This is a genomic window from Roseateles sp. GW821-FHT09H10 (genome assembly GCF_059415865.1).
Window position 1 is genome coordinate 1,553,692 of record NZ_JBWKOB010000002.1, and the last position, 54,573, is coordinate 1,608,264.

Sequence of the window (54,573 nt, forward strand, 5' to 3'; positions counted from 1 at the left end):
GTGATGGGGGTGGCCTTGGCGGGGAGGGTCTTCTTCAGCTGGACGGTCATGGCGGTGCCCTGGATATCAAAACCGGCATTTTGTACACGTCAGGTGACCGCAAGCCACAACTGCAAAGAAGTGTTTTGGACCTGTCAACCACCCCTGCGGAGCCTGCGTTGTGCCTCCCAATCGCGCCGCCCTCGGCGTGAGACGGCCCTCCAAGGGGCCAGACAGCCACCATGAAGATCCAGCCCCGCACCGAACACCAGCCGCGCCGCCTCCCCCTGCCGGAAGCCGCCTGGAGTGCCGAATCCGTCGAGAAGGGCCGCAAGCACGAGGCCTTCGACACCGGTTTCTACAGCGGCGAGCGCCGCGGCCTGGCCCGCGCCCAGCGCTTCGACCGCAAGCGCTGAGTCGGGACCGCGTGCAGTGCCTGCGCACTGCATAACGCCCGACTCAGGACATCCGGCCTGCCAGCCGGATGGCATGACTGAGGACCGGGCACCCAATTCAGCCCACCGTCACCCCCTGGACGGTGGGCTTTGTTTTGGCCGATCGGGAAATCCTCCCGGAATGCCGGGCCCGACAGCGCCGAGAATGTGCCTCCATGAAAGCCGCCCGCCGCTCCATCGCCTTCGTTTCCGGCCTATTGCTGTATTGCTTCGGCGCGGGCGCGGCCATGAAGTACGCCAGCACCGGCCTGCCGCGCCAGGTCTACGCGCAGCTGGGTGGCCGCAACAGCCTGCAGGTCATGCTCGGCGAGGCGCTTGCGATTGCACTGATCCTTTTCCTTGTCGCGCTGATCTGGGCCTATCTGACGCTGCGGCCGCAGCGCCGCCGCCATCGCCCCTACATCGCCTGGATGATGTCCGGCGTCGGCGTGGCCTGGGCGGGCTGGCTGATCTTCGGCGCCTTCAGCTTCGCGCTGAAGCCGCGCGCCTATTCCGCACCCTTGCAGAGCCTGCTGCTCTCTTCCAGCGCGGCGCCGCTGTTCGGCGCCCTCAATATCTTTGGCATCGTCGGTGGGGTCTGGGTGGCCGGCCGCTTTGCCAAGCGCCGCCAGGAAGGCCTGCCCAGCACGCGTTCGAGCCGCCGCAAGAGCGAGGACGAGGCCAGCGACGCCGGCACCGACAGCACGGTGTCGACCATTGCGCCGCACTCCGTGTCGCCGCCGGTGAACTGAGCCGGCACGCCCATGCCCCGCGCGGTCTGCCCGCGCTGCGAGCGCCCGGTCAGCACCTGCCTGTGCGCGACTTTGCCCGCCCCGCTGGCGGTGCGCACGGAGCTGCTCATCCTGCAGCATCCCGCCGAGGCCGGCCATGCCAAGAACACCGCAGCCTTCCTGACGCTGGGCCTGGAGCCGGCGGCGCGGCTGCTGCGCGGTGAGGCTTTCGACCCGGCCCTGGCAGCGCCCGGCACGGCCCTGCTCTATCCGGGCGAAGGCGATGCGGCCCGGCCCGCGGACGTGAAGCGCCTCATCCTGCTGGACGGCAACTGGCGCCAGAGCCGCCGCCTGCTGGCCGCCAATCCCTGGCTGGCCGGTTTGCCGCGCCTCAGCCTGCCCGCACACCCCAGCCGCTACGCCATCCGGCGCGCCCACCGCCCGGGCCAGCTGTCGACGCTGGAGGCCGGCCTGCATGCGCTGGCCCTGCTGGAGGGGGAGCCGGATCGTTTTGCACCCCTCTGGGCGGCCTTCGACGCCTTCGTCCAGGCCGGCCTTTACAGAAGGGAAATCCGTTTGGCCTAGGATTTCGGGATGTCCTCGTTCCTGCGCCCCGTTTTCCTGGCCCTGCTGGCCGCCCCCTTGCTCGCCCTGGCCGCGCCGCCCGAGGCCGCGACCGAGCATGTCAAGGCCCGCCTCGTGGCCAGCCAGGCCACGGTGGCGCCGGGCCAGCGCTTCACGGTCGCGCTGGAGCAGAACATCAAGTCGCACTGGCACACCTACTGGCTGAACCCGGGCGATTCCGGCCAAGCCACGACCATTGACTGGAGCGGTGCCCAGGCCGGCCCCATCCAGTGGCCGACACCGTCCATCCAGGCCATCGGCCCCCTCGTCAACTACGGCTACGAAGGCCGCGCGGCCCTGCTGGTGGAGCTGACGGTGCCGGCGGATGCCAAGCCGGGCAGCCGTTTCAAGCCGGCGGCCGAGGTGAGATGGCTGGTCTGCAAGGACGTCTGCATCCCCGAGCAGGTCAGCCTGGGCCTGGACCTGCCTGTTGTTGGAACGGCGGCCGAGGCCAAGCCGGGTGCCGACGCGGCCCAGATCGAGGAATGGCGTGGCGCCATCCCCAAGCCCGCGGCATTCGCCGTGCAGCTGCAGGCGGCGCCTCAGGGCGTTCGTCTCAGCGGCCCGACGGCCGGCGTGACCAAGGCCTATTTCTTCGCCGACACCTGGGGCGCCGTGGCCCACAGCGCATCGCAGCCCCTCAAAGCGGGCAGTGGCGGCTGGACGCTGGACATTCCCGCCGGCGACGAACCCGTGCCTGCCGGCAAGCCGCTGTCCGGCGTCTTGCTGCTGACGACCGCCACGGGCGACCAGGCCTGGACCGTCTCGGTCGCCATGCCCGCAGGGGCCGGCAAGGGGCCTGGCCCGGCGGACCTCAGCGCACCCGCGGCCCAGGCAGCACCGCCCGCGGCGACGTCGGAAAGCGATCTTGGCCTGCTGCCGGCCCTGGCCCTCGCCCTCGTGGGCGGGCTGATCCTGAACCTGATGCCCTGCGTCTTCCCGGTGCTGTCCATCAAGGCCCTGGCCCTGGTGCGCGAGGGCAATCACAAGGCCGAGGGCCTGGCCTACACGGCCGGCGTGCTGGCCAGCTTTGCGGCCCTGGCGGCGGTGTTGATCGCCCTGCGCGCGGGCGGCCAGCAGGTGGGCTGGGGCTTCCAGTTCCACTCGCCGGTCTTCGTCCTCATCGTCAGCTATCTGCTCTTCCTGGTCGGCCTGAATCTGTCGGGCTTCTTCGACGTTGGCGGCAGCTTCACCGGGCTGGGTTCCAACCTCGCTGCCAAGCAAGGCCTGGCCGGCAGCTTCTTCACCGGCGTGCTCGCCGCCGTCGTCGCCACACCCTGCACGGCGCCTTTCATGGGCGCGGCGCTGGCCTTCGCGCTGTCCCAGCCCGCGGCCATCATGCTGGCTGTCTTCCTGGCCCTGGGCCTGGGCCTGGCCCTGCCCTTCCTGATCCTGGCCTTCTGGCCGGCGGCCCAGCGCTGGCTGCCGCGGCCCGGCGCGTGGATGGACAAGTTCAAGCAGTTCCTGGCCTTCCCGATGTATGCAGCCGTCGTCTGGCTGCTGTGGGTGCTGGCCCAGCAGGCCGGTCCGGACGGCGTGGCCATGGCCCTGGGCGGCCTGGTGCTGATCGCCTTCGCGCTGTGGCTGCTTCGGGCCAGCCAGGGCCTGGTGGGCCGGGCGGCGATGCTGGCCAGCTTGCTGCTGGCGCTGGGCGTCATCCACTGGATCAAGCCGCTGCCGGCCGAGGCGCAGACCGCCGCCGCCGGATCGGCCATCGAGGCCTACAGCGCCGAGCGTCTGTCCGAGCTGCGCGCCCAGAACAAGCCGGTCTTCGTCAACATGACGGCATCCTGGTGCATCTCCTGCCTCGTCAACGAGCGCGTGGCCCTGTCCCGCCCCGAGGTCAAGGACGCCTTCGCCCGGACCGGCGTGACTTATCTCAAGGGCGACTGGACCCGCGAGGATCCCAACATCACCGCAGTCCTCAAGGCCCATGGCCGTTCGGGCGTGCCTCTTTATCTCTACTACGCACCCGGCGCTGCCGAGGCCCAGGTGCTGCCGCAGATCCTCACCCCCGGCCTCGTCATCGAGGCGGTTTCCTCCCCCACCCCTGCCCCCCGGAGTTCGACATGATGAAAGTGAATCTGCTTCGCCGTTCCCTGATCGCGGCGGCCGTGGCCGCGCCTGTACTGGCTTTCGCCAATGTGAGCGTGGAGGCACCGGCGCCCGCGTTCACGGCCACGACGGCCGATGGCAAGACGGTCAACCTGGCCGACTACAAGGGCAAGACCGTCGTGCTGGAGTGGACCAACCATGACTGCCCCTTCGTCAAGAAGCACTACGGCAGCGGCAATATGCAGACCCAGCAGAAGGACGCGACCGGCCAGGGCGTCGTCTGGCTGCAGGTGATCTCGTCGGCGCCCGGCCAGCAGGGCTTTGTCGACGGCGCCGCCGCCAGGAAGCTGAATGCCGACCGCAACGCCGTGCCGACGGCCACGCTGCTGGACCCCAAGGGCGACCTGGGCAAGCTGTACGGCGCGCAGACGACGCCGCATATGTACGTCATCAAGGGCGATGGCACACTGGCCTACAAGGGTGGCATCGACAGCATCGCCACGGCCAAGGCCGAGGACATCGCCAAGGCCGAGCCTTATGTGAAGGACGCCTTGGCCGCCGTGGCCGCTGGCAAGAAGGTCGAGAAATCGTCGACCCGCCCCTACGGCTGCTCGGTCAAGTACGCCAGCTGATCGCGTCTAGAAGACCGACAACCCGGTCTTCGCCACGAAGAGCTCCAGCGCCCGGCGGCCCAGCAAGGAATTGCCGGTGCTGTCGAGTGCAGGCGACCAGACGCACAGGCTGAGCTGGTCCGGCACGACGGCGACGATGCCGCCGCCGACGCCGCTCTTGCAGGGCAGGCCGATGCGGAAGGCGAACTCGCCGGCCGCGTCGTAGGTGCCGCAGGTCAGCATCAGCGCATTGACGCGGCGGGTCTGGGCTTCGCTGAGCACGGGCGTCCCGGCCAGCGGGTGGCGGCCGTCGCGGCACAGAAAGCCGGCGGCGCAGGCCATCTGTTCACAAGTCATCGCGATGGCGCACTGGTTGAAGTAGACGTCCAGCACGGCGGCGACGTCGTTGTCCAGCGTGCCGAAGGCCTTCATGAAGTTGGCCAGGGCGGTGTTGCGAAAGCCCGTGTCGGCCTCGGAGTGCGCCACCTCGGCGTCGATGTGCACGGGCTCGCCGCACAGACGGCCGATGAGTGCCAGCAACTCGGTCTTGGCATCGCCCTGCGAGACCAGGCGGTCCGCCACCGCGATGGCGCCGGCATTGATGAAAGGGTTGCGCGGGATGCCACGCTCCGACTCCAGCTGCACCAGCGAGTTGAAGGGGCTGCCCGACGGCTCGCGGCCGATGCGGTCCCACATCGCTTCGCCCAGGGCGCGGATGGCCAGCGTCAGCGAGAACACCTTGGACATGCTCTGGATGGAGAAGGGCATCGCGCTGTCGCCGGCCTGCGCCGTCTTGCCACCCACGGTGCGCAGCGCCATGCCGAACTGCAGCGGCGACACGCGTGCCAGCGCCGGGATGTAGCTGGCGACCTTGCCGCCGGCCGTGGCCAGCTGCGGGCGCAGCTCGGCATTGATCTCGTCGAGGATGAGCTGGAAGTTCATGGCGCGGATTCTGGCCTCGAGAATGCCGCCCCATGCAAGCCTTGCTCGACGCCATTGCCACGATGGCCACCCTTCCCACGGACGCCCAGCGCCTCTTCCACGGCCGCGGTGGCCTGCACCCTGGCTGCGAGCATCTCGCGCTCGACATCTATCCGCCGGTGCTGCTGCTGACCAGCTTCAAGCCCTTGGTGGAAGACGAACTCGCCACGCTCGCCGCGGCGATTGCCGCGCGCTGGCCGGGCGTCTGCTGGGTCTACCAATGTCGTGGCCAAGGCGCCGAGACGCGGCTGATGGCAGGCGTCGTGCCCGAACCCCATGTCGTCACCGAAGCCGGCGCGCGCTATGTCGTGCACCTGCTGCGCGGCCAGAACCACGGCCTGTTCCTGGACATGGCGGAAGGCCGGCGCTGGGTGAGGGAGCAGGTTCAGCCCGGCGCCAAGGTGCTCAATCTGTTTGCCTACACCTGCGCCTTCTCCGTCGTGGCCCTGCAGGCCGGCGCGGTCGAGGTGGTCAATGTGGACATGGCGTCAGGCGCCCTGGCCACGGGGCGCAGCAATCATGAACTCAATGGCGTGAAGGCCGGCGCCAGGTTCCTCGCCCATGACATCTTCAATTCCTGGGGCAAGCTGACGCGCGGTGGCCCCTATGACCTCGTCATCTGCGATCCGCCCAGCTTCCAGAAGGGCAGCTTTGTCGCGACCAAGGACTATGCGCGGCTGGCGAAGCGACTGCCTGCGCTGCTGGCGCCGGGTGGGCGCGCGCTGCTGTGCCTGAATGCGCCGGAGCTGGGCCTGGACTTCCTGCGCGATGCAGTGGCCGAGAACGCGCCGGAGCTCGAGTTCATCGGGCGTGTGGCGAACCCGGCGGTGTTTGCGGACATCTCGGAAGACCGCGCCTTGAAGGTGCTCGCCTTCGCCATGCCGCGGGCCTGAAAAGCGTCACGAGCGGACGCAGTTCGGCGGGCTGCAGGGTGATGCCGCCATGCAGAATCTCCGCATGCCGCCGCGACGCCCCGTGCAGTCCATCGCCCGCCATTGCGCCGCAGGGGCCGCACTGTGCATGGCCCTGGCGGTACAGGCCGAGCCCCAGCGCGTGGTGCCTGCAGACCCCGATGCCGCCGCCTTGCGCGAACTGGCGCAGCGCGCGGCCCTGCTGGAGCAGGCCGGCCAAAGCCAGCAGGCCCTGCGTCTGCTGCGCGAGCTGGCGCAGCGGACGGACGAGGTGCGGCGTGCGGAACGCGAGCGCGCGGCCGCGGTCCAGCGCGAGCGCTTCGCCAGTGAAAGACAGAGTCAGCAGCTGGAGAGGCTCAAGCTGGACAACGAGCGTCGCGAGGCCGAGCGCGGCACCCAGGTCGCCGCGCAGCGCCTGACCGTGGCCGTCGTCGCGGCAGCGCTGCTGGCCTGCGCGGTGCTCGCGCAATGGCTGCTGCTGTCGCGCCGTCGCCTGCGGTCGCTGCGCAGCGACCGCGCCGAGTTGCAGGAGCGCACGGCGCGCGACCCGCTGACCCAACTGTTCAACCGCCGCCATGCGCAGCAGGTGCTGGACGGCCTGCAGGCCGAGCCGCCCGCCGACGGCGCCCTGCTGTTGCTGCTGGACGTGGACCACTTCAAGCGGATCAACGACAGCCATGGCCACGCGGCGGGGGATGCGGTGCTGCAGGAGCTGGCCCGGCGCCTGGGCGATCTCGTGCGCGATGGCGACCTGGTCGCGCGCTGGGGCGGCGAGGAGTTCCTGCTGCTGCTGACGCCCGCTACCCAAGGTGCCGGCGCGCATGCCTTCGCCGAGCGGTTGTTGGCCCGTGTGGCCGGCCGGCCTTTCGACGCGAGCCTGCCGCAGCCCCTGGCCGTGACGGTGTCAGCGGGACTCGTCTGCTGGCCGGTGTGGCCGGGTCAGACCTGGGCCGAAGCCCTGGAGCATGCCGACGCGGGCCTGTACCGCGCCAAGGCCGAGGGGCGCAACCGTGCGATGCAGGCGCAGCTGAAGGGGCCTGGCGAAGCGCCCTCCTGGGCGCAGGTCCAGGGGCCCGGAGCCAGCCCATGAGGCGAGGCGGCTTGCGGCTCGGGCTGGCTGCCTTGCTGTTCGTGTCGGCAGCAGCCGGCGCGAATGAAGCCGAACGCACGGCCGCCGTGCAGGCCGTGCTGGACGATTTCGCACAGCGGGGTGTCGGCCGTGCGCAGGATGCGCTGCAGCGCCTGCGTGACGCCGGGCCGCTTGCCGACACCGCGCCGCTGGTATTGCGCCAGCACTACCAGGCCGCCGTGGCGGCACAGGCCGCGGCCGTGCCGGATGCCCAGGCCAGGCGCGAGGCGCTGGCCGCGCTGCAGGCCATGGTGACGCGTGAAGGCTGCAAGCCCTGCGCGACCGAGCTGGTGCTGGCCGCGCTGGACCAGGCCCTGATCGAGCAGAACGTGGCGCATATCCGTGAAGCGCAGGCCCAGTTGGCGGCCCAGCCTCCGGCCGTGTCGTTTCGCGATCGTTTCAATGTCGCCCTGGCCCATGCGCGGGCGCTGGAGCGCATGGGCGATGCCGCCGCCGCGCTGGCGGCCGCCCTGGAGGCGGCGCGGCTGGCGACCGATGGCGGCACTTCCATGGACCAGCTGCGCAGCTACAACCGCCTCGCCAGCATCAACATGCTGCGCCGCGATTTCCGCGCCGCCCTGGGCAACCTGGACGAGGCCATGGTTCGCGCCCGGGCCATCGGCAACCCCTACTACGTCGTCGGCCTGCTCATCGACCAGAGCTATGCCTATTCCTCGGTGCGCGACCGGCCGCGCGTGTTCGCGGCGCTGCAGGAGGGGCTGACGCTGGCGCGCAGCATCAAGGACGCCGAGATCGAGCTGACGGCGCTGAACAACCTCGCCCACTACTACAACGGCGATCCCGCCACCCACGGCAAGGCCTACGCCCATGCGCTGGAGGGCGAGAAGCTGGCGCGCCGGCTGGACGACCCCGTCATGGTGGCCTTCACCCGGGTCAACCGCGGCGTGGCGATGGTGCACCTGGGCCAGGCCGAGGCCGGCATCGCCCTTGCGCGCGAAGGCGTCGCCACGGTGCGTGCCGCGGGGTTGCCGCTGGAGACCAGCGACCTGCTGGAGCAGCTCTCCATCGCCTATGAGGTCGCCGGCCGGCATGGCGAGGCCATCACGGCGCTGCGCGAGCAACTGCTGCTGCTGGAACAGGTCGCCCAGCGCGAGCACGATGCGGCCTCCCAGGAGCAGCAGAGCCGCTTCGACGCCGACCGCCGCAGCCTCGAGATCGAGCGGCTGCAGGTGCAGCAGCAGCGCAGCGAGGCCGAGGCTGCCACGCAGCGGCTGCAGCAGCGACTTTGGGCCGTGGCGGCCCTGGGGCTGGTGCTGGCCGGCGTGCTCATCGCCCGCGGCCTCGTGCGTGTGCGCAGCCGCAACCGCCGGCTGCAGGCAGCCAATGCCCAGCTCGACGAGCAGGCCAGCCGCGATGCGCTGACGGGTGCCTTCAACCGCCGCCATGCGGAGCAGCGGTTGGCGGCCGGGCCGTCCGGCTCGACGGGCCTGGTGCTGCTGGATGTGGATCACTTCAAGCGCGTCAACGACCGCCATGGCCATGCCGCGGGCGACGCGGTGCTGCAGGCCGTCGCCCGGCGGCTGCAGGCCGGTCTGCGCGGCAGCGACGCGCTGGTGCGCTGGGGCGGCGAGGAGTTCCTGCTGCTGCTGCCGGCCTGCGACGCGCAAGCCTTGCACGGTCCCGTCGCTCGCGCCCTGGCGCGGCTCGGCGACGAGGCAGTGCTGCTGCCCGATGGCACGCCGCTGCGCGTGACGGCCTCGGCCGGCGCCTGCGCGTGGCCGGCGCACGGCGGCCAGACCTGGCAGGAAGCCATGCAGCTGGCCGACCAGGCCCTCTATCTCGCCAAGCAGGCGGGCCGCAACCGCGCCACGCTGGTGCTGGAGCTGGCGCAGGAGGCGCTCCGCGATGCCGGGCGCAGCGAGCGCCTGCGCACGGCCCTGGCCGATGCGGCGGACGCAGGTGATGCCGTGCTGGCTGTCGTGCCGGGGCCGGACTCGCCGGCGCGCACGGCGTAGCCGGGGATCAGACCAGCCGGGCCAGTTCCTTCAGCAGCTTCTCGCGTGCGGCGGGGTCGCTGACGGCTTCCGCCAGCCGGTTGAAGAACACCGCGCGGCTGTCCGTGCCGTTGGCGGCGCGCTTGATCAGCACCTTGGCGATGGGGCCGACATGCTGGGCGAGCAGCGGCACAGCCTTGTCCATGACGGCCTCGTTCAGCGGGCCGCCGATCATCGTGCCGCTGCCCGCCGAACCCGCCGTCGCGCCCCTGGAGCCGCCGGCAGAAGGTGAACCCGCCGTGCCGCCGCTCGCCGTGCGGTGGTGGTGGCCGCCGGTGACCAGGCTGGCCTGGCCGAGGAAGGCGTCGCGGGCGCGCGGATCGGTGACCTGCTCGGCCAGCTTGTTGTAGAGCTCGTTGATGTCGTGGCACTCGCGCGCCGCGCGGCGCACGAGCACGCTGGCCAGCGGGCCGACATGCTTGGCCAGGGTCAGCTCGGCTTGGCTGAGCTGGGCCTTGTCCCAATGCGAGGGCGTGGGAGCGCTGGCGGTTCCCGCCGAGCCGACCGACCCGACCGAGCCGGCCGTGCCCGGCAGGGAGGCGCCGGACAGCGATGACGGCGCAAGGGTGGGCGTGGCCAGGGGCTGCACGGGCTTGGCGCGCGCCGGCGCCAGCATGACCGTCTTCTCCCAGGACGAGTCGTCGATGACCTGGCCGATGCCGTCGGTCAGCGCCTGCTTGAACTCCTCGGCGCTGGCGAAGCGGTCGTCGGGCCGCTTGGACAGGGCCCGGGCGATGATGGCGTCGAACCAGCCGGGGCGCTCGACGCCCTCGACCGTCGACGGCGGCTGCGGCATGTCGTTGACGACCTTGTACATCAGCGCCTCGGTCGTGCCGGCGAAGGGCGCTCGGCCGGTGAGGAGCTGGTAGAGCACGACGCCGGCGCCGTAGATGTCCACGCGCCTGTCCATGGGTTTGCCGAGGAACTGCTCGGGCGCCATGTGGCTGGGCGTGCCCACCATGTAGTGGGTCTGGGTGAGGTTGTTGCTCTCGATGCGGGCGATGCCGAAGTCGGCCACCTTGAGCCGGCCCGCCGTCGTCATGATGATGTTGGCCGGCTTGATGTCGCGATGCCAGACGCCCTTCTCGTGGGCATGGCCCAGCGCATCGAGCAGTTGGCTCATGATGCCGGGGATGTCGGTGTCGGTGAAGCGCACCTTGGCGCTGAGATAGCTGGCCAGCGACCGCCCTTCGACGAACTCCATCGCGATATAGGCGACGTTCTCGGCGCGGCCGAAGTCGTAGACGGCGACGATGCCCGGGTGATGCAGACGGCCGGCGGCCTGGGCCTCGTTGCGAAAGCGCGAGGCCGGCGCACCGGGGCTGTCGTCGTCGGCGTCGAGCTGGGTGCGGATGGTCTTCAGCGCGACGGTGCGCTGGATGTCGGGGTCGAAGCCCTTGTAGACGACGCCCATCGCGCCTTCACCGAGGACCTCGGTGATGCGGTACTTGCCGAGCTGCGTCGGGTGCTTCTTGTCGCTCATGCGGTGAAATGACTCAGGAATCCAGCAGCTTCATGGCCTGCACGACGCTGGCGCGCATGCGGGAGAAGGAATCGGACAGGGTGGCGATCTCGTCCTTGCCGCCGGTGGCGAACTCGGGCGCCTCCAGGTCACCCTGGCTGACGCGATCGGCCAGCGCCGAGAGCTTGGTGACGGGGCGCACGACCAGCATCCACACCATGATGTTCAGCACGATGCCGACGGCGACGAAGACGCCGACCAGCGAGGTGATGAAGACCTTGAAGGTCTGGTCGGCACGCTGCAGCGGCACGCCCAGGGGCACCGAAACGACCTGCGCGCCGATGACCTCGTTGAGGTTCCAGCCGAAGCCGTTGGCCGGGCCGTACTTGGCGACCATGGTGGCGGGCGCGGCCTCGACGCTGCTGTGGCAGGCCAGGCAGGCGGGGTCGGTGATGCGCAGCGGGCGGGCGATGTAGAGGGACGGGCCGGCGGGGGTGTCGCGGGTGCCGACGGTTTCCTTCAGATCCGCCGAGGAACGGAACTGGCCGACGATGTCGACTTCCCAGCTCGTCGCGCGGTCGCGCGGGTTGGTGGGGTTCAGCGTCGCTTCCTTGTAGGCGAACTCGGGGTGCTTGGACAGCAGCGTGTTCAGCACCTCGGTGGCGGCGTAGCTGGGCACCGTCTGGGGCAGGAACTCATGCGCCATCTGCGAGGCCAGCAGGGGCTTGACCTGGGTGTTGGTGTAGGCGCGCACGGCCAGTGCCTTCTCCATCAGCATGCGCGCGCTCTCGACGACCTCCTGCTGGGCGTTGTTCTGCAGCAGGTTGCGCGCGATGTAGCCGCTCAGCGCAATACCCAGGCTCATGACGAGCAAATAGACCAGATTGAATTTGGCGAGCAGTTTCATGGTGAATTTTTCCCCGAGGGCGGCAATGGTAGTGCGCCCATGTGGCTGAGTGGCTTCGTGCTTGCTCCCGGTTCCCGGTGCAAATCCACAAAAGAAAAGGGCGCCCGACCGAAATCGGGCGCCCTGGTGGGACTTCTAAGTGCATTCGGGCCGAGCGCTGGGCCTGCCATGGGCCAGAGGCCCATGGCGTTCCGTAGGCACAAGCAGTCCGCAGGGACTGCTTGTGTCCGACTCCACCTCGCCGAGCAGGCCCGCTAGGGCGATGTGCTTGCGGCTCGATGCCGCAAGCATCGTCGTCCCCTCGGGGGACCGGTCAGACCCACCGCGTTCAGCGGCGTGCGGCTGGACGAGGGGCTTCAACCCTTCACGCAGACGACTTGCTTGAGGGTGTGCACCACGTCGACCAGCTCGCGCTGGGCCGCCATGACGGCGTCGATGTCCTTGTAGGCCGCGGGCGTCTCGTCGATGACATCCTTGTCCTTGCGGCATTCGACGCCTTCGGTGGCGGCACGATGGTCGGCCAGCGTGAAGTGGCGCTTGGCGTCGCCCCGGCTCATGACACGGCCGGCGCCGTGGGAGCAGCTCTCGAAGCTGTCGGTGTTGCCCTTGCCGCGCACGATATAGCTGCGCGCGCCCATGCTTCCCGGGATGATGCCCAGCTGGCCCGCCTTGGCGCTCACGGCGCCCTTGCGGGTCAGATATACCTGCTGGCCGAAGTGGACCTCCTTCTGCACATAGTTGTGGTGGCAGTTCACCGCCTCGACATGGCTCTGGAAGTTCTTGCGGATGACGGTCTTGGCCGCCTCGATGACGCGCTTCATCATCAGCTCGCGGTTCAGCGCCGCGAACTTCTGCGCCCAGCCGACCGAGCGCACGTAGTCGCCGAAGTAGCGGCTGCCCTCCTCGAAGTAGGCCAGGTCGCGGTCCGGCAGATTCGCCTGGTGGCGCAGCGCGTCCTGCTTGGCCAGCTCGATGAACATCGTGCCGATGAAGTTGCCCACGCCGCGCGAGCCCGAGTGCAGCATGAACCAGACGGCGCCGGCTTCATCCAGGCAGACCTCGATGAAGTGGTTGCCGCTGCCCAGCGTGCCCAGGTGCTGGATGTGGTTGGTCTTGGCCAGCTTGGGGTAGTCGCGGCAGAGCTCGGTGAACTCGGGCTCCAGTTGCGCCCAGGCCGTGTTGACCGAGCCGGGCGCCTTCTGCCAGGCGCCGGGGTCGCGGTTGCCCGGCTTGCGGCCGTGGGGCACGGCGCGCTCGATGGCCGCGCGCAGCGGCGCCAGGTTGTCCGGCAGGTCCTCCGCCGTCAGCGTGGTCTTGCAGGCCATCATGCCGCAGCCGATGTCCACACCGACCGCGGCCGGGATGATGGCCTTCACGGTGGGGATGACCGAGCCGACGGTGGCGCCGATGCCGAAGTGCACGTCCGGCATGGCGGCAATGTGCTTGAAGACGATGGGCAGGCGGGCCGCGTTCTGCAGCTGGCGCATGGCCGACTGCTCGACGGGCACGCCCTGCGTCCACATCTTCAGCGGCACGCCGCCGGGGACGTCCTCGTGGATGTGTTGGGATTCCATGGTTGTTTCCTTGCGCGTCAGGCTTGCATCAAGCCACATGCAGGGCGCCGCGCTTGATGCGCCTGCCCACACGCTCGATGCGGCGCCAGCCGCTGTTGTCGTTCAGGGTGATCCAGCGCCTCTCCTCGGCGCGGTAGAACCAGTCCTTGTCCTGTTGGTAGTAGACCTGGGCGCCGTTGGCCTCCCAGATATTGCAGATCTCGTTGCTGTGCGCGTGCACCTCGTCGAAGTCGGTCGTCGCCTTCTGGCCCATCTCGCTGTAGCAGGCATTGAGCTGCAGCAGCAAGGCGTTCACGTCGGCCGGCATGCGCTCGGCGCGCAGGCCGATCTTGACCGCCTCGTCCAGCAGGATGGGGTAGCTGTGCGACGGGTAGTTGCCGTTCAGCGCCGTCGAGATGGCCTCGGCCTTGGCCGCATCGTCGATGTGATACGCGAGCAGCTCGCGGCACAGCATCAAGGACAGCGACTCGGCCCGGTCCACCGCGCCGATGACGAGCGGGTGCACGTACTGGAACAGCGACTTGTAGGCGTTCTCGGGTGGCGCCTGGTCGGCACCCTGCTCGTCGCGCCACAGGCGGATGACGCGCTGCAGCTCGTTCTGGCTGACGCTGACGCGGTCGTTGTCGCGATCCACGGGCGAGAGTGCGTGGTTGAGCGACGTGTCCACGGCGGTCAGGTAGGCCGTCGGTCCCATCTGGATGCCGTCACAGCCCAGGGCCACCATGGTGGCGGCCGAGGCGCACTCCAGCGGCACCAGCGCGATGAGGCGCTGGCAGTGCTGGCGCAGCAGGTTGACGAGTCGCAGCGAGGTCTGGCCGCTGCCGCCATCCGACTTCAGGAAGACGTAGATGGTGTCTTGCTGGCCCAGGCGTTCGAGCACGTGGTACAGCGCCACCACGTCGTTGGAGCAGACCGAGCCGCGCGGGCCGTTCCAGTAGCTGACGAGCGGGCCGCCCAGCTTCGTTGCCAGGCGCTGGATCAGCGACTGGGTCTGGCTGAACAGCACGGGAGGTTGCTTGACCGGCACCTCCAAGGCCGGCAGGGTTTCGTTCTTCATGATGTTTGAATGGGTTGAAGCCCTGCCGGTCTCCTGGCAGGGCGGCGCTCAGCGGAGCTTCACCAGCCCGTTGAGCACCTGGTCCAGACCTCCAAACACGGAGATCTTGTCGATGCGCTCGGCCACGCGTTCCAGCGTTTCCAGCTCCTTCAGGCGCAGGGCGACGGGGTTGTCCTCCATCACCTTGGCCGTGTTGAGCAGGGAGCGCGTCGCCGCGGTTTCCTCGCGGCGGCGGATCACGTTGGCTTCGGCGGCCTTGCCGGCCTCCACCACCTGGGCGAGGATGGTCTTCATCTCGCCCGGCAGCACGATGTCCTTCACGCCCACGCCGTCCAGCTGCAGGCCGTAGCCCACCAGCTTCGCGGTGACCTGGGCGGTCAGGACTTCGTCGATGACCGACTTGTTTTCCAGCAGCTCGTCCAGCGTGCGGGTGCCCACCGCCGCGCGCAGGCCGAACTGCAGCTCGCGGTAGAGGTGGTCCGCCGGCTTCGGCAGGGCCTGAAAGGCACGCAGCACGTCGGCAGAGCTCGCATAGCGCCAGTTCGCCGAGAGGTTGAGCCGCAGCGCGACCTTGTCGCGGGTCAGGATTTCCTGGCCCGACACTTCCAGCGCCTGCAGTCGCAGGTCTACCAGTTCCACGGCCACGTTGCGGCCGAACTTCCAGAATGCGTGAGCACCAGGTTCGAGCAGCCGCTCGACCTTGCCGTCGACCCGCAGCAGGCCGGCGCCGTGCTCGGGCACCTCGACCTGCAGCAGGCCGGCCAGACCGGTCACCGTGCGCGGCCGCAGTTGCGGCTGCGCCAGGCGAGCAGCGACGGATGCCGGCAGCTCGGCGGACGCGCCGATGTCGAGCACCTCGACCTGCACCTCCACGTGGCCGCGCCAGTACAGGCGCCGCGTGGCGGGCGGCAGCAGCTCGACCAGCACACCGTTCTCGGTGCGCAGGCCGACCTCGTGCTCGCCCAGCTCGACGCGCATGAACTCGGCGGCGACGGCCTCGGGCTCCTTGGCCATCAGATAGTCGGCCAGCGGATGCACGAAAGCCGGCGCACCGATGTTGAAGAGCTCGACCTTGAGCTCGTCCAGGCCGGCGAACAGCCAGTGCGTGCCGGGTTGCAGCACGCGCTCGAAATCGCCATTGCGCAGCAGCAGGCCGCGCTCGTTCTTCTTCACAGTCACACGCTTGATCGTCATGGTGTTCTCCTTGTGGTGACGCGTGTTGAGGGGATGAGGGTGCCGTTACAGCAACCCGTGCGGACGTCGGATGCCCGGGCCCGGAGCCACGCTGCGCGTTGAACGCCCCCTCCCTGAAGGCGTTCTCGGCTGGTCGTGGATGCGAAGCCCCGCTTGCCCGACGCACAAGCGCGGGCCGCTGATGCGCGGTCCGGCCAGGGGCCGGGGCGCACGTTCGGCGGGTGGTCTTTCGACCGTTGGTGGTTTGGAGTGGGAGTCGAACCCACGACAGACGAATTACGAGTTCGTTGCTCTACCGATTGAGCTATCCAATTGGCTGAAATGAGGGGACTCGAACCCCAACCCTTGCGGGACACCTGTCATTTCAATATCGACCGATTCCAGCAGGGCGGCATACGCCGCAGCAACAGGCGGACCTGGCCACGGCGCACCGGCGGGGCTTGGGAACCCCGGCCTGTGAGCCTTTGCTTTCCTCGGCAGACTCTTTGACGCCTCAGCTGAGGCGTGATCCTTTGGGCAGGCGCGCGGCCAGCCAGTCGTGCACGTCGGCGCGGATGTGTCGGCCCTTGAGGATGAAGTCCTCGAAGCGACTCGGCACAAACGGCGCGAACAGCAGCGGCATGCCGGCCTCGTCCGGCGTGCGGTCGGCCTTGCGCGAATTGCAGGCGCGGCAGGCCGCGACCGTGTTCATCCAGCTTAAAGGCCCGCCACGGCTGGCGGGCACGATGTGGTCCACCGTCAGCGCGCGGGCGTCGAAACGCTCGCCGCAGTAGGCGCAGGTGCAGCGGTCGCGCTTGATGAGCTTGGCCTTGCCGTAGGTCGGTGTGATGTCGAAGAGGTTGAGCCTCGACGAGCCGCGCAGCGCCACGATGGGCGGCACTTCCAGCATCGACTGGCGGCCGGTGGCGCTGTTGAAGCCGCCACGCAGCATGGCCAGCGGCTGCTCGCCGGCGGACCAGACGACGGCGTCGGTGGCCACCAGGCAGGCGGCCTGCTCCACCGAGATCCAGGCCTGGGGCAGGCCGGTGATGTCCAACTGCAATACGTCGTGCATGCTGACCTCCTTTCTTGGGCTGGGCACGATGGATGGATGAATGGCAGGGGTGGCAGGACTCGAACCTGCAACAGGCGACTTCAAAGGCCGCTGCTCTACCGTTGAGCTACACCCCGGCTGAAGTGAATTGGTCCCCTCGGTCCGAATCGAACGGACACGCCTCGCGGCCCCGGCTTCTGAGACCGGTGCGTCTTCCTATTTCGCCACGAGGGGATTGATGCGCTTGGGGGTAGCCGACCGGATTCGAACCGGTGATGCGAGGGTCACGACCTCGAACCTTGGACCACTAGGTGACGGCCACCCCTAAGCGCACACAGTAGAAATGGCGCCGCCGGCGGGTTTCGATCCCGCTGCCTCTGGTTCGACAGACCAGCGCTCTTCCGATTGAGCTACGGCGACGTATGGATGGTCCGAGCGGCACGAGTTGAACGTACAACCCCCTGCTCCCAAAGCAGGTGCTCTACCTGGTTGAGCTACACCCGGATGAAGTGAAAGGTTGTCGGTGACGGGTTCCGACGCCGCCCAATCGTTGCGGCCGGTTTGCGCCCGTCGAAGCGTGAGCTCGACAACGGGCTTCGGGTTGAAGGGTGGTACCCCGTGCGGGAGTCGAACCCGCCTCTCTGGTTTGAAGGACCAGGGACCTCACCGGAAGTCCAACGGGGCGTTGTGGTGGTGCCTCGTGGAGGACTCGAACCTCCAACCCCTGGCTTCGTAGGCCAGTGCTCTATTCCATTGAGCTAACGAGACAAGAAAGGGACTGCCATCTCGGCTGTGTCCACACGCGACGCGGCTGGCCTGCGCAAGCCAGGGATGCGTCGCTGCACGCGACAGGCGGCCGCCCGAGCGCACATGCACACCGGGCCGGCCGGTGCTTGTGCGTGGGCACACCCGAGATGGGGCAAGGCAGCCGAGGACGAGCCTCGGCGCCTGCCAGTTGTGAGTGCTGCACGAGCCAAAGCCGGCGCGGCACTCGGTGCGAGTTGTTAAGGAGCGGGCGCTGCGCATGCGCAGCGGCGTCGAGGCAGCCCCGGCGCTGTGTTCGTTTGAACAGCGGAAAGAGAAAAGGCCCGGTTCCTTGGCAGGAAACCGGGCCTCGAATGAGCTTGGAAGGTCGGCTTCAGCCGGGTCCTTCACCCGATAGTTTGATGTCATCAGTCTCACGACCAAAGTCGTGTGCATAGGCGACCGGTGCGGGCAAGCCCTGCAGCTTCGATCCCTGGCCCCGGGCCATATGCACGACATCGCACCGGCTCAGGGAGCCGATGGGGGCGATGACGGTGGCGAGATGGCGGTTCATGGCAGGGCGCGAAAGCGGTTCGGTCGTCGGTTGTGGTGAGTGAAAAAGCTCAGCTGTCCTGAGCGAATATGCGCATTGTTAAGAATCTTCACGCAACCGTCAACGCCTAGAATGGCTGTGAAGTGTTTTCACAACACTGCTTTTCATCGCCACCCGCCGTGTCCAACCCCGCCACCATCCGCCGGCTCAACGCACTCGCGTTGTTCCAGACCTTTGCCGAAGAGCGCATCAATGCAGGCGATCCACCCAAGGGCCTCGAGGCGGCATGGGCGACCCGCATTGGCGTCAGCGGTGCGACCTGGTCCATGGCCAAGAGCGGCGCGCGGCCCATCGGCGACAAGCTGGCGCGCCAGATCGAGCACCACTGCGACAAGGCCACCGGCTGGATCGACGAGGAGCGCGAGCCCACGGGCCTGACGCCGGCCGAGCAGCAATTCCTTTCGCAGGCGCTGAAGACTTACCGCGGCACCAACAGCGATGGCCGCAAGAAGCTCAGGCAGTGGCTGAAGGACTTCGGCAACTGATCAGTTAGCGCAGGCCGAGGCGCGACAGCTTCTTGATGAGGCCGACGCGCGACACGCCGAGCTGGCGAGCCGCCTCGGACTGGTTGCCGCCCGCGGCGCTCATCGCGTCCTGGATGAGGCGGCGCTCCAGCTCGTTCAGTGCCGCATCCAGCACGCCGGTACTTGCCGTCGGTTCAGCAAGCCGCGGTGCTTCCGAGTTGTCGCCGGCGGCGAGCCTCAGCAGTTCGGTGTCGACCTCGTGCTGCTCCGGCAGCAGCAGCGCCCCGGCCGACTCGACGATGGCCTTGAGCTCGCGCACATTGCCCGGCCAGTCGCGCGCGGTGACCCAGGCCAGGGCGCCTGCCGAGAAGCGGGCCTGGGGCGTGATGCGCTGCAGGAAGCGCGCCGCCAGCAGCGGCACGTCGGCCATGCGCTCGGCCAGGGCTGGCGTGCGCAGCACGACGCCCTTGAGGCGGTAGTAGAGGTCTTCGCGGAAGCTGCCTTCGCGCACCATGGCCTCGAGGTCGCGGTGGGTGGCGGCGACGACGCGCGCCTCGGCCTGCTTCTGCACGCGGCCGCCCACGGGCAGGAAAGTGCCTTCCTGCAGAAAGCGCAGCAGCTTGACCTGCATGGCCGGCGGCATCTCGCCGACCTCGTCGAGGAAGAGGGTGCCGCCGTGCGCCGCTTCGACGAGGCCAGGCTGGTCGCGATAGGCGCCGGTGAAGCTGCCCTTCAGGTGGCCGAAGAGTTCGCTCTCCAGCAGCTCGGCCGACAGCGCGCCGCAATGCACGACGACGAAGGGCCCGTCGCGTCGCGGGCTGCCTTCGTGCAGGGCGCGGGCCACAAGCTCCTTGCCGGTGCCCGTCGGGCCCAGCACCAGCACGCTGACGCGCGTCGGCGCGACGCGTCTCACCATCGCGCGCAATTGCTGCATGGGCGGCGTCTGGCCCACCAGGCCGAGGTCGTCGGCACCCTGCTCGGCGCGCAGCTTGGCGAGCTCGCTCTCCAGGCGCGACTTGCGCAGCGCGCGGGCCACGACGAAGCGCAGCAGGTCGGGGTCGATGGGCTTGGTGATGAAGTCCCAGGCGCCCAGCTCGGCCGCGCGCAGGGCCAGCTCATGTTCGCCGTGGCCGGTCAGCACGATGACGGGCACGCTGTGCAGGCGCGGGATCAGCTCCAGGCCGCGCTCGGGGTCCATATGGGGCGGCATGGCCAGGTCCAGCAGCACCAGCTCGGGCCGCTGCTCGGCGAAGCGGGCCAGGGCGGCGTCGCCGTCGCCGGCGATGTCGACCTCGTGGCCGAGGCTGCGCAGGAAGTTGCCGCCCAGGCGCTGGAAGGCCGCTTCGTCGTCGACGAGCAGCACGCGGCCGGTCTCAGGAGTTGGCTGGTTCATGGGGGAAGCTCAAGGTGAAGCAGGTGCGCCAGCCGGAGCGCTCGCTCAGCGTGGCCGTGCCGCCATGCGCGGCCATCACGCGCGCGACGATGGCCAGGCCCAGGCCGGTGCCGCCGGGGCTGCGCGAGGCAAAGGGTTCGAACAGCCGCTCGCGGATGGCGTCGGGGACGCCGGGGCCGTTGTCGCAGACATGCAGGCGCAGACCCGTGGCATCGCGCTCGGCGTCGACGTGCACGGCGCCGCCCCCGGCCGTGCGGCCGTTCTCGACCAGATTGGTCAGGGCCTGTTCGACGCGGCGCGCGTCGAGGTAGGCCGGCAGCGGCTGCTGCAGGCCCGGCCCCAGTTCGACCTCCGGCTGGCGGCGCGCCACGGTCTGCGCGAGGGTGGTGACGTCCACCTCGGCCGGCGCCAGCTTCCAGGGCTTGGCGTAGTCCAGCAGATCGCGCGTCAGGTGGGCGATGCGGTCCACCTGCTCGGCCACCTCGCGGCGTGTGTCGGCTGGCGCCAACGCGACGGCCATGGAGATGATGTTGAGCGGGTTGCGGATGTCGTGGGCCACGGTGGCGGCCAGGGCGCCCAGCTCGGCCAGGCGGGCCTGCAGCTGCCGCTCGCGTTCCCGGGCCGCGAGCTGCTGGGCCTGCTCCACGCGCACGGCGGCTTCCAGTACCAGGCTGCCGAAGAGCTCGGCCAGGTGGCGCTGGCCCGGCGGCGCGGCCGACCAGCCTTGCAGCTCGATTCGCCACGGCGATCGACGGCAGTTCAGCCGTGGCAGGCTGGGTTCGGATTCGGCATCGAACACCACCTCGACGGGCGTTCCCAGGCGGCGGCTCAGCAGCTGGCCGGCGGTGTCACCCAGCTCGGCCAGGGTCTCGGCCGGCAGCAGGGCCTCGCGCCAGGCTTGCAGGTCGGCAGCGGACGCCTCGCCACCGGGATAGACCAGGCGCTGCACAAAGCGCCGCACCGGTCCGCTCAGGGCCAGGCAGCCGGCCGCCACCGCGACGCCGCTGAGCCAGCGCGACTCGAAGGGCAGCAGCAGCGGCATCAGGCCGACGATGCCGACGCCGATGGCCAGCAGCAGCGTCCACACCAGGGCGCGGCCGGCCCACGCATTGGCGACGAACACGCCCCAGCGCAGCACGCCGTAGACGAGGATGACGGGGTAGAGCGGCAGCAGCAGCAGCGGCACCGGATAGACCGGCAGGCGCAGCATCACCAGCGCATAGCCGCTCAGGCAAAGCAGCCCCCAAAGGCAGGACGCGGTGACGGCGGCGATCTGCTGGCGCGCTGGCGGCTTGGCCAGGGCCAGGCCGCGCAGCAGCACGCCCACGCCGGCAATGCCGAGCACGATCCAGGCGATGCTGGCCAGCCAGCCCGCCGTGTTGGCAAAGGCGATCCAGCCGACGGGTTCGATCCACACCAGGTGGCCCGAGACCCAGATCTGCGCCGCCAGCGACGACAGGCCGCTGTAGGCATAGGCCGCCCACACCCAGCCCCGGTGCAGGGGCACACGGCAGAACACCACGCAGAAGTGGAAGAAGAAGGCCGACACGAACGGCGCCATGGACATCAGGCGCAGCGCGACGGGCTCGGCCTCCACGCCCCACCAGTTGGGCAGCTCGTTGCCGGTGATCCAGACCGCGATGCCGGCCAGGAAGGCCGCCAGCAAACGCCCGCCGGCCACGCGGTCGGACCAGGCCAGCAGCACGCCGGCCAGCACCAGGGTCTCGAACAGCGAGAAGCCCAGGGCGAAACGGATCAGCAGCATGGGGTGTTAACGAAGTTGACAGGTGGGGCCGGAAGCACTGTATCCGAGGTATGCGGATTCATTCGATTGATTCAATGAAATCAATCACTTAGCGAATAAATCAGGCCTGGCACGCTTGTCGCGATAGCAGGGTCATGAACACCGCCCAGCCTCTCGACCTCTCCGCCCTCATCGGCCCCGCCGCCTGGGCCCGCCTGCCGGCCGCCGTGCAGCGCCGCTTTGCCGCCGGCCACGCCCAAACGACCTACCGCGGCCTGATGGACATGCGCTGCTCGGCCCTCGGTCGGGTCCTGGCCTGGCTGGTCAAGCCGCTGCAAAGCCCGCTGGCAGCGGCCAATGCCAGCGGCGTGCCGACGACGGTGCGGGTGAGCGCTGTCGGCGCCGGCGTCGTCTGGGAGCGTCATTTCGAGGATGGCGTCGGCCTGGTCGTGTCGACCAAGGAGCTGGATGCCAGCGGCCGCCTGCAGGAGCGCACCCGCGGCGGCCTGGGCATGGCGCTGGACGTCTTCGAGCAGGACGGCGCCCTGGTGTTCCAGAGCCGCCGCTATTTCCTCGATATCGGCGCCCTGCGCCTGGTCATGCCCCGCCTGTTCAGCCCCGGCACCTGCCGCGTCGAGCACCGCGACCTGGGCGATGGCCTGTTCCGTTTCACCCTCTCGATGACTCACCCGCTGCTGGGCGAGACCTTTCACCAAACCGGCGTGTTTGCCGATCCCGCATGAACCTCCTCTTCACCCTGCTCAGCGTCCAGGCTCTCATGGGCGCCTTCGACAACCTCTGGCATCACGAATTGCAGGCCAAGCTGCCGCAACGGCCCTCGGCGCGGCGCGAACTGGCCCTGCACACGGTGCGCGAGGCCATCTATGGCGTCGTCTTCATCGGCCTGGCCTGGTGGCATTGGCAGGGGCTGTTCGCCGCCCTGCTGGCGGCGCTGCTGGGCATCGAGGTTGTCGTCACCCTGGCCGACTTCCTGGAGGAGGACCGCAGCCGCAACCTGCCGGCCTTCGAACGTCTGCTGCACACTTTGCTGGCCATCAGCTACGGCGTCTTCCTGGCCGTGTTCGCGCCGGTGCTGTGGGCCTGGGGCCAGGAGCCGACGCGGTTGCTGCCGGCCGCCAATGGCTGGTGGGCACCGCTGCTGACGGCCTATGGCCTGGGCGTGCTGGCTTGGAGCCTGCGCAATCTGATCGCCGTGCGCCGCCTGGCCCGGATGTCGGCGCTGACGCCCCCGCCGGCCTCGATGCGCCGCCAGCCGGCCGTCCTCGTCACCGGCGCCACCGGCTTCGTCGGCCAGGCGGTCGTGGCCGATCTGGTTCGGGACGGCCGCCGCGTCATTGCGCTGTCGCGCGACCTGCGCCAGGCGCGCGGGCTGTTCGGGCCGGGCGTCTGGGTGGTCGACGACCTGGACGCCATCCCGTCCGAGACCCGCATCGACGCCATCGTCAACCTGGCCGGCGCCCGCGTGCTGGGCCTGCCGTGGACGGCCGCGCGCCGCCGCCTGCTGATGGGCAGCCGCCTGGGCATCACGCAGCGCCTGGTCGCCCTGATGCGCCGGCTGGAGCAGCGCCCGCGCGTGCTGGTCAGTGCCTCGGCGGTGGGCTTTTATGGCGCGGTCAATGACGGATCGCCCTGCACCGAAGCCAGCTCGCCCAAGCCGGGCGAGTTCCAGTCCGACCTCTGCGCCGCCATCGAGCACGAGGCGCGCCGCGCCGAGGCCCTGGGCGTGCGTGTCGTGCGCCTGCGCCTGGGCGTCGTGCTGGGGCGTGAGGACGGTGCCTATCCGATGCAGGCCCTGGCCGCGCGGCTGGGATTCGGCGCCGTGCTGGGCAGTGGCAGGCAGCCGGCGCCCTGGCTGCATCGCGACGATGCGGTCGGCCTGATCCGTTTTGCGCTGGACCGGGACGCGCTTGCGGGCGCCGTCAACGCCGTCGCGCCCGATGCGCCGTCGCAGGCCGGCTTCGCCCAGGCCCTGGCCGCGTCCTTCGGCCGCCGCGCCTGGCTGCGCATGCCGGCCTGGCCGCTGCGCAGGCTGGCGGGCGAGATGTCGACGCTGCTGCTGGACGGCCAGAACGCCGTGCCCGCCGTGGCACTGGTGGCCGGCTATCGCTTCCGCTTCGCAACGCTGCCGGCCGCCTTGGCCGACCTCGCCGCGCGGCATGATGCCGGCCATGAATCCCTTGCCCCTTGACCGCTGCAATGACGGCAGCGCGAATCCGCCGCGCCTGCGCCGCGACATCAACCTCGGCACCATGGCCGAGCTGCCGCGCGCCTCGGCCGGCTGGCGCCCCAGCCACGCCGAGCAACTGGCGCTGCTGAAGGCCGATGGCCATGAGGCGGTGCAGATCTGGCAGCCCACGGCCGAAGCGGCCCAGGCCGCACGCGATGCCGGCCTGGCCGTGACCGGCATCTGCCGCGCGCTGACGCCCCCCGAGGTGGAGGCCATCGTGCGCGAGCAGCGCGAGCTCGGCTGCGAGATCACGACCCTGCATGTCGGCCACTCCTTCGAGACCGATGCCGAGATGGATGCGCTCGCGGCCGCCGTGCTCGAGGCCTCGGCGCGCCACGGCCATGCGGTCTATGTCGAGACCCATCGCGGCACCCTGACCCAGGACCTGCGCCGCACGCTGGACCTCGTCGCCCGCTTCCCGGCCCTGCGCTTCAACGCCGACCTGTCGCACTGGTACACCGGCCACGAGCTGACCTATGGCGGCGAGTTCTACGACCGCGCCGCGCGGCTCCAGCCGGTGTTCGAGCGCGTGCGCTTCCTGCATGCCCGCGTCGGCAACCCAGGCTGCATCCAGACCGGCCTGGACGACCCGGGCGACTACCTGAGCCACTTCCGCTGGATGTGGCAGCGCTGCTTCGAAGGCTTTCTGCGCGAGGCCGGGCCGGGCGACTACTTGAGCTTCAACGCCGAGCTGCTGCCGCAGAAGATGGGGGCCGACTTCTGGCTGCACTACGCCCAGCCGCGCACCGACCTGGCCGGCGATGCGCTCAATGGCGAGGCCAGCGACCGCTATGCCGATGCGGCCAGGCTGTGGCAGATCGCCTGTGAATGCTTCGAGGCGGCGCGCGCCGTGGTGGCCGCGCCGCACTGAGCCTCAGGCCTCAGTTGCAGCCGTTGGCGCTCAGGAAGTCGGTGCCGCGCAGGCGCTCGGCGGTGCCATTGCTGCCGCCACCATCCACATTGGTGAAGCGCAGCGTGATCTTGGCGCCGTTGCTCTGGCGGGTGATGGTCATCGTGAAGGACGACGGCACCAGGACCGAGCTGCTGGGGTAGCCGACGTCGATGCTGTAGCGCATGGCGCCGGTGGCCAGCACGCCGCACTTGGCCATCTTGTTCTCCAGCTGGGCCCAGTTGCCGCGGTTGAAGTTGGCGTCCTGGGGCACGATGTTGGCGCGCCCGCCCCAGCCGCCCAGCTGCGATCCGATGAGGTGGCCGCCGTCATAGTCGTTGCTCGGGTTCTCGGCGTCGCCCCATTGGCCGATGCTGGTCTGGCAGCTGTCCTGGCGGACCTCGGCCTTGATGGGCGGCAGGTCGGCGTAGGCCTTGTTGGGCCGGCCCGAGCTGTCGATGTAGTAGTACTCGCCGTTGAAGTTGTGCCACTTGGTGCGGTCGGCTGTCGGGAAGAACTTGGCGCAGTCGGTGACGGCCTGGGGCCTGGCCTGCTGGATCTTGGCCAGCTCACGGTCGTGCACCTCGTAGCCGATGCCGTAGCGGGCCAACTCGGCCCGGACCTGAGCCTCGTCGTGGCTGTCAAAGAACTGCCGCAGCCCGTCGGCGCCGCCGTGAGCCTCCTCCAGCGTGGTGGCCAGATCGGCTTCGGCCATATCGCCACCGCCACCGCAGCCGGCCAGCAGTTGGACGGTCAGCACCAGGGCGGCGGCGGGCCGCAGCGAGCTTGCAGAAGGGATCGGCCACATGGCGGCTTTCCTTGGCAGGTTTGGACAGGGGCGGATTCTTGTGAGCCGCATGGCTTTGTGTCCCCGTGATTTCCTAGGGGGCCCTGGATGCTGCCGTCCTGCCGTGACAGCCCTGCGTCAGCACTTCGGCCGCTCTCGGGCCATACTGGCGCCACCATGCGCATCCTGCTCGTCGAAGACGACGAACAACTCGTCGAAACCACCGCCCGCGCCTTGCGCTCCCAGGGCTGGGTCGTGGACTGCACCGCCCGTGGCGAACCCGTGCCGCGGTCGCTGCGCGAAGACGCCTACGACCTCCTCATCCTCGACATCGGCCTGGCCGGCATCGACGGCTTCGAGACGCTGCGCCGCGTGCGCGCCGAGGGCATCGCCGCGCCGGTGCTGATCCTGACCGCCCGCGACGCCGTCGAGGACCGCGTGCGCGGCCTGGAGGGTGGCGCCGACGACTATCTCGTCAAGCCTTTCGCGCTGACCGAGCTCGTCGCCCGCGCCCGCGCCCTGGTGCGGCGCAGCCAGGCCCGCACCAGCAACCAGCTGCAGCTGGCCCGCCTGCGCATCGACCAGGAAGCACGCCGCGCCTATATCGAGGACGAGCCCCTGGCGCTGTCCGCCCGCGAATGGGATGTGCTGGGCTTCCTGATGGCGCGCGCCGGCAAGGTCGTGCCCAAGGAGCACATCGCGCTGGCCAGCAATGCCTGGGACCAGGGCGTCAGCGACAACGCCATCGAGGTCTGCCTGTCGCGCCTGCGCGCCAAGATCGAACCCGGCGGCGTGCAGCTGCGCACGGTGCGCGGCCTGGGCTACCTCCTTGAAGAAATCGGCTGAGTTGGCTTTCGGGCCGAGCGCCGGGCCGCTCCCAAGCCGGCCCGTCATGGCGATGTGCTTGCCGGTCAATCCGGCAAGCATCGCCGTCCCCTCGGGGGCTGAGGCCGGACACGTTACGCCCAGTGGGCGTGACGTGCCTGCCGAAGCGCTGCGGCCCCTGGCTGTAGCGTGGTCCCGGCCAAGGTACTCCTTGGACGAGGGGCGTCATTGATGCGCTCCAGCCTGCAGCGGCGGCTGTTCGGCTGGCTGATGCTGCCCTTGCTCGTGGCCCTGCCGGTGCTGGGCACGGCGCTGTACGAGCAGGTCAGGCACAGCGCCCAGAGCTGGCTGGACGAAGGCCTGGAGGACACGGCCCTGACCCTGGCCGGCCAAATCGACGTGCGCAGCGGCCAGCCCCGCATCGATGTCAGCGCCACGATGGACCGCGCGCTGCGCTTCGACCGCCAGGACGATGTCTTCTATCTCGTGCTGTCGCCGCACGGCGAAGTGCTGCAGGGCGATGCCGGCCTCGCCGAGCTGCACCCCCGGCCCGCGCAACAGCCCGCCGGCAACTCCTATTACGGCGACGTGAAGCTGCGCGGCCGCGAGCTGCGCCTGGTGCAACTGGGCCATGACTGCGGCACCGGCGTCTGCCAGATCCTGGTCGCCGAGACCCTGCACAAGCGCGACGCCCTGCAGCGCGAGATCGGCAGCTCGGTCGCCCTGAATGGCGGCGCCCTGGCCCTGCTGCTGGCCCTGGCCGGCTGGTGGGCCATCCGCCAGGGCCTGGCGCCGCTGACCGACCTCAGCGCCGAGCTGGAGCACCGCGACCTGCACCGCCTGACGCCGCTGGCGGCCAGCCTGCCGCGTGAGCTGGTGCCCCTGCAGGCGGCCTTCAACCGCCTGTTCGAGCGGCTGGGCCGTGCGGCCGGGGCCCAGCGCGAATTCCTGGCCGATGCGGCCCACCAGCTGCGCACGCCGCTGACGTCGCTGCAGACCGAGATCGAGCTGGCCATGCTGGAGCCCCACGACCAGCGCGTGGACCCGCTGCTGCAACGCCTGCGCCAGCGCGTCGAACGCAGCGCCCGCCTGGCCCAGCAGCTGCTGTCGCTGGCGCGTGCGGAGGACCGCAGCGTCGATGTCGGCCAGCGTATCGACCTGCGTGGCATCGCCACCGAGAGCGGCCAGGACTGGGCCCACCGCACCCTGCCCAGCGGCGTGGACCTGGGCTTCGAGCTGGCCGAGGCGCCGGCCCTGGGCCATGCCTTCCTGCTGCGCGAGGCTCTCGAGAACCTCATCCACAACGCCGTCAGCTATGCCGGCGCGGGGGCACGCATCACCGTGCGCTGCGGCAGCGGGGCCGAGGGCCCATGGCTGGAGGTGGAGGACAACGGCCCGGGCATTGCGCCGGCCGATCGCCCGGCGGCCATGCAGCGCTTTCGCCGTGGCGACACCGCGACCGGGACGGGCAGCGGCCTGGGCCTGGCCATCGCGGCCGACATCGCCGCCCGCCACGCGGGCCGGCTGGAGCTGCTGGACGCCCACGCCGGCCCGGGCCTGCGAGCCCGGCTCAGCCTGCCGCCGCTGCCGTCGGATCCAGGGCCAGCTGCTTGAAGAGATTCATCGCGACGACGACGCGCCGCCCCGGCGTGGCCGGCACCTCGTGCATGGTGATGCCGGGGAACATGATCAGCGTGCCGGGCCTGGGCTGGTAGGCGCTGGTCTTGGAAAACACCAGCGGCGCGCAGCCGGGCTCGGCCTCGAGGTAGACGACGCAGCTCAGGTCGGCCGGCCAGTGGTTGTGCGGGGCCGTGTAGTCGGCCTGCTCGTAGATGGCGCCCCAGCAGTGGGTGACGAGCAGGTCCAGGCCGAGCGAGTCGAGCTCCCCCGACCAGGCCTTGGGCGCCGCCGCCTTGGCGATCTCGACGACGCTGGCGCACAGCGGCAGCAGCTTGGCATTGAGCATGTGGCTCTTCCACGGGCTCATATAGACCGACTTGACGTTGGACTCGGGCGACTGCGGGTGGCTCACGCGCAGCTCCTCGATGGCCTCGCGCGCCAGCTGCAGGCGGTCCGCGATGGGGCCCAGCTCGGCAATGATGACGGGCAGCTCGGTCTGGACGCTGGCGCCGACGATGCGGACAGCTTCGGGCACGGAGTCAGGAGTGCTCATGCCGCCATTCTGGCCGTGCGCAGGGCCCGGCCAAGCCGGGAAAAGACCGGTCAGCCCAGGGCCTGGTACAGCGCCTGCATCTCCTGCGTCAGCTTGTGGCGGGCATCGAGGTGGATCATGGGCCGCGACAGCTCGTGCGACTCCTTGACCTTGATGCTGCTGGACAGATAGGGCTCCAGCACCGGCAGGCCCTCGTCCAGCAGCTCCTGCACGACGCGCTGCGGCAGCGAGGCGCGGGCCTGGAACTGGTTGACGACGATGCCCTCCACCGACAGCTCGGGCGCATGGTCGGCGCGGATCTCCTCGACGGCCTCGAGCAGGCCATACAGCGCGCGGCGCGAGAAGTCGTCGCAGTCGAAGGGGATGAGGCAGCCCTGGGCCGCGATCAGCGCCGAGCGCGTGTAGAAATTCAGCGCCGGCGGCGTGTCGATCCAGATCTGGTCGTATTCGTCGGCCAGCTGCAGCAGCGCGTCGCGCAGCTTGTAGATCTTGTAGCGGCTCTCCAGCTTGGAATGCAGCTCATCGAGCTCGGGGCTGGCCGGCATCAGGTGCAGGCCCTCCCAGGGCGTCTCGGTGACGAAGTCGGTCGCGGCCGGCGGGCGCACGGCGAACTTCAGCGTCGACTCGAAGAACTCGGCCGAGCCGGCGGCGCCTTCGTCCAGCGCATCGCCCATCAGGTAGCGGCTGGTGTTGCCCTGGCGGTCCAGGTCGATGACGAGAACGCGCTGGCCCGAGGCCGCGGCGATGGCCGCCAGGTTGCTGGTGATCGTGGACTTGCCCACGCCGCCCTTCTGGTTGAACACGACTCGCCGCATCGCCACTCCTTGCTGCCGGATGCGGCGATTGTGCACTGCACAAAAGTCAATGGGCCGGCGTCGCCTCGGCAAGCGGATGCGCGATGCCGCCGTCGCCATAGGTGCGCACCACCTCGGCGATGACGACCTGATAGCCCCTCAGCCACTTGGCCTGGGCCTGCTTGGCCTCGCGGTGGTCGGGATGGCTCATCAACTGCTGCAGGGCCTCCATGGACGCCCAGTAGTAGACGTTGGAGATCAGGCTGGAGGCGGCGTTCTCCCAGGTTTCCTCGCCGAGATAGCCGGGGATGGAGCGGGCGACTGCCGCGATGCGCTCGTCCAGCGCGAAGAAGTCGGCGTCGTAGTCGCCCTTGGCGAAGGTGAAGGTGGAGGTGTACATCAGGACAGGGTGGTGAGGGCGCGCTCGACAAATTGCCGCGGCACCGTGGTCTTGGGCACGCGCACCGGGAACCAGCTGCGGATGTCGCTGTCGATGCCGATGCCGTGCATGAAGTTGTAGAGGCCCTTCTTCAGCCCCTGGCCCAGGCCGTCGTGGTCGGTGGGCGTGGGGTCGACGAAGGCGATGTCGTTCCTGGCGAAGCGGCCATCGGCTGGCAGCGGCTGCAGCGTGACGCCGTACTCGGCCGGGTTCAGGCCCACCGGCGAATGCACCGTGCAGGCAAAGCGGTGGAAAAAGCCGCTGTGGATGCAGCCGTTCTCGAACAGCTGGCGCACATACTCCAGCGCGTCCACCGTGTCCTGCGTCGTCTGCGTCGGGAAGCCGTACATCAGGTAGGCATGCACCAGCACGCCGGCGTCGGAGAAGGCCTTGGTCACGCGTGCCACCTGCTCGACGCTGACGCCCTTCTTCATCAGCTTCAGCAGCCGATCGGAAGCGACTTCCAGCCCGCCCGAGATGGCGATGCAGCCGCTGTCGGCCAGCAGCTGGCAGAGCTCGGGCGTGAAGGTTTTCTCGAAGCGGATATTGCCCCACCAGGAGATGGCCACGCCGCGACGGATGAGTTCTTCAGCCAGGGCCTTGAGGGCTTTCGGGGGGGCTGCTTCGTCGACGAAATGGAAGCCCGTCTGGCCCGTCTCCCGGACGATGGCCTCGATGCGGTCCACCAGCACCTCGGCCGAGGCGGCCTCGTAGCGCGAGATGTAGTCCAGCGACACGTCGCAGAAGCTGCACTTCTTCCAGTAGCAGCCATGGGCCACCGTGAGCTTGTTCCAGCGCCCGTCGCTCCACAGCCGGTTCATGGGGTTGAGCATGTCCAGCAGCGACAGATAGCGGTCCAGCGGCAGGCCCTCCCAGGTCGGCGTGCCGACGTCGTCGAAGGCGATGTCGGGTTCGACGAAGTTGGTGTACTTCACCTCCGCGCCGTCGCGCCAGAAGGTCCGCACCAGGCGCGTCTTGGAGCGCTTGCCGGCGACATGCTCCAGCAGGGCCAGCAGCGGCCGCTCGCCGGCGTCCAGCGTCACAAAGTCGACGAAATCGAACAGGCGGGGCTCGGCCAGTTCGCGCAGCTCGGTATTCACATAGCCGCCGCCCAGCACGCAGACGACCTCGGGCCGCGCGGCCTTGATGGCCTGGGCAATGCGCAGGGCCGCGAAGACCGAGCCGGGGAAGGGCACGGACAGCAGCACCACGTCCGGGTTGTGCTGCTGCAGCGCCTCGAGGGTCAGCCGCTGCAGCGTGCGGTCGATGAGGTGGGGCGGTTCGGCCAGGGCCTCGGCCAGCGGGTCGAAATGCGCCTGGGCCGCGGCCAGCTTCTCGGCATAGCGCACGAACTCGAAGCGCTCGTCCACGGCATCGCGCAGCACGTCGGCCAGGTCGTTGAGGAAGAGCGTGGCCAGGTGGCGGGCGCGGTCCTGCAGGCCGAGGGCCCCGAAGGCCCACGCGAGAGGGTCTTCGCCCTCCTCGCCGATGTAGTGATCCAGCGAGGCGAAGCGCGCGCCTTCGGGCAGGAAGCTGCGCGTGTTGATGCGGTGGGCCACCGTCGGGTCGCGCCCTTGCAGGAAGGCCAGGGCCCGCGGCGTGGCCGCGGCTATTGCATCGAACTCGGCGTTGAACCAGGCGGTCTGCGGCGTGCGCTGCGCCTCGGGCAGGGCCTGCACGGCCTCACGGATCTGCGCCAGACCGGCGGGCGAGAACAGCTCCAGCACCAGCGTCAGCGCCAGGTCCACCTGGTTCGCGTCCGCGCCGCGCGAGCGCAGGAAGCCGGTCAGATAGGCAGTGGACGGGTAGGGCGTGTTCAGCTGCGTCATCGGGGGGATGACGGCGAGCACGCGGGGAGACGGGGACGACATGGTGGGGATTGTCGCGGGCTCAGGGCAGTCGCCACAGTCCAGGCATGCAAAACGGAGACGCATGTCATGGATGACGACCTGGGCACGCTGACGAAAGAGCAGCTCGTGGCCGAAGTGAAGAAGCTGAGGGCAGCCATCCGTGCGCACCGGGATGAAAGCGGCCACGAGTTGTGCTGGCATCAGCCGGCACTGTGGAATCTGCTGCCGGAGAAGACTTCGCCCGCGGTGGCCGTGCCCGAGTGGCCGCAGTTCATGCGCGGCTGTGTCCGCTACCGGCAGTCACTGGACCAGCAGTTGCCGGACGCGCTGCGCACGAGTGGAGAGTTCGGGGAGGCTTGAGCCAGCCGCCGCAGCCCCCCGATCGCAGGGGGACGCCGCTCAGGAAGCCCGCTGGCCGTTGATAGCATGCCCGCCCATCAAGGGGAGGAAGACATGCGCAAAGGCATGGGTGCGAATTCGTTCGCGCGCGAGATCAAGGCGGCCCTCTCGGCCGCGCTGCTTTTTTGTGGCGGCCACGCCAGTGCAGCGTCTTACGACGCGCGGTTGTTGGAGGGCCTGGGAGGCACGCGCGCCTGGGCGACAGCCATCAACAACGCTGGCCAAATCGTTGGCGGTGGCAATCTGCCGTCCAATACCGAGCAAGCCGCGCTCTTGTGGTCCGGTGGCGTGCTGGTGAATCTGGGACAGATGGTCAGCCCGTCAAGCGGTGCAGCCGCCATCAACAACGCCGGACAGATCGCGGGTGCGCATTCCGTCGGCAGCTACTGGGAGGTCGCAGCCACGGTATGGTCTGGCGGGGCGGCCACCGATCTGACTTCTCCCGCGAGTGGAATTACCTGGGCGCGGGCCAGCGGAATCAATGATTCTGGAACCGTGGCCGGATTGGTTGAGACACACGATGCCTACTTGTTTCAAGTCCATCGGGCGGTGACCTGGGTCAATGGCGAGATCCAGGTCCTGCCTGGGTTGGCTCCGGACAGCAGCGGATCACACAGCAACGCCGAAGCGTTGAACAACGCAGGTCAGGTGGTGGGCCACATCAACGGTGCCGTCACCATTGGGAACGACCGGGCGGTGCTCTGGAATGAAGGGCAAATGCACGTTCTGGACACGCTGGGTGGCGCCTGGAGTCGCGCAACGGCCATCAATGACGGCGGCATCATTGCAGGCTGGAGTGGCACGGACACGGGCATGGGCACCCATGCGACGCTTTGGTCTGATCTGGCGCCGATCGATCTCGGCGTTATTGCCGGGATGGCTGACAGCTTTGCCATGGGTATCAACGATCTCGGCCAGGTTGTCGGGGCGAGCGGCAGCCTGTTGTATTCGCCTTCGTCCAGGGCGACGCTTTGGAGCGACGGCGAAATCATCAATCTCGACGATTTCCTTTCTGCGGAGCTCCACGCCGCAGGCTGGCATCTGACCCAGGCCAGGGACATCAATGAGCTCGGGCAGATCGTCGGCCTGGCGATCAATTCGAACACGCTGGAGGAACGCGCCTTTCTGCTGTCGCCGTTGGCTGCAGTTCCCGAGCCCTCTTCTGCTTTCCTGATGCTGGGCGCGGGCGTGTTCTTCTTCGTTCGGCGCCGCCGGCCCTCCTGACCGGGCTCAGCCCGACAGCCACCCCGCCAGCTTCTCCGCAATCATCAGCGTCGGCGAATTCGTGTTGCCGCTGGTGATCGTCGGCATCACGCTGGCGTCCGCCACGCGCAGCCCCGTCACGCCGCGCACGCGCAGCCGCGAGTCGACCACGGCGTACATATCGTCCTTGCGGCCCATGCGGCAGGTGCCCACGGGGTGGAAGATGGTCGTCGCGATGTCGCCGGCCAGGCGGGCGAGCTCCTCGTCGGTCTGGAACTGCGGGCCGGGCTTGTATTCCTCAGGCTTGAAGGCGGCAAGAGCCGGCTGGGACACGATGCGGCGCGTCAGTTTCAGGCTGTCGGCAGCCACCTGGCGGTCGCCTTCGGTGGACAGGTAGTTGGGGCGGATGGCCGGCGCCACCGTTGCGTCGGGCGAGGTCGCGTAGACCGTGCCGCGGCTGCTCGGGTTGAGGTTGCAGACGCTCGCCGTGAAGGCGTTGAAGCCGTGCAGAGGCTCGCCGAAGGCGTCCAGCGACAGCGGCTGGACGTGGTATTCCAGGTCGGGCCAGATGCGGTCCGGGCTGCTGCGCGTGAAGGCGCCGAGCTGGGAGGGCGCCATGCTCATCGGGCCGCTGCGCCGCAGCGCGTATTCCATGCCGATCATGGCCTTGCCGAGCAGCGACGCGGCGCGCGTGTTCAAGGTCTTGGCGCCCTGCACCTTGTAGACGGCGCGGATCTGCAGATGGTCCTGCAGGTTGGCGCCGACGCCGGGCAGGTCCTGCTCGACCGTCAGCCCCAGGTTCTGCAGCAGGGCTCCGGGGCCGAGGCCCGAGAGCTGCAGGATCTGCGGCGAGCCGATGGCGCCCGCGGCCAGGATGACCTCGCCGCCGACATTCAGCCAGGGCTGCTCGACGCCATGCGGCGTCAGCACCTCGACGCCGCTGCAGCGCAGGCCGGCATCGTTGTGCAGCAGGCGCAGCTTGCGCACCTGGGCGCCCGTCCACAGCTCGAAGTTGGGCCGGCCCAGGGCCGTCGGACGCAGGAAGGCCTTGGCGGTGTTCCAGCGCAGGCCCTTCCTCTGGTTGACCTCGAAGTAGCCCACGCCTTCATTGGTGCCGGCGTTGAAGTCGCTGGTGGCCGGGATGCCGGCCTGGTTGGCGGCGGCGGCAAAGGCGTCGAGGATGGGCCAGCGCAGGCGCTGCTGCTCGACCCGCCATTCGCCCTTGTGGCCGTGCACGGCGGCAAAGCCTTCGGGTGCGGTCTTGGGCTTGTCCAGGCGCCAGTGGTTCTCGTGCTTGCGGAAGGCCCGCAGCACGCGCTCCCAGCGCCAGGTGTCGTCGCCGGTGACCTCGGCCCAGTGCTCGTAGTCGCGGCTCTGGCCGCGCATATAGATCATGCCGTTGATGCTGGAGCTGCCGCCCAGCACCTTGCCGCGCGGGTAGCGCAGGCTGCGGCCGTTGAGCCCCGCCTCGGCCTCGGTGTTGAAGCACCAGTCGGTGCGCGGGTTGCCGATGCAGTAGAGGTAGCCGACGGGGATGTGGATCCAGTGGTAGTCGTCCTTGCCGCCGGCCTCGATGAGGAGGATGCGCTTGTCCGGGTTGGCGCTGAGGCGGTTCGCGAGCAGGCAGCCGGCGGTGCCGGCGCCCACGATGATGTAGTCGAAACCTTGTCGTGACATTGAGCGCTAACGGGGCGTACGGGAGAGGCGGCGGGATGCAGCCCCTAGCGTACGTTACTCGGCGTCGCTGCGCCCCAGGCGGTACCAGTCAAGCTTGCGCGTGAGTGTCATCACGGTGGCGAGCACGGCGAAGAGCAGCACGGCGCCGATGACGAGGGCGGTCTGTTCGCGGCTCAGCAGCACATAGAGGGCGCCATAGAGCAGGGCGATGCCGCCGCCGAAGGCCAGGCCCCTCAGCCAGCCGCCCAGCATGGCCGCGGCGTACTGCGTCAGCACCGCCGCGGCGGCGCCGGCCGCGATCAGATAGGCCAGCAGGAAGGGCAGATGCTCCGACAGGCTGAGCAGCAGCAGGAAGAACAGGCTCAGCGCCAGGCCGACGAGCAGGTATTGCACGGGGTGCACGCGGCGGTCCGACAGCAGTTCGGTCAGCCCCACGGCGACGAAGGTCAGGGCGATGAACATCAGGCCGTATTTGATGGCGCGATCGCTCATGACGTAGGGGTTCACGGGGTCGATGAGCTCGACGGCGAGGGCGTCCAGCACCTTTCGAACTGCTGTCGAGGCCTCGGGCCGGTAAGGGGCGTCGCCGTCGGACAGGTCGGGCAGCGCATGGCCGGCCACGAGATCGGCCGCCGCCGAGCTGGCCAATGACGACACGGCCCAGCGTGCCGAGAAGCCGCTGACGCCGATCTGGTGCTCGATCGGCAGGAACTGACCCGTGAAGCTCGGGTGCGGCCAACTGGACTGCAGGGACACCTGTGTGCTGCCGGCGGCCGGCACGATGCCAAAGCGCTGGCTGCCCACGAAGTGCAGCTTCAGCGCGACGCTCAGCGGCTGGTCCAGGCGCTGGCCAGTAAGCTGGGCGTGCAGGCTGCCGCGCAACGTCGGATGCGGCGTTCCAGGGGCGACCTCGAGTGCGGCGCCTCCACGCTTGAGTTCAGCGGTTCGGATGCCTCGTGCGTCGCTCAGGGTGACGACGACCGCCGGGTCACTGCAGTTGAGCCTGCCGTTGGCATGCTCGGCCTTGGGCATCAGGCTGGCGAGTGATTCCCAGTGCGCATCGACATTCAGCTGCGCGACGTAGGTGTTGACCTTGAACAGGCCGCGGCGTCGCTCCTCCGGGCTGAGGCCTCCGTTGATCTGCAGCTTGGAAGCCGTGGCCGTCAGCCAGAAGTCGCGCGAGTCGGTGACCTCCGTTTTGCCGGAGAGGTAGGTCCAGGTTTCCTTGCAGGCGCGCACCAGCACCGGTCCTGCCAAGGCTTGAGGCCCTGCCAGCGACTGTTCCACGCTTCGCGTGGCTTCGTACTGGCGCTGTTGGCGCTCGTGCACCAGCCCGCCGATCTGGGCGAGCACGGCGCAGATGACGATAGAGACGACGGCCAGGATGGCCAGCTTGAAGAAGAGGGGGAGCTTGTTCATGCCGCCAGCATCGCCAGCGGTCGTGAGGGCATGAAGGGCTCTGTGAAGCCGCCGTGAAGTCAGCGCGGCAGGATCAGCGTCACGCGCAGGCCCGGCTCCGCGGCCTCGAAGGCCAGCCGCCCGCCATGCAGCTCGGCCACGCGTCGCGCAATGGCCAGGCCCAAGCCCGAGCCCTTGACCAGGCTGCCGGGCCGGGCCGTCGAGAAGAAGCGCCTGCCCAGCTGCGCAAAGCCCGCGGCGGGCACGCCGGGGCCGTGGTCGCGCAGGCTCAGGCGCACCGTCGTCGGCGTCGTGCTGACGCCGAGTTCCAGCGTCGAGCCGGCCGGCGCGAAGTCGATGGCGTTGACGAGGAGATTGCCCAGCGCCAGCTCGAGCAGGGCGGTGTCGGCGTCCACCGCCACGTCCTCGCGCGCCGTCCAGGCGATCTGCAGGCCCTGCTGCGCCAGGCGCGGCGCCTGGCGGTCCAGCTGCGCCTCGGCCCAGTCGGCCAGCGCGATGCGTTGGCGTTCACCCGGCCCCAGCTGGGCTTCGAGCTGGGACAGGGCCAGCACGCGCTCCACCAGCGTCTGCAGCCGGGCCGTCTGGTCCAGCACCTGGCCGGCGAAGCGCTTGCGATCCGCCTCGGGCAGTTCGTCCTGCAGCAGCTCGCCGCTGGCGCGCAGGGCGGCCAGCGGGCTCTTCAGTTCATGCGTCAGCGCACGCACATCGTGCTCGAGCTGCTCTCGGCCCTCCAGGCGGCGGCGCATGTCGTCCATGGCGACGGCCAGGTCGCCGAGCTCACCCGGCATGGTCGGCGGCGCGATGGCCTGGCCGGCCTGGGCCTGCTGGGCGAAGCGCCGCAGCCGGCGCACCGAGGCCACCAGCCACAGCGTGACGCCCACGCCCACCACCAGGCTGGTCGCCAGCAGCGCGGCCCCGGCCCAGAACACGCGCCTCTCGGCACGGTCGATGAAGCGCTGCACGCTGGCGATGGGCTTGGCGACGCTGACGACGCCCAGGGTGCGGCCATCCTTCGTGATGGGAGCGGCGACGACCAGGACCGTGCTGTCGCCGCGGCCATAGGGGCTGGCGCGGGCACCGTAGTCGCCGCGCAGCGTCAGCACCACGTCGTTCCATTGCGAATAGTCCTGCCCCACGGCGGACGGCGTGCCGGAGTCCAGCAGCACGCGGCCGCTCGCGTCGGTCACATAGATGCGCAGGTCCAGGCTCTGCTTGCGCAGCCCCCAGATCAATGCGTTCACCTCGCGCTTGACGTAGCGCTGCAGCTGGGTGGCCAGCGGTCCGTCGGCACGCGGCGGCCCGGCGGCCATCTCGTCTGCCGCAACCTCTGCCAGCAGGTGGGCCGTGTCCACCATCAGGTCTTCCATCACCTCGCGGACGCTGGGCTTGACTTCGGCCAGGAAGACCTTGAGCAGCAGCACGGCGCTGAGGCCGGCGATCAGGAAGAAGCCGAAGAAGACCCTGAGGCCGAGTCTCATGATTCGAGGGAGTAGCCCAGGCCGCGATGCGTCTTGATCGGGTCGCGGCCCGGCGAGGCCTCGCGCAGCTTGGCGCGCAGCGTCTTGATGTGGGTGTCGACGGTGCGGTCCGTGCTTTCGGCGCTGCTGCCCCAGACGGCGTCGAGCAGGGTGTCGCGGCTGTGGATGCGCTGTGGCGCGCGCAGCAGATGGGTCAGCAGGCCCAGCTCCAGCTTGGTGAGGGACAGCGGCACGCCGTCCAGGCTGACCCGCGTGCCGTCGATGGAGAAGCCCAGCGTCGGCGCCGGCGTGGCCTGGGCGCGGCGCAGCAGGGCCCGCACGCGGGCCACGAGCTCGCGCGGGCTGAAGGGCTTGGCGAGATAGTCATCGGCGCCCAGCTCCAGGCCGAGCACGCGGTCCATCTCCTCGCTGCGCGCGCTCAAGACGATGACGGGCAGGCGCGAGAGATGTGATAAGGGCCCGTGGCGCAGCTCGCGGCACAGGTCCAGGCCGTGGCCGTCGGGCAGGCCGATGTCGAGGATGAGGAGCTCGGGCGCGGGCGACTGCCGCAGGCGCTCGCGGGCCTCGGCCAGCCAGGCCTTGTGCTCGACGATGAAGCCCTCCCGCCGCAGCGCGAACGCGACGGTGTCCGCGATGGCGGGGTCGTCCTCCAGCAGCAGGATGGTCATGAGCGCTCGAGCCGGCCCATGGCTCTAGCCCACGGTCCGCGCGGCCAGCACGGGGAAGAGCTTGATGAGGCCGTCGGCCAGCAGCTCGACGGCCAGGGCCGCGAGGATGAGGCCCATCAGCCGCGTCATGATGTTGATGCCGGTCTGGCCCAGCACCTTGGCGATCTTGCTGCTGGCCGAGAACACGATGAAGGTGACGCCCGCGACGACGACGCCATAGCCGCACAGGATGGCCAGCTCCCACCAGACGCGCGTCTTGTCCGCATAGATGACCATGGTGGAGATGGTGGCCGGCCCGGTCAGCAGCGGGATGGCCAGCGGCACGACGGCGATGCTGGCGCCGGCGTCGGCCTTGGTGTTGCCCTCGGACACATCCTCCTTGCGCGCCTCCGCCGGCTGGGCGTTGAGCATCTGCAGCGAGCTGATCAGCAGCAGGCAGCCGCCGCCCACCTGGAAGCTGGCCAGCGAGATGCCGAAGAACTCGATGATCTTCAGCCCGAACAGCGCGCTGAGCGCGATGACGATGCCGGCCGTGCTGGCGCTGACCAGGATGGTCTTGCGCCGCTGCTGGCGCGAGAAGGCGGACGTGAAGTGGATGAAGAAGGGCACCACGCCGACGGGATTGACGATGGCCAGCAGCGCAACGAGGGGCTTGTAGATGTCCATGGCGGGCGATTGTGAGTCAGCTCCTTATCATCCGCCGCGCGGCCTCTGCCCGAGGTCTTTGCGAGCCTTCACCGGCAAGCGCTCCGGGGCAACCCCGGGGGTTGTGAATCTCCCGTCCAGCAGGGCGTGAGGCGGTTGGCGCGCAAGCGCCAGGCAGCTCACGCATCACCCGTCGCTCGGGCAGTGAGCCGCATCTTTTTCAGGGAGACAACAGGGGTTGGACAAAGCCCGCACCATGACCGCCAGGGCCCTGGCCCGCGCGATGCTGGCCGGCCCTCGCCATGAGGACGCCCTGGCGGCGCGCATGGCCGTCTGCCTGGAGCAGCGGCCGCCCTGGCTTGCCGGCCTGGCCCGCGCGATGGCGCGTATCCCCGGCGAGGTCTGGCGGCGACTGGACGTGCAGTCCCTGGGCGAGCGCGTTGAAGGGCATGAAGGCTTTGCCAAGGCCTGGGCCGGCAAGGACAGGCCCGAGGCGCGCCGCTGGTTGCTGCATTCACCTGACGAGTTGGCACCCGCGCCCCCTGGGCTGGAGCGCCCGCACTGGCCCACCGTCGGCGCGCTGGCGCGGGGCCTCGGAATGACCGCGGCGGGCCTGTGGCGGCTGAGCCTGCCGGCGGATTGGCAGCGCCGCCGGCCGCTCGCGCAGCAGCACTACCGCCAGGTGCTCGTGCCCAAGCGCGGCGAAGGTGCCGGCTGGCGGCTGCTGGAAGTGCCGGCGCCGCATCTGCGCGCCGTGCAGCGCCGTTTGCTGACGCAGTTGTTGAACGGGTTGCCGCCGCATGCCGCGGCCTTCGGCTACGCGCCTGGCCGTTCGGTCGTGCAGCATGCCGCCCTGCATGCCGGCCAGGGCCGGGTCTTGCGCTTCGACCTGAGTGACTTCTTCTCGACCGTGAGGGCCGCCCGCATCCACGCGCTGTTCAAGACACTGGGCTATTCGACGGCCGTATCCCGCTCGCTGACGGCGCTGTGCACGACTTCCGTGCCGCAGGCCTGGCTGCGCACCGAAACGCGGCTGAGCTGGCAGCACAAGCAGCGCCTGCGCGACGCCCATCTGCCCCAAGGCGCGCCGACGTCGCCGGCATTGGCCAATCTCTGCGCCTTCGGCCTGGACGCGCGCTTGAGCGGGCTGGCCGAGAGCTTGGGCGCGCGCTACAGCCGCTATGCCGACGACCTCGTTTTCTCGGGCCCCGCATCCCTGCCCGGCCGGACCATCGCGGCCTGGGTTGCCGCCATCGCTGCCGATGAGGGCTTTGCCGTCAACCCGCGCAAGACGCGCAGCCTCGGGGTTGCGCAGCGTCAGTCGGTCTGCGGCATCGTCGTCAACCGGCAGCCCAATCTGCCGCGCGACGAGTTCGACCGCCTCAAGGCCATCCTGCACCGCTGTGTGGTCCACGGGCCGGCGAGCCAGGACCGCGATGGCCATGCCGACTGGCGCGCCCATCTGCTGGGCCGCGTCGCCTGGGCAGCTCAGCTCAATCCCGTCAAGGCCGAAAAACTCAAGTCCCTGCTCGATCGCATCGATTGGTCGCGCTGAGCCCGCGCAGATAGTCCAGCCCCGCCGCGCCGCGCGCGCCCCACCAGCTCAGCAGCTCGCCGTCGACGAGCTGCACCCGGGCCTGCGGGCACAGCGCCTGGGCCTCGGCGATGTGCGTGGCATCGAAGCGATAGGGTTCCGAGCTCAGCAGCACCCGGTCGATGTCGTGAAGCCAGGGCTCAAGGCCGGAGAGCGCCGGGTAGCGGCCGGCGCCGTGCTCGCCGCCCCGCACGTCGGGCCAGCTGCGCCAGCCCACCTCGGCCAGCAGGGTCGAGACATAGGTGTCGCGCGCCACCGTCATCCAGGGGTCGCGCCAGATCAGGTAGAGCACCTTCTCTGCTCGCCAGGCTTGGCCGCGGCAGCGCGCCAGCGCGATCGAGAACTCGGCCGACAAGGCGGCCGCGCGCTCATTGACGCCGGGCTGGTCGGCAAACGCGCTGCGCAACTGCTCGAACAGGGCCAGGTTGTCCTCGGGCCGGGTCGGATGGGTCACGATGACCTCGGGGACGAACTCGCCAAAACCTTGAAGGAGGGCCTCGGCCGTCTCCAGCCGGTTCTCGTCGACATTGACGATGACATGGGTGGGCGCGAGCTTGCGGAGTTTGGCGAGGTTCACGTCCTTGGTGCCGCCCACCTTGGGAACACCCTTCACGACGTCGGCCGGGTGGATGCAAAAGCCTGTGCGGGCCACCAGGCAAGGCTGCAGTCCTAGGGCCACCAGCGTCTCGGTGGCGCTGGGCACCAGCGACGCGATCCGCGGCGCCGTCATGCCTGTTCCGTCACCGCCAGATAGACCGCGCAGCAGCCGCGCAGCCAGACCAGGGTGGGCAGGACCAGGGCGATGGCGAAGACGACGCCGCCGCCGATCAGCGCGGCCATGCCGAGGGCGCCGCCCTCCAGCGGCACGCCGCTGGCGCCGAAGCCGCGCGGGCCCAGGCCCATGACGCCGGCCAGCAGCTGGCGGGCCGGCAACTCGATGCCGGCGCCCAGGATGGCCAGGCCGGCCATCAGCCGGCTGCCGCCGACGACGACGAAGCTGATGGCGGCGGTGGCCAGGGCCGTCATCAGGTAGACGGCGGCCATCAGCAGGGCCGTTTCGGGCAGGCCATGGCGCAGGCGTTCGCGCAGGAAGCCCAGCACGCCGGCGCTGCGCCGCCCGGCCCAGACCGCCGGCCCGGCCAGCGGCCCGACGAGGACGACGAGCACGAAGCTGAGGCTGCCCAGGGCCAGCACGCCCAGCGGCAGCACGACGGCCAGCAGGGGGGCGCCGACAACGGGCAGGCGCGTCGCCCACAGCAGGCCGGCCAGGGCCAGCACGACGGCGCCGGCCACCGCCAGGCAGGCCAGCAGGGCCAGCAAGACGCGGTGGGCGCTGCGCAGCGCGTCGGCCAGGGCGTCCTGGGGGTCGCGTACCGGCAGGCCGCGGGCCTGGTCCATCAGCATCAGGCCGGTGGCATTGACGCCGAAAAAGGCGACAGCCAGGGCCAGGCCCAGCCAGAGGGCGCTGAGCAGGTTCTGTTCGCGCAGCAGGGCCGATTGCGCCATGGCGACCAGCAGGCCGGCCATGCAGAAGCTGGCCAGCAGGGCATAGAGGGCGCGCAGATTGCGCGATGCGTCGACGCTGGCGAGGACGCGGGACAGGGCAAAGATCAGGCTGGAGGTCATGAAATCACGCTCGGGCGGCGATGGTATCGATGACGGCAAGGTGATGCGCCCGAATCGCCAGGGTTTGTGCTAGCTCGTAAAAACAACACTTGTAAGAGTGCCGTTCCTCAATCTCTTGACCCCGCCACCATAATCAATTGCCTGTGTCTGGACGCCGCACCTTCGCTTGAATGGTTCACGATGGGTTGAAGCTCCACATGGTTTTTTGGTTTTGAGAAGAGAAGGGCTTCCCCATGGGAAACAAGCTTTACGTGGGCAATCTCGCCTACAGCGTGCGTGACGAATCGCTGCAAGAAGCGTTCGGTCAGTTCGGGACCGTGACCTCCGCAAAGGTCATGATGGATCGTGAAACCGGTCGCTCCAAGGGTTTCGGCTTTGTCGAGATGGGTTCGGATGCCGAGGCGCAAGCCGCCATCAACGGCATGAACGGACAGGCCCTGGAAGGCCGCGCCATCGTCGTCAACGAGGCTCGTCCTCGTGAAGAGCGTCCTGGCGGCTTCGGCGGCGGCGGTGGCCGTTCCGGCGGCGGCGGCTACGGTGGTGGTGGCGGCTACGGTGGCGGCGGTGGCCGTTCCGGTGGCGGCGGCGGCTACGGTGGTGGCGGCGGCGGTTACGGCGGCGGTGGCGGCGGCTACGGTGGTGGCGGCGGTGGCCGCTCCGGTGGCGGCGGCTACGGCGGCGGCGGCGGTGGCCGTTCCGGCGGTGGCGGCGGCTACGGTGGTGGCGGCGGTGGCTACGGCGGCGGTGGCCGTTCCGGCGGCTACTGATCCCCGACCGACCTCGCAAGAGATCTGAGCAAAGCGCCCTTCGGGGCGCTTTGTCATTTCTGGAGGACGCCCTCTAGTCGTGGGCCGAGCGCTGGGCTCGCCCGCGTTCAGCGGGGCGAGACCGGACGAGGGCTCAATACCCCAGCGTCGCCTTGGCAAAGACTTCGCTGGCGCGCACGCTGCCGGGCTGCTCGCGGGCCCGGTTCAGGCCGACGCTGAGGACGCGGGACAGGCCGACGCGGTGCTGGAACATCAGGGACAGCACCCGTCCCGTCTCGTTCGATGCAGCCAGGTTGGCCGCGGCATCCTCGCGGCGGTTGAGGCGGGTCTGCTGGTGGATGAGGCGCAGCGAGTCGCGCGGGCTCAGGTGGAGTACCACCAGGCTCTGGGCGCTGCGGTCCGTGAAGGCGCGGCGGCCGTCCGGTGCGTCGACCCAGCCCAGGCCGAAGCGCTGCTCGAATTCCAGCCACAGCCCGGCCGGCAGCGGCAGGCGCATCTGCGTCATGACCTGACCCTGCGCGCCGAGGCCGACGCGGTCGGCATCCACGTCCAGGCGCCGGCCCCATTCGATCTCGCCATCGACATAGGTCCACACCTCGCCCGGGTTGGACTCGATGCCCAGCAGCAGCGTGCGTGTGGGGTGCAGCCGGCCGCCGCTCTTGGCGCGGTGGCTGTCCAGGCCGACGTGGCCCCAGACGTTGGTGTTGCGCGCGGCGGCGAACCAGAAGCTCGGCTGGAACAGCCGGTCGACGATCTGGCCCGCCGCGACGCCCAGCAGCGGGTCGTGCAGCGTGCGGGTCTCCTGCACCTTCAGCTGCACCTCGTGGTCGTGCATGTCGATGCCAGCGAACTCGCGTGGCCCCAGGCGCAGATAGCCGAAAGCCGACGCGCGACGGATGCCGCTCTGGCTGACGAAGCCGTTGTCGTTGGCGAAGCGGGCGCTGATCTCCTCGACATTGACGTTGGCGACCCAGTCCGCGTCGCGATGGCGCCAGCCCAGCCAGGCGCGGTGGCCGCGCTCGCGCTGGACGCGCAGCACCTGGCCGCCGGCGTCCAGGCCCAGCGTCGTGCCCGACAGCAGCAGGTGGCCGCGCAGCTGATCGGTGTCGCCCGCCCGCCAGACGCCGTCGCTGCCGACGACCTGGGTGGTCAGCCCATTGCCGAAATCGCGCAGTGACAGCAGGCCCGCCAGACCCAGGCCGCCGAACTGCATGCGGCCGCGTGCGAAGCTCGCCTGGGAGCCCTCGGGCTGTACGCCGGCGCGCGTCGCGAAGGCGCCGGCGCGCAGCAGGGTGCCACCGCCGGCATCGCGCAGGTGCAGGGCCGTGGCCTCGGCGCCAGCACCGCGCCAGGTGGCGCGCAGGCCCCAGTCGGGGTCGGTGATGGCCCGCGTGTAGAAGGCCGCCAGGCTGCGGTTCTCGCCCGACTCGTCCGGCTGCGTGGGGCCGACGACGTCGGCGCTCTCCAGGAAAAAGGGGCGCTTCTCCGGCACGCTGAGGGCGAAGCGGGTGTTGCCGGCGAGCTGCGGGGCATCAATCTCGACCTGGGAGAAGTCGGGGTTCAGCGTCGCGTCGATGACCCAGTCGGCGCGCGGCCGCCACTTGAACTCGGCACCCAGCGAGGCCTTGCGCGAGCGGCGTGTGCCATCAGACTCGCTGCTGTCGCGCGACGAGCGCAGGGTCAGCTCCGGGCGGAAGCTGATGAAGCTGCGCTCGCGAACCTGTTCGACCAGATCACCCAGGCCTTCCAGCGGCTGCAGCTCGGCGATGAAGCTCAGCGCGTCCTTGGTCAGCGCCTGCGCGCTGACGTCCACCCTGCGGTCGTCGCGCGGGATGTTGCGCGCCACCATGAGTCGCCAGGGCGCACCGTCGGTGTGAGGGAAGCGCAGCGTCGCCAGCGGCCAGCGCAGCTCGATGCTGTAGCCATCGGGCAGGCGGGTCGCGGCGGCCTCGACGTCGAAGTCGGGCGCCGAGTCCTCGGTGTCCTCCTCGGCCGAGGACAGGCCGTCCTCGACGACGCCGGCGGCACTGATGCGCACATATTGCGCCGTGCGCCGGTGGCCGACGGGATCGATGAAGACGGTGATGGCGTCCTGGTCGGCCTTGACCTGGTCGCGGCGGGCCAGCGGCGCGCGGATGCGGCCGGGCTCCGGGTCCCAGGCGCGGATGCCGAAGACCAAGGCGTCGTCGGTGACGAGCACCTGCACCGTCGTGCGCCAGCGCGCAGGCTGCTTGTCGGCGGGCAGGAACTGGGCAAAGCGCTCGTAGACGGGCGCGCGCAGCCAGGCGGCGTCATCGAGTCGGCCGTCGATGACGGGCCGGGCCTCGCCGCTGGCCAGGCGCAGCGCGGTGGGGTGCTGAAGTTCGGGGGCATTGCCCCAGGCAGGCAGGGCCAGGGCAAGCAGGCCCGAGCCGAGGAGGCGGAAATTCATGAAGGTCGTCCGAGATCGGCTGCCGCGCGGGGCGGGGCAGCGGGAATCAGGTGGGCGTGCGCGGAGCGCAGCCGGCGAGCGGCACTGACGTGAGCGTCAGCGCGCGGGCACTAGCAGGGGTGAAGCACCTTGGCCATGATGTCCTCCTCGGCTGCGTCGGTGCAGCTCTCGGTACGAAGTGGCGCAGTGTAGCGAGGGTCTACTCGCTTGCGCGCTTCTTGCGCGGCCGGCTCCCCAACGCGCGGTCGTAGAGCCAGTTGGGCAGCAGGCGCAGAACCTTGGCCAGGACGCCCATCTGCCACGGAATGACGCGGTAGCTGACCTGGGCACGGATGCTCCTCACGGCCTGATCGGCGAAGTCCTCGACCTGCATCAGGAAGGGCATGCTGTAGCGGTTGCCGCGCGTCAGCGGCGTGTCGATGTAGCCCGGCAGGATGGTGACAACGCGCACACCGAACGGCCGGCATTCGCCGCGCAGGCTCTCGCAATAGGCGACGACGGCCGACTTGCTGGCGCAATAGGCCCCATGCCCCGGCAGGCCGCGGATGGCCGCGACGCTGGCCACGCCGACCAGGGTGCCCGAGCGGCGCTCGCTCATCGCGGCGACAAAGGGGTGGAAAGTGGCGGCCAGGCCGACGTTGTTGGTCTCGAAGGTGCGGCGCATGACCTCGAGGTCGTCGAAGTGCGTCGTGTCCATGCCGATGCTGATGCCGGCATTGGCAATCACCACATCGGGCAGGCCTTGCGCGGCGATGCATTCGCGGCCGATGCGGGCCATCGCGTCCAGATCAGCCACGTCGGCACCGTAGACCTTGAAGCGCGCGGCGTCCAGCCTCTGCTCGGCGGCCCAACGTTCCACTTCAGCGGTGCGGCGCGCCACCAGCGCGAGGCGGGCGCCGTCGCGGTAGTAGCGCATCGCCAGGGCCTGGCCGATGCCGCTGGAGGCGCCGGTGATGAAGACGAGTTCGCTCATCGCGCGCCCTTGGAAAGGATCTGGCCCTGGGCCTTGCCCGTGAAGCGGACCTGGCCAGTCAGGTGGCGGTACTCGAAGTTCTGCGCGTTCAGCGTCGAGCCGCCCTGGCGGATGGTGACGGGCAGGTGGGAGCGCAGGATCTCGCTGTTGGACAGGGCCTGCAGGAACTCGCCGCGCACGTCCAGCAGGGCCGCCGCGTTCTCGCCGGCGCCGGGCGGCAGGCGGCGCAGATGCACATTGCCGATGAGCTGCATGTCGCTGCCGTCGCCATTGCTGATGGCGCGGTTGGCGTCGGCGATGGCCAGGCTGCCGTCGGGCGCCACGGCGCGCACGCGGGCCTTGTCGATCTCGACGGTGTCGGTGTCCGGGTAGTGGCGCAGTTCGGCGCCGGCGATCTGAACGCGCATGCGGCCATCCGCGGCGATGCGCTGGATCTCGAAGTTGGCCATGCGGTAGTCCGGTACATGGCGCGGTGGCGCGATCTCGCCCGGCGCGTCGATCAGCGGCGTGTTCTTGACCAGCCACCAGGTGCCGCTGGCCAGCACGGCCATCATCAGCAGCGGCAGGTAGTTGGACAGCAGGCTCTGCGCCCGCCACAGCCAGGGGCGTGGCTTCTGGCGGCGGGGTGCCGGCACCGGCAGCGCAACGGGCGTCAAGGCGAACGGCCTCCGTCCAGCGTGTCGTGGTGGGCGTTGAGCAGGCGTTCGTAATGGCCGGCCGCCATCAGCAGCACGTCGCAGTACTCGCGGGCGGCGCCATGGCCGCCGGCCGCCTTGGTGACGTGGTGGGCGATGGCCAGCACCTCGGCATGGGCGCCGGGTGGGGCGCAGGCAAAGCCGGCTCGCATCATCAGCGGCAGGTCGGGCCAGTCGTCGCCCATGACCGCGACCTCGTCCCAGCTGGCGCCGAGCTGGGCCAGCAGCGGCTCGGCCACGGCGAGCTTGTCGCGCGCGCCATAGGCGGCGTACTGCAGGTCCAGGTCGGCGACGCGGCGGCGCACGGCCGGGCTGTCGCGGCCGGTGACGATGACGGGCGTGATGCCGACCTGCTGCAGCGACTTCAGGCCATGGCCGTCCAGCGTGTTGAAGGCCTTGAACTCCTCGCCGCTCTCGCCGATGTAGATGCGGCCGTCGGTCAGCACGCCGTCGACGTCGAAGATGGCCAGCTTGATGGCGAGGCCGCGGCCCTGGGCCTTGACCAGCAGTTCGGGGGGAAAGCGTAGAGCGGGCCGCATCAAATTACCTTCGCACGCATGAGATCGTTGATGCTGATGGCGCCCAGCAGGTGCTGGTCGGCATCGACGACGAGGACGACGGTGATGCGGGCGGCTTCCATCAGGTCGGCGGCGTCGACGGCGAGGGCCTCGGCGCTCACGGTGCGCGGCTTGGCGTGGGCGACCTCGGCGGCGGTCAGCGCGCGCAGGTCGCGCCCCTGCTCGACGAGGCGGCGCAGGTCGCCGTCGGTGAAGATGCCGACAACGCGGTCGTCGGCGTCGACGACGACCGCCATGCCCAGGCCCTTGGCGCTCATCTCGCGCATCAGGTCGGTGAAGGGCGTGCCCGCCGCCACGCGGGGCAGGGTCTCGCCGCTGCGCATCAGGTCGCGCACATGGGTCAGCAGCTTGCGGCCCAGGGCGCCGCCGGGATGCGAGCGGGCGAAGTCCTCGGCCTTGAAGCCGCGGGCGTCCAGCAGGGCCACGGCCAGGGCGTCGCCCAGGGCCATCTGGGCTGTCGTGCTGGCGGTGGGCGCGAGCTGCAGCGGGCAGGCTTCCTCGGCCACGGCGCTGTCGAGCACGACATCGGCATGGGCAGCCAGGCTGGACTGCGCGCGCCCCGTCATCGCGATGACGGGCACGCCCAGGCGCTTGAGCACGGGCAGGATGGCGTTGAGCTCGTCGCTCTCGCCGGAATTGGACAGGGCCAGCACGACATCGCCGCCGGTGACCATGCCGAGATCGCCATGGGCAGCCTCGGCGGGATGGACGAAGAGGGCGGGCGTGCCGGTGGAGGCCAGCGTCGCGGAAATCTTGCGGCCCACATGGCCGCTCTTGCCCATGCCCATGACGGCGACACGGCCCTTGCAGGCCAGCACCAGCTGCACGGCGGCGGCGAAGGCATCGCCCAGGCGAGGCGCCAGCTCGGCGAGGGCGCGGGCCTCGACCTCGAGGGCCTGGCGGCCGATGCGCACGGCGCGCTCGGCGGCAAAGACGGGAGAACTCATGCGGCCAGTGTAGACAAGGCCCCGCCCAAGCTCGCCGCCGTGACCTCCGGCCGGTTTCCAGGCCCTTCGGGTCGGCGCGGGGCGTCGCGCCAGCCAGCGGCCAGCCAGCAGCAAGCCTGGGGCGCCGGGCGTCAACACAATCCGCCGCCATGCAGACCCAGCCCATGCACCGCCCCGCGCGCGCCGCCGCCTTGCCGGCCGGCGCCTGGGCGCTGGCGGCCACGCTGCTGCTGCTGCTGGCCTGGGACCTGAGCCATCTCGACCTCTGGGCCGTGCGCCTGGCCGGCGACGCCCATGGCTTTGCCATGCGCGAGGCCTGGGTCACGCGCGTCCTCATCCACCAGGGCGGGCGCATGCTGTCCTATCTGGCCATGGGCTTCATCGTGCTGGTCAATCTGGTGCCGGGCCTGCTGCCCGCGCTGCGTCCGCAGGAGCGGCGTTTCTGGCTGCTGACGACGCTGGCCTGCCTGGCCTTCATCGCGCTGATGAAGCGCTTCAGCCTGACGAGCTGCCCCTGGGACCTGGCCGAGTTTGGCGGCGTGGCCCATTACGTGTCCCATTGGGTGTTGGGTAGGCATGACGGCGGCGGCGGGCGCTGCTTTCCCTCCGGCCATGCAAGCGCGGCCTTCGCGTATCTGTGTGGGGGCTGGGCCCTGGCACGGGCCTATCCGCGGGCCGCGCGCGCCTGGGTACTGGGTTGCGTGGGGCTGGGTGTCGTCTACGGCCTGGGGCAGATGCTGCGCGGCGCCCACTACCCCAGCCACACGATGTGGACGGCCTGGATATGCTGGGCGCTTGCCGTGGCCGCCGCCCAGGTCCGGCCCCGGCGCTTCAGGCGCCTCGCCGCGGCCTGAAACCGACGATGGCGGCCAGGCCGCCCAGCAGCAGCAAGGCGTTGGCCGGTTCAGGCACAGGCGTCACGGCGCCCGCGTCGAAGGCGATGGTCCCTCCCGAGCCGAACAGGCCCAGCAGCACGGTCTCGTCGCCGCTGAAGACGGCCGTGGCCGAATTGGTCTTGAGGTTGAAGCTGCCCTCCACCCAGGCCCCGAAGCCACCCTTGCTGTCCTGCGGCCGGTAGCGCAGCTTGACTGTTTCTCCCGAGGTCATGGAGGCGCTGGCGAACAGGTCGCTGCTGCCGCTGACGTGCAGGCCGCTGCCCTGCGTGCCGGTGAAGATCATCTGGAAGAAGGAGTCGCTGCGCCCGGCCGAGACCTTGACCACGTCCAGCGTGACCGAGTTGATGTGCTTGCCCGTCGCGACAGCCAGGAACCACTTGGGCGTCGAGACGTCGACGTACTGGGTCCACGCCAGGTCGGAGAAGCTCGCCTTGCCAGTCCCACTCCCGCCTCCGCCGCTGCTGACCAGGGTCAGGCCCCAGGAGAAGCTTTCGATGTCGATCCAGTCCTTGTGATCCTTGTCGGTCGATTCGCCGGGAATGCCGTCGATCTGCAGGAAGTAGTCGTTGGCGGCCTGGGCGAGGCCGGCCGCGGCCAGGCCGACGGCGAGTGCCGCCACACGCCAGGCCCGAATGAAACGAGAAGCCATGTCGAATCTCCTTGCGCCCGGGATGGGCGCCGAGGATGCTGGGCAAGACGGGGGGCGCCCGCCATCCCCACGATGCAAAGGGTTTCCACAGAGCCGGGGTCTGGACGGTCGTCCTAGACTCGCCGCACAAAGCGCACCACGGAGGAGACACCGTGCAGCGGACCGATATCTCGGACCCGGCCTATTTCCACAAGGTCGTCGATTGCCAATGGGCCTGCCCGGCGCACACGCCGGTGCCCGAGTACATCCGCCTCATCGCGCAGGGGCGGCATGACGAGGCCTATTGGGTCAACTGGGTCAGCAACGTCTTTCCCGGCGTGCTCGGGCGAACCTGCGACCGACCCTGTGAGCCGGCCTGCCGGCGCGGCCGGGTGGAGGAAAAGCAGGCGGCCAAGCCTGAGCCCGTCGCCATCTGCCGGCTCAAGCGCGTGGCGGCGGACAACAAGACAGAAGAGTTCCGCGCCATGCTCCCCAAGCCCGCGGCGCGCAACGGCAAGCGGGTGGCCTGCGTGGGCGCGGGACCGGCCTCGCTGGCGGTGGCGCGCGACCTGGCCCTGGAGGGCTATGCCGTCACCGTGTTCGACGGCGAGGCCAAGCCCGGCGGCTTCATCCGTACGCAGATCCCGCGCTTTCGCCTGCCCGAGCGCGTCATCGACGAGGAATGCGGCTACATCCTGGGCCTGGGCGTCGAATGGCGGGCCGGCCAGCGCATTGACTCGATGAAGGCGCTGCTGGCCGAGGGCTGGGATGCGGTCTTTGTCGGCTGCGGCGCGCCGCGCGGTCGCGACCTGGCCCTGCCGGGCCGCGACGAGACCCGGGCCCAGGTGCACATCGGCATCGACTGGCTGTCCAGCGTCAGCTTCGGCCATGTGACTGCCGTGCAGCCGCGCGTCATTGTGCTCGGCGGCGGCAACACGGCCATGGACTGCTGCCGCTCGGCAAGGCGGTTAGGCGCCTCCTCGGTCACGGTGGCCGTGCGCAGCGGCTATGCCCAGATGAAGGCCTCGCCCTGGGAGAAGGAGGATGCCGAGCACGAAGGCATCCCCATCCTCGACTTCCATGTGCCGCTGGCCTTCGAGCATGTCGACGGCCGGCTGACCGGCATGCGCTTCAAGAAGGCCCAGACGGGGGAGGAGATCGTCATCCCCTGCGACGAGGTGCTGATCGCCGTCGGCCAGGAGAACAGCTTCCCGTGGGTAGAGCGCGATGCGGGCATCGCCTTTGGCGACGACGGCCTGCCGGTGCTGGATGCGAAGAGCTTCCAGTCTTCGCTGCCCCATGTCTTCTTCGGCGGCGACGCGGCCTTCGGTCCCAAGAACATCATCACCGCCGTGGCCCACGGCCATGAGGCCGCCGTCAGCATCGACCGCCTGCTGCATGGCGAGCCGGTCACGCAGCGGCCGCCGCCGCACGTCAACCTCGTGTCCCAGAAGATGGGCATCCACGAGTGGAGCTATGACAACGCCATCACGCTGGACCTGCGCAGCAAGGTGCCCTGGGCCGCGGCCGAAAAGGCCCTGGCCAGCATCAAGGTCGAGGTGGAACTGGGCTTCGACGCCGCCACGGCCTTCAAGGAGGCGCAGCGCTGCCTGAACTGCGATGTGCAGACGGTGTTCGCGCCCAAGCTCTGCATCGAATGCGATGCCTGCGTGGACATCTGCCCGATGGATTGCATCACCTTCACCGCCGAAGGCCCCGGGCTGCGCGAGCGCCTCAACGCGCCGGCCCTGAACCTGATGCAGGACCTCTATGTAGAAGGTGGGCTGCAGACCGGCCGCGTGATGGCCAAGGACGAGGACGTCTGCCTGCACTGCGGCCTGTGCGCCGAGCGCTGTCCGACCGGCGCCTGGGACATGCAGAAATTCCTCCTTGTGACGGCGAAGGCCGGCGCCGCCTGCCGCGATCACGCGACCCGGAAGGAAGCCGCATGAGCCGCATCGAAGCCGTCAACGACTTTGTCGTCAAGTTCGCCAACGTGAACGGCTCGGGCTCGGCGTCCGCCAACGAGCTGTTCGCCCGCGCCATCCTGCGCATGGGCGTGCCGGTCAGCCCGCGCAACATCTTCCCGAGCAATATCCAGGGCCTGCCAACCTGGTACGAGGTGCGCGTCTGCGAGGCCGGCTGGCTGGGCCGGCGCGGCGGCGTCGACCTGATGGTGGCCATGAACCCGCAGACCTGGGCCCAGGACCTGGCCGAGATCCAGCCCGGCGGCTATCTGTTCTACGACAGCACCAAGCCCATGCCGGCCAGCGCCTTCCGGCCCGACATCCACGTCATCGGCATGCCGGCCACGGCCATCTGCAACGCCACCTACGACGTGCCGCGCGAGCGCACGCTGTTCAAGAACATCCTCGTGCTGGGGGCGCTCAGCGAGCTGATGGGCATCGAGGCGGCCGCTATCGAGAAGCTGTTCGCCGAGCAGTACAAGGGCAAGGAGAGGCTGCTGGACTCCAACGTCCGCGCCCTGCATGCCGGGCGCGAGTTCGCACGCGACCATCTGTCGGTGCAGCCCTTCGGCCTCAAGGTCAAGACGGCCGATGCGGTGGGCGACAAGATCTTCATGGAGGGCAATGCCGCGACGGCCCTGGGCTGCGTCTACGGCGGCGCCACCGTCTGTGCCTGGTACCCCATCACGCCGTCGTCGTCGGTGGCCGAGGCCTTCGAGAAATATGCGGCCAAGTTCCGCACCGATCCGGAGAGCGGCGAGAGGCGCTATGCCATCGTGCAGGCCGAGGACGAGATCGCCTCCATCGGCATCATCACCGGCGCCGGCTGGAACGGCGCACGCGCCTTCACGGCGACGTCCGGCCCCGGCGTGTCGCTGATGACCGAGTTCCTCGGCCTCGCCTATTTCGCCGAGATCCCCTTCGTCGTCATCGACGTGCAGCGCGGTGGCCCCAGCACCGGCATGCCGACGCGCACCCAGCAGGCCGACCTGCTGAGCAGCGCCTATGCCTCGCATGGCGACACGCAGCACGTGCTGCTGCTGCCCGAGGACCCTCGCGAATGCTTCGAGTTCGCGGCCGATGCGCTGGACCTGGCGGAGAGGCTGCAGACACCGGTCTTCCTGATGAGCGACCTCGACATCGGCATGAACCAGCGCCTGTGCGCGCCGCTGGCCTGGGACGACGAGCGCCGCTACGACCGCGGCAAGGTGATGACGGCGGAGCAGCTGGAGGCGGGCCGAGAGTTCGCCCGCTACAAGGACGTCGACGGCGACGGCATCCCCTGGCGCACGCTGCCCGGCACGCATGCCAGCAAGGGCGCCTATTTCACGCGCGGCACGACGCGCAACGAGCAGGCCATCTATTCCGAGCGCGGCGACGACTACATCCGCAATGTCGAGCGCCTGCGCGCCAAGTTCGCAACCGCGGCATTGCTGGCCCCTCAGCCGCTGGTGCGCGCCGCGGCACAGAAGACGCGCCTGGGCGTCCTCTACTTCGGCTCCACCGCGCCGGCCATGGACGAGGCCCTGGCGGCCTTGACCGAGGCTGGCATCCACATCGACGCGATGCGGCTGCGCGCCTACCCCTTCGCGCCCAGCGTGGCCGAATTCATCGCGGCGCATGACGCCGTCTTCGTCGTCGAGCAGAACCGCGACGCGCAGATGCGGCGCATGCTGGTCAACGAGCTGGAGGTGGCGCCGGCCCAGCTCATCAAGGTGCTGCACTACGACGGCACGCCCATCACGGCGCGTTTCATCACCGATGCGATCACGCGCCATGTGCATGCGCTCGCCACCGCCCCGAGGAGTGCCGCATGACCTATCTCGCCAAGCCCAAGCTGCACCACCCCAGTCTCACGAAGAACGCCGTCGGCTACACGCGCCGCGACTACGAAGGCAAGGTCTCGACGCTGTGCGCCGGCTGCGGCCACGACTCCATCTCCGGCGCCATCGTGCAGGCCTGCTGGCAGCTCGACATCGCGCCCCACCGCGTCGCCAAGCTCAGCGGCATCGGCTGCTCCAGCAAGACGCCCGACTACTTCCTCGGCGCCAGCCACGGCTTCAACACCGTGCACGGCCGCATGCCCAGCGTGCTGACCGGCGCCTACCTGGCCAACCGCGAGCTGCTCTATCTGGGTGTGTCGGGCGACGGCGACTCGGCCTCCATCGGCCTGGGCCAGTTCGCCCATGCGATGCGGCGCGGCGTGCGCATGGTCTATATCGTCGAGAACAACGGCGTCTACGGCCTCACCAAGGGCCAGTTCAGCGCCACGGCCGACAAGGGCTCGGTGGCCAAGAAGGGTGCCACCAACAACGACACGGC

The 54,573-nt window shown here is 69.6% G+C and carries 51 protein-coding genes and 7 tRNA genes (2 of these 58 cut by a window edge); 22 read left to right on the forward strand and 36 right to left on the reverse strand.

Translation table 11 applies throughout. The annotated features are described in order from the left end of the window. Window positions 1–50 carry the 5' portion of a leucyl aminopeptidase family protein gene (locus AC07OY_RS15335; RefSeq protein WP_495043460.1) on the reverse strand. Its footprint begins 1,333 nt before the window's first position, so only the first 50 of its 1,383 coding nucleotides appear in the window; its start codon is at window positions 48–50; its stop codon lies off the left edge, out of view. Between the two features lie 171 nt (window positions 51–221). Here AC07OY_RS15335 and AC07OY_RS15340 point away from each other — a divergent pair, with 171 nt between their 5' ends. The 5 genes from AC07OY_RS15340 to AC07OY_RS15360 all read left to right on the forward strand — a co-directional run bounded on the left by AC07OY_RS15340 (window position 222) and on the right by AC07OY_RS15360 (window position 4,455). Further along, complete coding sequence (locus tag AC07OY_RS15340; RefSeq protein WP_158593544.1) at window positions 222–395, forward strand: hypothetical protein; 174 nt, start codon at window positions 222–224, stop codon at window positions 393–395. Between the two features lie 194 nt (window positions 396–589). After that, window positions 590–1,165, forward strand: coding sequence for a hypothetical protein (locus AC07OY_RS15345; protein WP_495043461.1), 576 nt, complete (start codon window positions 590–592; stop codon window positions 1,163–1,165). 12 nt (window positions 1,166–1,177) lie between these two features. Next, window positions 1,178–1,729: a tRNA-uridine aminocarboxypropyltransferase gene (locus tag AC07OY_RS15350; protein WP_495043462.1), complete on the forward strand. Its 552-nt coding sequence runs from the start codon at window positions 1,178–1,180 to the stop codon at window positions 1,727–1,729. A 9-nt stretch (window positions 1,730–1,738) separates the two neighbouring features. Then, on the forward strand, window positions 1,739–3,841 hold the full coding sequence (locus tag AC07OY_RS15355; RefSeq protein WP_495043463.1) for a protein-disulfide reductase DsbD family protein: 2,103 nt from the start codon (window positions 1,739–1,741) through the stop codon (window positions 3,839–3,841). Further along, window positions 3,838–4,455, forward strand: coding sequence for a redoxin domain-containing protein (locus AC07OY_RS15360; protein ID WP_495043464.1), 618 nt, complete (start codon window positions 3,838–3,840; stop codon window positions 4,453–4,455). The genes AC07OY_RS15355 and AC07OY_RS15360 overlap by 4 nt, the downstream gene beginning before the upstream one ends. A gap of 6 nt (window positions 4,456–4,461) precedes the next feature. Here AC07OY_RS15360 and AC07OY_RS15365 read toward each other — a convergent pair whose 3' ends face one another. Next, window positions 4,462–5,376 carry a glutaminase gene (locus tag AC07OY_RS15365; protein WP_495043465.1) on the reverse strand — a complete coding sequence of 305 codons (915 nt, stop codon included), beginning with the start codon at window positions 5,374–5,376 and terminating at the stop codon, window positions 4,462–4,464. Window positions 5,377–5,408: 32 nt separating this feature from the next. Here AC07OY_RS15365 and AC07OY_RS15370 point away from each other — a divergent pair, with 32 nt between their 5' ends. The 3 genes from AC07OY_RS15370 to AC07OY_RS15380 all read left to right on the forward strand — a co-directional run bounded on the left by AC07OY_RS15370 (window position 5,409) and on the right by AC07OY_RS15380 (window position 9,431). Then, a complete protein-coding gene (locus tag AC07OY_RS15370) occupies window positions 5,409–6,308 on the forward strand; it encodes a class I SAM-dependent methyltransferase (RefSeq protein WP_495043466.1) in 900 nt (299 codons plus the stop codon). A 64-nt stretch (window positions 6,309–6,372) separates the two neighbouring features. Beyond that, window positions 6,373–7,416: a GGDEF domain-containing protein gene (locus AC07OY_RS15375; RefSeq protein WP_495043467.1), complete on the forward strand. Its 1,044-nt coding sequence runs from the start codon at window positions 6,373–6,375 to the stop codon at window positions 7,414–7,416. After that, window positions 7,413–9,431: a GGDEF domain-containing protein gene (locus AC07OY_RS15380; protein WP_495043468.1), complete on the forward strand. Its 2,019-nt coding sequence runs from the start codon at window positions 7,413–7,415 to the stop codon at window positions 9,429–9,431. The genes AC07OY_RS15375 and AC07OY_RS15380 overlap by 4 nt, the downstream gene beginning before the upstream one ends. Window positions 9,432–9,438: 7 nt before the next feature. On the opposite strand, the gene AC07OY_RS15385 is transcribed toward AC07OY_RS15380, so the two are convergent. The 14 genes from AC07OY_RS15385 to AC07OY_RS15450 all read right to left on the reverse strand — a co-directional run bounded on the left by AC07OY_RS15385 (window position 9,439) and on the right by AC07OY_RS15450 (window position 18,015). Further along, window positions 9,439–10,953: a serine/threonine-protein kinase gene (locus AC07OY_RS15385; protein WP_495043469.1), complete on the reverse strand. Its 1,515-nt coding sequence runs from the start codon at window positions 10,951–10,953 to the stop codon at window positions 9,439–9,441. Between the two features lie 13 nt (window positions 10,954–10,966). After that, window positions 10,967–11,839: a Tll0287-like domain-containing protein gene (locus AC07OY_RS15390; protein WP_495043470.1), complete on the reverse strand. Its 873-nt coding sequence runs from the start codon at window positions 11,837–11,839 to the stop codon at window positions 10,967–10,969. 356 nt (window positions 11,840–12,195) lie between these two features. Continuing rightward, complete coding sequence (locus AC07OY_RS15395; RefSeq protein ID WP_495043471.1) at window positions 12,196–13,413, reverse strand: RtcB family protein; 1,218 nt, start codon at window positions 13,411–13,413, stop codon at window positions 12,196–12,198. A gap of 28 nt (window positions 13,414–13,441) precedes the next feature. Further along, window positions 13,442–14,470 carry a Clp protease/crotonase-like domain-containing protein gene (locus AC07OY_RS15400; RefSeq protein ID WP_495043472.1) on the reverse strand — a complete coding sequence of 343 codons (1,029 nt, stop codon included), beginning with the start codon at window positions 14,468–14,470 and terminating at the stop codon, window positions 13,442–13,444. A 48-nt stretch (window positions 14,471–14,518) separates the two neighbouring features. Then, the gene (locus AC07OY_RS15405; protein ID WP_495043473.1) at window positions 14,519–15,664 is read right to left on the reverse strand and encodes a slipin family protein; all 1,146 of its coding nucleotides are present in this window, start codon (window positions 15,662–15,664) and stop codon (window positions 14,519–14,521) included. 493 nt (window positions 15,665–16,157) lie between these two features. Further along, window positions 16,158–16,718 carry an HNH endonuclease gene (locus tag AC07OY_RS15410; protein WP_495043474.1) on the reverse strand — a complete coding sequence of 187 codons (561 nt, stop codon included), beginning with the start codon at window positions 16,716–16,718 and terminating at the stop codon, window positions 16,158–16,160. A gap of 41 nt (window positions 16,719–16,759) precedes the next feature. Beyond that, a tRNA-Gln gene (locus AC07OY_RS15415) sits at window positions 16,760–16,834 on the reverse strand. Window positions 16,835–16,846: 12 nt separating this feature from the next. Continuing rightward, a tRNA-Leu gene (locus AC07OY_RS15420) sits at window positions 16,847–16,931 on the reverse strand. A gap of 11 nt (window positions 16,932–16,942) precedes the next feature. Beyond that, window positions 16,943–17,020: transfer RNA gene (locus AC07OY_RS15425), tRNA-His, on the reverse strand. Window positions 17,021–17,041: 21 nt separating this feature from the next. Next, window positions 17,042–17,117: transfer RNA gene (locus AC07OY_RS15430), tRNA-Asp, on the reverse strand. A 7-nt stretch (window positions 17,118–17,124) separates the two neighbouring features. Continuing rightward, window positions 17,125–17,201, reverse strand: a tRNA-Pro gene (locus AC07OY_RS15435). 105 nt (window positions 17,202–17,306) lie between these two features. Continuing rightward, a tRNA-Glu gene (locus AC07OY_RS15440) sits at window positions 17,307–17,381 on the reverse strand. Window positions 17,382–17,388: 7 nt separating this feature from the next. After that, window positions 17,389–17,465, reverse strand: a tRNA-Arg gene (locus AC07OY_RS15445). Window positions 17,466–17,835: 370 nt separating this feature from the next. Then, entirely contained in the window at window positions 17,836–18,015 is a 180-nt protein-coding gene (locus tag AC07OY_RS15450) for a hypothetical protein (protein ID WP_495043475.1), read from the reverse strand. Window positions 18,016–18,173: 158 nt separating this feature from the next. On the opposite strand from AC07OY_RS15450, the gene AC07OY_RS15455 reads away from it, so the two are divergent. Beyond that, window positions 18,174–18,539: a hypothetical protein gene (locus AC07OY_RS15455; protein ID WP_495043476.1), complete on the forward strand. Its 366-nt coding sequence runs from the start codon at window positions 18,174–18,176 to the stop codon at window positions 18,537–18,539. Between the two features lie 4 nt (window positions 18,540–18,543). Here the strand turns inward: AC07OY_RS15455 and AC07OY_RS15460 are convergent, their stop codons facing one another. Both AC07OY_RS15460 and AC07OY_RS15465 read right to left on the reverse strand, forming a co-directional pair. Beyond that, a complete protein-coding gene (locus AC07OY_RS15460) occupies window positions 18,544–19,911 on the reverse strand; it encodes a sigma-54-dependent transcriptional regulator (RefSeq protein WP_495043477.1) in 1,368 nt (455 codons plus the stop codon). Next, the gene (locus AC07OY_RS15465; RefSeq protein ID WP_495043478.1) at window positions 19,892–21,676 is read right to left on the reverse strand and encodes a sensor histidine kinase; all 1,785 of its coding nucleotides are present in this window, start codon (window positions 21,674–21,676) and stop codon (window positions 19,892–19,894) included. Before AC07OY_RS15465 ends, AC07OY_RS15460 begins: the two co-directional genes overlap by 20 nt. Window positions 21,677–21,810: 134 nt before the next feature. Here AC07OY_RS15465 and AC07OY_RS15470 point away from each other — a divergent pair, with 134 nt between their 5' ends. From AC07OY_RS15470 to AC07OY_RS15480, 3 genes are read left to right on the forward strand one after another with little or no spacing between them, the layout of a single operon-like run. After that, complete coding sequence (locus AC07OY_RS15470; protein WP_495043479.1) at window positions 21,811–22,398, forward strand: DUF4166 domain-containing protein; 588 nt, start codon at window positions 21,811–21,813, stop codon at window positions 22,396–22,398. Beyond that, on the forward strand, window positions 22,395–23,864 hold the full coding sequence (locus AC07OY_RS15475; protein WP_495043480.1) for a TIGR01777 family oxidoreductase: 1,470 nt from the start codon (window positions 22,395–22,397) through the stop codon (window positions 23,862–23,864). Before AC07OY_RS15470 ends, AC07OY_RS15475 begins: the two co-directional genes overlap by 4 nt. Then, window positions 23,845–24,774, forward strand: coding sequence for a hypothetical protein (locus AC07OY_RS15480; protein WP_495043481.1), 930 nt, complete (start codon window positions 23,845–23,847; stop codon window positions 24,772–24,774). The genes AC07OY_RS15475 and AC07OY_RS15480 overlap by 20 nt, the downstream gene beginning before the upstream one ends. A gap of 10 nt (window positions 24,775–24,784) precedes the next feature. Here the strand turns inward: AC07OY_RS15480 and AC07OY_RS15485 are convergent, their stop codons facing one another. Next, window positions 24,785–25,600 (reverse strand): DNA/RNA non-specific endonuclease, encoded by an 816-nt coding sequence (locus AC07OY_RS15485; RefSeq protein ID WP_495043482.1) that lies wholly within the window; start codon window positions 25,598–25,600, stop codon window positions 24,785–24,787. A gap of 156 nt (window positions 25,601–25,756) precedes the next feature. On the opposite strand from AC07OY_RS15485, the gene AC07OY_RS15490 reads away from it, so the two are divergent. After that, window positions 25,757–26,425 carry a response regulator gene (locus AC07OY_RS15490; RefSeq protein ID WP_495043483.1) on the forward strand — a complete coding sequence of 223 codons (669 nt, stop codon included), beginning with the start codon at window positions 25,757–25,759 and terminating at the stop codon, window positions 26,423–26,425. Between the two features lie 210 nt (window positions 26,426–26,635). Beyond that, window positions 26,636–28,018, forward strand: a complete 1,383-nt coding sequence (locus tag AC07OY_RS15495; protein ID WP_495043484.1) for a sensor histidine kinase — start codon at window positions 26,636–26,638, stop codon at window positions 28,016–28,018. Here the strand turns inward: AC07OY_RS15495 and AC07OY_RS15500 are convergent. From AC07OY_RS15500 to AC07OY_RS15515, 4 genes are read right to left on the reverse strand one after another with little or no spacing between them, the layout of a single operon-like run. Then, window positions 27,975–28,577, reverse strand: a complete 603-nt coding sequence (locus tag AC07OY_RS15500) for a 2OG-Fe(II) oxygenase family protein (RefSeq protein WP_495043485.1) — start codon at window positions 28,575–28,577, stop codon at window positions 27,975–27,977. The two genes, AC07OY_RS15495 and AC07OY_RS15500, sit on opposite strands and share 44 nt — an antisense overlap. A 50-nt stretch (window positions 28,578–28,627) precedes the next feature. Then, window positions 28,628–29,392: a ParA family protein gene (locus AC07OY_RS15505; protein WP_495043486.1), complete on the reverse strand. Its 765-nt coding sequence runs from the start codon at window positions 29,390–29,392 to the stop codon at window positions 28,628–28,630. Between the two features lie 46 nt (window positions 29,393–29,438). Then, on the reverse strand, window positions 29,439–29,771 hold the full coding sequence (locus tag AC07OY_RS15510) for an antibiotic biosynthesis monooxygenase family protein (protein WP_495043487.1): 333 nt from the start codon (window positions 29,769–29,771) through the stop codon (window positions 29,439–29,441). After that, window positions 29,771–31,681, reverse strand: coding sequence for a B12-binding domain-containing radical SAM protein (locus AC07OY_RS15515; RefSeq protein WP_495043488.1), 1,911 nt, complete (start codon window positions 31,679–31,681; stop codon window positions 29,771–29,773). The genes AC07OY_RS15510 and AC07OY_RS15515 overlap by 1 nt, the downstream gene beginning before the upstream one ends. 66 nt (window positions 31,682–31,747) lie before the next feature. Here AC07OY_RS15515 and AC07OY_RS15520 point away from each other — a divergent pair, with 66 nt between their 5' ends. Both AC07OY_RS15520 and AC07OY_RS15525 read left to right on the forward strand, forming a co-directional pair. Continuing rightward, entirely contained in the window at window positions 31,748–32,020 is a 273-nt protein-coding gene (locus tag AC07OY_RS15520) for a hypothetical protein (RefSeq protein ID WP_495043489.1), read from the forward strand. 93 nt (window positions 32,021–32,113) lie between these two features. Next, complete coding sequence (locus AC07OY_RS15525) at window positions 32,114–33,283, forward strand: PEP-CTERM sorting domain-containing protein (protein WP_495043490.1); 1,170 nt, start codon at window positions 32,114–32,116, stop codon at window positions 33,281–33,283. A 6-nt stretch (window positions 33,284–33,289) separates the two neighbouring features. Here AC07OY_RS15525 and AC07OY_RS15530 read toward each other — a convergent pair whose 3' ends face one another. From AC07OY_RS15530 to AC07OY_RS15550, 5 genes are read right to left on the reverse strand one after another with little or no spacing between them, the layout of a single operon-like run. Further along, window positions 33,290–34,939, reverse strand: a complete 1,650-nt coding sequence (locus AC07OY_RS15530; protein ID WP_495043491.1) for a GMC family oxidoreductase — start codon at window positions 34,937–34,939, stop codon at window positions 33,290–33,292. Between the two features lie 54 nt (window positions 34,940–34,993). Then, window positions 34,994–36,358, reverse strand: a complete 1,365-nt coding sequence (gene creD / locus AC07OY_RS15535) for a cell envelope integrity protein CreD (RefSeq protein ID WP_495043492.1) — start codon at window positions 36,356–36,358, stop codon at window positions 34,994–34,996. Between the two features lie 59 nt (window positions 36,359–36,417). Continuing rightward, window positions 36,418–37,836 (reverse strand): two-component system sensor histidine kinase CreC, encoded by a 1,419-nt coding sequence (gene creC / locus AC07OY_RS15540; protein ID WP_495043493.1) that lies wholly within the window; start codon window positions 37,834–37,836, stop codon window positions 36,418–36,420. Continuing rightward, on the reverse strand, window positions 37,833–38,504 hold the full coding sequence (gene creB, locus AC07OY_RS15545; RefSeq protein ID WP_495043494.1) for a two-component system response regulator CreB: 672 nt from the start codon (window positions 38,502–38,504) through the stop codon (window positions 37,833–37,835). Before creB ends, creC begins: the two co-directional genes overlap by 4 nt. Before the next feature lie 24 nt (window positions 38,505–38,528). Further along, on the reverse strand, window positions 38,529–39,170 hold the full coding sequence (locus AC07OY_RS15550; RefSeq protein ID WP_495043495.1) for a MarC family protein: 642 nt from the start codon (window positions 39,168–39,170) through the stop codon (window positions 38,529–38,531). A gap of 235 nt (window positions 39,171–39,405) precedes the next feature. Here AC07OY_RS15550 and AC07OY_RS15555 point away from each other — a divergent pair, with 235 nt between their 5' ends. Further along, complete coding sequence (locus tag AC07OY_RS15555; RefSeq protein WP_495043496.1) at window positions 39,406–40,704, forward strand: reverse transcriptase family protein; 1,299 nt, start codon at window positions 39,406–39,408, stop codon at window positions 40,702–40,704. Here the strand turns inward: AC07OY_RS15555 and AC07OY_RS15560 are convergent. Further along, window positions 40,667–41,473, reverse strand: a complete 807-nt coding sequence (locus tag AC07OY_RS15560) for a helical backbone metal receptor (protein WP_495043497.1) — start codon at window positions 41,471–41,473, stop codon at window positions 40,667–40,669. The two genes, AC07OY_RS15555 and AC07OY_RS15560, sit on opposite strands and share 38 nt — an antisense overlap. Beyond that, on the reverse strand, window positions 41,470–42,369 hold the full coding sequence (locus tag AC07OY_RS15565) for a hypothetical protein (protein WP_495043498.1): 900 nt from the start codon (window positions 42,367–42,369) through the stop codon (window positions 41,470–41,472). Before AC07OY_RS15565 ends, AC07OY_RS15560 begins: the two co-directional genes overlap by 4 nt. Before the next feature lie 233 nt (window positions 42,370–42,602). Between AC07OY_RS15565 and rbp the strand changes: the two genes are divergently transcribed. Next, window positions 42,603–43,136, forward strand: coding sequence for an RNA-binding regulator (gene rbp / locus AC07OY_RS15570; RefSeq protein WP_495043499.1), 534 nt, complete (start codon window positions 42,603–42,605; stop codon window positions 43,134–43,136). Between the two features lie 133 nt (window positions 43,137–43,269). Here rbp and AC07OY_RS15575 read toward each other — a convergent pair whose 3' ends face one another. The 5 genes from AC07OY_RS15575 to AC07OY_RS15595 form a co-directional block, all read right to left on the reverse strand. After that, window positions 43,270–45,567 carry a carbohydrate binding family 9 domain-containing protein gene (locus tag AC07OY_RS15575; RefSeq protein ID WP_495043500.1) on the reverse strand — a complete coding sequence of 766 codons (2,298 nt, stop codon included), beginning with the start codon at window positions 45,565–45,567 and terminating at the stop codon, window positions 43,270–43,272. 199 nt (window positions 45,568–45,766) lie between these two features. Further along, complete coding sequence (locus AC07OY_RS15580; protein ID WP_495043501.1) at window positions 45,767–46,540, reverse strand: SDR family oxidoreductase; 774 nt, start codon at window positions 46,538–46,540, stop codon at window positions 45,767–45,769. Next, window positions 46,537–47,196: an LPS export ABC transporter periplasmic protein LptC gene (lptC, locus tag AC07OY_RS15585; protein ID WP_495043502.1), complete on the reverse strand. Its 660-nt coding sequence runs from the start codon at window positions 47,194–47,196 to the stop codon at window positions 46,537–46,539. Before lptC ends, AC07OY_RS15580 begins: the two co-directional genes overlap by 4 nt. Further along, entirely contained in the window at window positions 47,193–47,774 is a 582-nt protein-coding gene (locus AC07OY_RS15590; RefSeq protein WP_495043503.1) for a KdsC family phosphatase, read from the reverse strand. Before AC07OY_RS15590 ends, lptC begins: the two co-directional genes overlap by 4 nt. After that, window positions 47,774–48,760 (reverse strand): KpsF/GutQ family sugar-phosphate isomerase, encoded by a 987-nt coding sequence (locus tag AC07OY_RS15595; RefSeq protein WP_495043504.1) that lies wholly within the window; start codon window positions 48,758–48,760, stop codon window positions 47,774–47,776. Before AC07OY_RS15595 ends, AC07OY_RS15590 begins: the two co-directional genes overlap by 1 nt. Window positions 48,761–48,909: 149 nt before the next feature. Here AC07OY_RS15595 and AC07OY_RS15600 point away from each other — a divergent pair, with 149 nt between their 5' ends. Next, entirely contained in the window at window positions 48,910–49,614 is a 705-nt protein-coding gene (locus tag AC07OY_RS15600) for a phosphatase PAP2 family protein (RefSeq protein ID WP_495043505.1), read from the forward strand. On the opposite strand, the gene AC07OY_RS15605 is transcribed toward AC07OY_RS15600, so the two are convergent. Further along, complete coding sequence (locus AC07OY_RS15605) at window positions 49,592–50,305, reverse strand: Hcp family type VI secretion system effector (RefSeq protein WP_495043506.1); 714 nt, start codon at window positions 50,303–50,305, stop codon at window positions 49,592–49,594. The two genes, AC07OY_RS15600 and AC07OY_RS15605, sit on opposite strands and share 23 nt — an antisense overlap. 152 nt (window positions 50,306–50,457) lie before the next feature. Between AC07OY_RS15605 and AC07OY_RS15610 the strand changes: the two genes are divergently transcribed. The 3 genes in view from AC07OY_RS15610 to AC07OY_RS15620 are tightly spaced (each overlapping or abutting the next) and all read left to right on the forward strand, a layout consistent with a single transcriptional unit that may run on beyond the window. Continuing rightward, window positions 50,458–52,236 carry an FAD-dependent oxidoreductase gene (locus AC07OY_RS15610; RefSeq protein ID WP_495043507.1) on the forward strand — a complete coding sequence of 593 codons (1,779 nt, stop codon included), beginning with the start codon at window positions 50,458–50,460 and terminating at the stop codon, window positions 52,234–52,236. Then, complete coding sequence (locus AC07OY_RS15615) at window positions 52,233–54,068, forward strand: 2-oxoacid:acceptor oxidoreductase subunit alpha (protein ID WP_495043508.1); 1,836 nt, start codon at window positions 52,233–52,235, stop codon at window positions 54,066–54,068. The genes AC07OY_RS15610 and AC07OY_RS15615 overlap by 4 nt, the downstream gene beginning before the upstream one ends. Beyond that, window positions 54,065–54,573: the 5' end (the start) of a 2-oxoacid:ferredoxin oxidoreductase subunit beta gene (locus AC07OY_RS15620; RefSeq protein WP_495043509.1), read on the forward strand. The gene runs 544 nt beyond the window's last position; the window shows 509 of its 1,053 coding nt (coding positions 1–509); it begins with the start codon at window positions 54,065–54,067; its stop codon lies beyond the right edge, outside the window. The genes AC07OY_RS15615 and AC07OY_RS15620 overlap by 4 nt, the downstream gene beginning before the upstream one ends.

Coding starts and splice junctions, on each gene's coding strand:
- AC07OY_RS15340 (WP_158593544.1), top strand. CDS start 222: ATGAAGATCCAGCCCCGCACCGAACACCAGCCGCGCCGCCTCCCCCTG.
- AC07OY_RS15345 (WP_495043461.1), top strand. CDS start 590: ATGAAAGCCGCCCGCCGCTCCATCGCCTTCGTTTCCGGCCTATTGCTG.
- AC07OY_RS15350 (WP_495043462.1), top strand. CDS start 1,178: ATGCCCCGCGCGGTCTGCCCGCGCTGCGAGCGCCCGGTCAGCACCTGC.
- AC07OY_RS15355 (WP_495043463.1), top strand. CDS start 1,739: ATGTCCTCGTTCCTGCGCCCCGTTTTCCTGGCCCTGCTGGCCGCCCCC.
- AC07OY_RS15360 (WP_495043464.1), top strand. CDS start 3,838: ATGATGAAAGTGAATCTGCTTCGCCGTTCCCTGATCGCGGCGGCCGTG.
- AC07OY_RS15365 (WP_495043465.1), bottom strand. CDS start 5,376: ATGAACTTCCAGCTCATCCTCGACGAGATCAATGCCGAGCTGCGCCCG.
- AC07OY_RS15370 (WP_495043466.1), top strand. CDS start 5,409: ATGCAAGCCTTGCTCGACGCCATTGCCACGATGGCCACCCTTCCCACG.
- AC07OY_RS15375 (WP_495043467.1), top strand. CDS start 6,373: ATGCCGCCGCGACGCCCCGTGCAGTCCATCGCCCGCCATTGCGCCGCA.
- AC07OY_RS15380 (WP_495043468.1), top strand. CDS start 7,413: ATGAGGCGAGGCGGCTTGCGGCTCGGGCTGGCTGCCTTGCTGTTCGTG.
- AC07OY_RS15385 (WP_495043469.1), bottom strand. CDS start 10,953: ATGAGCGACAAGAAGCACCCGACGCAGCTCGGCAAGTACCGCATCACC.
- AC07OY_RS15390 (WP_495043470.1), bottom strand. CDS start 11,839: ATGAAACTGCTCGCCAAATTCAATCTGGTCTATTTGCTCGTCATGAGC.
- AC07OY_RS15395 (WP_495043471.1), bottom strand. CDS start 13,413: ATGGAATCCCAACACATCCACGAGGACGTCCCCGGCGGCGTGCCGCTG.
- AC07OY_RS15400 (WP_495043472.1), bottom strand. CDS start 14,470: ATGAAGAACGAAACCCTGCCGGCCTTGGAGGTGCCGGTCAAGCAACCT.
- AC07OY_RS15405 (WP_495043473.1), bottom strand. CDS start 15,664: ATGACGATCAAGCGTGTGACTGTGAAGAAGAACGAGCGCGGCCTGCTG.
- AC07OY_RS15410 (WP_495043474.1), bottom strand. CDS start 16,718: ATGCACGACGTATTGCAGTTGGACATCACCGGCCTGCCCCAGGCCTGG.
- AC07OY_RS15450 (WP_495043475.1), bottom strand. CDS start 18,015: ATGAACCGCCATCTCGCCACCGTCATCGCCCCCATCGGCTCCCTGAGC.
- AC07OY_RS15460 (WP_495043477.1), bottom strand. CDS start 19,911: ATGAACCAGCCAACTCCTGAGACCGGCCGCGTGCTGCTCGTCGACGAC.
- AC07OY_RS15465 (WP_495043478.1), bottom strand. CDS start 21,676: ATGCTGCTGATCCGTTTCGCCCTGGGCTTCTCGCTGTTCGAGACCCTG.
- AC07OY_RS15470 (WP_495043479.1), top strand. CDS start 21,811: ATGAACACCGCCCAGCCTCTCGACCTCTCCGCCCTCATCGGCCCCGCC.
- AC07OY_RS15475 (WP_495043480.1), top strand. CDS start 22,395: ATGAACCTCCTCTTCACCCTGCTCAGCGTCCAGGCTCTCATGGGCGCC.
- AC07OY_RS15480 (WP_495043481.1), top strand. CDS start 23,845: ATGAATCCCTTGCCCCTTGACCGCTGCAATGACGGCAGCGCGAATCCG.
- AC07OY_RS15485 (WP_495043482.1), bottom strand. CDS start 25,600: ATGTGGCCGATCCCTTCTGCAAGCTCGCTGCGGCCCGCCGCCGCCCTG.
- AC07OY_RS15490 (WP_495043483.1), top strand. CDS start 25,757: ATGCGCATCCTGCTCGTCGAAGACGACGAACAACTCGTCGAAACCACC.
- AC07OY_RS15495 (WP_495043484.1), top strand. CDS start 26,636: ATGCGCTCCAGCCTGCAGCGGCGGCTGTTCGGCTGGCTGATGCTGCCC.
- AC07OY_RS15500 (WP_495043485.1), bottom strand. CDS start 28,577: ATGAGCACTCCTGACTCCGTGCCCGAAGCTGTCCGCATCGTCGGCGCC.
- AC07OY_RS15505 (WP_495043486.1), bottom strand. CDS start 29,392: ATGCGGCGAGTCGTGTTCAACCAGAAGGGCGGCGTGGGCAAGTCCACG.
- AC07OY_RS15510 (WP_495043487.1), bottom strand. CDS start 29,771: ATGTACACCTCCACCTTCACCTTCGCCAAGGGCGACTACGACGCCGAC.
- AC07OY_RS15515 (WP_495043488.1), bottom strand. CDS start 31,681: ATGTCGTCCCCGTCTCCCCGCGTGCTCGCCGTCATCCCCCCGATGACG.
- AC07OY_RS15520 (WP_495043489.1), top strand. CDS start 31,748: ATGGATGACGACCTGGGCACGCTGACGAAAGAGCAGCTCGTGGCCGAA.
- AC07OY_RS15525 (WP_495043490.1), top strand. CDS start 32,114: ATGCGCAAAGGCATGGGTGCGAATTCGTTCGCGCGCGAGATCAAGGCG.
- AC07OY_RS15530 (WP_495043491.1), bottom strand. CDS start 34,939: ATGTCACGACAAGGTTTCGACTACATCATCGTGGGCGCCGGCACCGCC.
- creD (WP_495043492.1), bottom strand. CDS start 36,358: ATGAACAAGCTCCCCCTCTTCTTCAAGCTGGCCATCCTGGCCGTCGTC.
- creC (WP_495043493.1), bottom strand. CDS start 37,836: ATGAGACTCGGCCTCAGGGTCTTCTTCGGCTTCTTCCTGATCGCCGGC.
- creB (WP_495043494.1), bottom strand. CDS start 38,504: ATGACCATCCTGCTGCTGGAGGACGACCCCGCCATCGCGGACACCGTC.
- AC07OY_RS15550 (WP_495043495.1), bottom strand. CDS start 39,170: ATGGACATCTACAAGCCCCTCGTTGCGCTGCTGGCCATCGTCAATCCC.
- AC07OY_RS15555 (WP_495043496.1), top strand. CDS start 39,406: ATGACCGCCAGGGCCCTGGCCCGCGCGATGCTGGCCGGCCCTCGCCAT.
- AC07OY_RS15560 (WP_495043497.1), bottom strand. CDS start 41,473: ATGACGGCGCCGCGGATCGCGTCGCTGGTGCCCAGCGCCACCGAGACG.
- AC07OY_RS15565 (WP_495043498.1), bottom strand. CDS start 42,369: ATGACCTCCAGCCTGATCTTTGCCCTGTCCCGCGTCCTCGCCAGCGTC.
- rbp (WP_495043499.1), top strand. CDS start 42,603: ATGGGAAACAAGCTTTACGTGGGCAATCTCGCCTACAGCGTGCGTGAC.
- AC07OY_RS15575 (WP_495043500.1), bottom strand. CDS start 45,567: ATGAATTTCCGCCTCCTCGGCTCGGGCCTGCTTGCCCTGGCCCTGCCT.
- AC07OY_RS15580 (WP_495043501.1), bottom strand. CDS start 46,540: ATGAGCGAACTCGTCTTCATCACCGGCGCCTCCAGCGGCATCGGCCAG.
- AC07OY_RS15590 (WP_495043503.1), bottom strand. CDS start 47,774: ATGCGGCCCGCTCTACGCTTTCCCCCCGAACTGCTGGTCAAGGCCCAG.
- AC07OY_RS15595 (WP_495043504.1), bottom strand. CDS start 48,760: ATGAGTTCTCCCGTCTTTGCCGCCGAGCGCGCCGTGCGCATCGGCCGC.
- AC07OY_RS15600 (WP_495043505.1), top strand. CDS start 48,910: ATGCAGACCCAGCCCATGCACCGCCCCGCGCGCGCCGCCGCCTTGCCG.
- AC07OY_RS15605 (WP_495043506.1), bottom strand. CDS start 50,305: ATGGCTTCTCGTTTCATTCGGGCCTGGCGTGTGGCGGCACTCGCCGTC.
- AC07OY_RS15615 (WP_495043508.1), top strand. CDS start 52,233: ATGAGCCGCATCGAAGCCGTCAACGACTTTGTCGTCAAGTTCGCCAAC.